Below are 56307 nucleotides of genomic sequence, written 5' to 3' on the forward strand. Positions count from 1 at the left end.
GAGGTAAAATCAGAGAAACCAGAAGAAAGTGAAGTTAAAGAAGAAATAATAGAAGCGGAGGTAAAATCTAAACAACCGAGAAAACGTAAAGTTAAAGAAGAAATAATAGAAGCGGAGGTAAAATCAGAGAAACCAGAAGAAAGTGAAGTTAAAGAAGAAATAATAGAAGCGGAGGTAAAATCTAAACAACCGAGAAAACGTAAAGTTAAAGAAGAAATAATAGAAGCGGAGGTAAAATCAGAGAAACCAGAAGAAAGTGAAGTTAAAGTAGAAACAATAAAGGCAGAGGTAAAATCTAAACAACCGAGAAAACGTAAAGTTAAAAAAGAAATAAAAGAGAAAGAGGTAAAATCAATAGAACCAAAAACACCTAAGGTAAAAAATGAAATAGTTGATTTAGAAATTAATTCAGATGAAAAATAAGAATTTTTCTTAAAAAAGATTCAATAGGTTTAAACTCAAAACTTTGAATGTTAAATATATTTTTAGTTTTACAACTTAATTCATTATAAAATTAACTTTTATAATTTTATAGTGAATTACAAATAGATTTTTATGAATCTAACGCTACTTCTATAGCAGCAATTAAGTTTTCATCAAATGGTTTAACACTTGGTTTGAATCTTGCTATTACTTTACTATCTTTTCCTATTAGAAACTTTTCGAAATTCCATTCAACATCTCCCTCAGGGGCAACTTTGTTAAGAGTTGTGTATGGTTCTGTTGTATTGCCTTTAGCATGAACTTTTTCATAGATTTCAAACTTAACTCCATATTTAGTTGTACAAAAATCTTTTATTTCTGAAAGAGAGTCCGGTTCTTGTTTACCGAAATCATTACATGGGAATGCAAGTATTCTTAGGCCTTTGCTTGAATATAAATCATGTAGCTTTTGAAGATCCTCATACTGAGCGGTATTTCCGCAATAACTAGCTACGTTAACCACTAAAATTACCTCACCTGAGTATTCACCAAGTTTTAAAGATGAGCCATCTGCTGAAAGAACAGTAGTATTTTGTACGTCAACTTGCATGTCTTAAAAAAATCACACCTTGAAGATAACACTGTATAGCAGTTTTTGGGTTTAAATATTCATTGATTTTGAGTTAATTCTTTTGTAATTTTTAATTTTTCATTTCTTTAGCCCATATATAATTTATATTATTCATAAGGTTAGATTTGGACCCTTTAGACCCACTTACTGAAATTATTAATTCCGGTCAAGGTTTTTCACCTGCAATTGCTTTAGAAAGAATTATTTGGGCAATTATTGGATTATTTTTTTTATTAGCGATTTCAAAATCAATAACTAATAGTTTGCGAAATCAAAATTGGTTTGGTAAAAGATTTTTATTTAGTTTTTATAAAGAAAAAAAAATATCAAATCATTCGTCTAAGCAACATTCTGGAAAAGATGAATAAGTTTTATATATATGAAAGATTCAATTTTTTTTAGAAAAAGAATTTTATTACTTGGTAGCGGCGAGCTTGGGAAAGAATTAGTAATAGAATCCAAAAGATTAGGCTTGGAAGTTATTGCAATAGATCGATATGATAAAGCACCTGCAATGCAAGTCGCTGATTATTCAAGAGTAATTGATATGGGGGATAAAGATAGCTTAAAAAATGTTATCAAAGAATTTAATCCTGACTATATTGTCCCAGAAATAGAGGCACTTTCAATTGAAGCCTTAAAAGAATTAGAGGATGAAGGATTCAAAATTGTACCAAATGCCAGAACTGTTGAAATAACAATGAATAGAGATAAAATTAGAGATTTAGCTTCTAGAGATTTAAAAATTAAAACTGCAAATTTTGATTATATTTATGAATTCGATGATCTAGAAAAAAAAGCAGATGAAATTGGATTCCCACTTTTACTTAAGCCTTTAATGAGCTCATCAGGTAAGGGACAAAGTTTGGTTGAGACAAAAAATGATTTACATAATGCTTGGAGACAGGCACAAGAGAATTCTAGGGGCAAGGTTAAAGGTGTAATTATTGAAGAATTCGTTAACTTTGACTTCGAGTTTACCCTTTTAACTGTCAGAAAAGAATGTGGAAAAAATATTTTTTGTGCACCAATTGGACACCTTCAATCTAATGGAGACTATCAATGTAGTTGGCAACCAATAGAGATCAATGAATCCTTAATTAATGAAGCTAAGAAAATGACAAGTAGAATATTAAATAACCTAAATGGAGCTGGATTATATGGAGTAGAGTTTTTCATAAAAGGAAACGAGGTTATATTTTCAGAATTATCTCCAAGACCGCATGACACGGGTATGGTTACATTAGTTAGTCAAAATATTAATGAATTTGAATTACATTTAAGGGCTTTTTTGAATTTACCAATACCGAATATTAATCTAATAGAACCCTCAGCAACCAGAGTTATACTTTCTGATCAAGAGTATGTTAATCCTATTTATGAGGGTCTTAATGAAGCATTAGAAGCTGAAAAGACTAAAGTGCTCATATTCGGTAAGCCAGTCTCTAGAAAAGGTAGAAGGATGGGTGTTGTCCTGTCTTCTAATAAAGACATTAATTTGGCTAGAAAAAATGCTGATGAAGCTGCTATTAAAATTAAAGTCAGATCTAAATAAGTAAATATTAAGTAAATATAACGAAAAAATTACTTATTTCCTTCGTTTTTATTCCCTCTTTCTTTAAGTATTATTTGCGTATGATCACTTTTTCTAAATGATAGAAAATTATAAAGGTTGGGATATAACTTTAAATTGGGATGATAAAAATTATCTCCATAGTGTTACTAGTAAAAGTTACTTTTTTAATCAAAAGGAAAAATGGATGGGTGTGTACTTAAATGGTGAAACAATCTATGGTTCTTCTCTCAAAGAAATTAGACATATTATTGATTATCCTGCTTTACATAAAAAGTAGGATAAAGGTTTTTAATTATCCAAATTATTTTCATCATTTTCGATTAGTTCGTTAGCAAGTTTTCTTAAATCTCCTTTAATTGAAACCCATGTAAAAGCAATTATAAAAATAGAAGCAGATATTGCAACAGTGATTTTTTCAATAGGTGACATTCCAAGTGCGATGGCAAACATTTAAAACAAGATAGAAATTTTTATTATATTATCTTTTTTAAGATAGTTTAAATCAAAATTTTTTTTGCAATGATATTTAATTATTCAAAATATTAATAATAAAAATGAAATGAATTATTTTATTTTTATTTCTGATTACAATTTTATTCAGTAAAATTAGATCATGGAAAAAAAAAAGTGCCCCCAATGTAAAAATTTAATTTTAATAACTTCTCCAACATGTTTATATTGTGGCAGGCCTAATAAATTTATAACTAAGCAGTACGTCAATAATAAGTGGAATAAAAATAATAATAAAAATCTATCTAATAATATTTTTATTAATAAATTTAGTATTTTTATTTTATTACTTATAATTACAATTTTTATAATTAAAAGTAATTAAATATCTTTAGAGAGTCAATCTATCATTGTATCTAACACTTCTTTAGTATTCATTGAAAGTTTGTTTTTTTTAATCTGTTTGATGGTTTTAATTATATTACTTTTGTAAGGTTCTGAATAATAATTGTATCTGCTAAATACTTTCACAAAACGAGAAATTACGATTGGATTTAATTTATCAAATTCAATTATCTTTTTCGCAATATATTGATAACCAGATCCATCCATTGCATGAAAAATACTATTTCTTCTTACGAAAGAATTTAATATAGCTCTTAATGTATTTGGTGATTTTGAATCAAAATACTTATTTTTAAATAATTTTTCAATACTTCTTGTTTTTTTATCAATTTCTATAGATGCATTAAATGAGAACCAACTATCCAAAACGACACTATTGTTTTTCCATTTATTGATAAATATATCAGATATGATTTGTCTCTCAGGACAATCAATCCTACTAAAAGAATTCAATGCGGCTTTTGCTAACGTCATAGAATTACTATCGACATAATTAATTATTTTGCTTTTGATTTCCTCATCATTACTGTGTAAAAGTAGTTTCCAAATGGTTTCGATTAGCTTTCTTTCATGTTTTCCTTCTGGCCATACCTTACCTAGATTTTCCTCTATTTCTTGAAGCTTTACATATAATTCTTTTTTTAATTTGGTTCCGAATAAATAATTTAACTCGTCAATTGTTTTATATATTTTTAAAGGGTCTATATTTTCCATCTCTGATTCAATTTCAGCAAAAGTTGGAATACTTAGTAATTCTGATAAAAGTGACAAATTAATATCTTTATTTTTTATAAATGATATTAGGGTTCTTATTAATTTTTTTTCAATTTTATAATCTGGTTTCTCATCTAATCTGTATGAAATGATATTTTTATAGAATACTTTTACAGTATTAGATAGAGTAAAGTAATCAGTTTCATGTTTTAGAATTAAAAATTTTTCATCCAATGTATTATCTGATTCCCACTCAACTGGGGAGGAGAATTTACGGAAATAAGTCACTAAAGGGATTTGGAAGTGTGAACTTACATTGTTAATAATAAATTCTTGTTTTTTTTCTTTTAAGACGACTGTTTTTTTTATTTTTTTATTTCCATCGCAAAATATAGCTAAATTTATTGGAATTATTAAAGGCAAATCATTATATGGGTTATTTCTTCTGGGATTACGTTGAGAGGCTTGAATTGTAAGTTGTTTTTGGGTTTGATCCCAGATTCTCTTAAATTTAACTTGTGGTGTTCCATTTTGCTTGTACCAGACTTTAAATTCTTTAGGATCAATTTCTTTATTGTTCTCCAATATTTTATCGACAAACTGATCTATTGTTGCTGCCTTACCATCATAAGTTGAGATGTAATTATTAAATCCTTTATAGAAGTTTTTGTCTTTTACAAGATTGCTAAGCATCCTAATTATTTCTGATCCTTTTTCATAAATTGTGGTCGTATAGAAATTATCTATTTCTTGATATTTTTCTGGTATTACAGGATGTGATGTTGGACCAGCATCTTCTCTAAATTGATTACTTCTAAGAAATTTTGCATCCTCAAGTCTCTTTATTTCTTGATTATGAAGGTCTGCAGTGAATTGTTGATCTCTAAATACTGTTAAACCCTCTTTTAGGGATAATTGAAACCAATCCCTACAAGTCACTCTATTACCGGTCCAATTATGGAAGTATTCATGAGCGATAACCCCTTCTATTCTCTCTAATTCTTCATCAGTTGTTGTTTCAGAATCAGCGAGTATTAGTTTTGAGTTGAAAATATTGAGACTTTTATTTTCCATCGCTCCCATATTAAAGTGCCTGACTGCAACTATATTGAATAATGATAAGTCGTATTCAAGGTTATATTTATCCTCGTCCCATCTCATTGACTTTTTTAAAGAACTGATTGCATGTTGAACATATTTTTCATCCCCTTCCTCAACATATATATTTATTTTCACTTTTTTATTCGATTTTGTTATGAAATAGTCTTTTACACAATTAAGTTTCCCAGCTACCAATGCAAATAGATATGAAGGTTTTGGAAATGGGTCTTCCCAAATTATTTCATGTCGATTATTTGTAAGATTATTTTTTTTTAAAACGTTCCCATTTGAGAGTAGGACGGGATAATCATTCTTATCTGCCTCAATCCTTACAGTGTATTTGCTTAGAATATCAGGCCTATCAGCGTGGTAACTTATTCTTCTAAATCCTTCTGCCTCGCATTGCGTAGTTATAATTCCATTGCTCTCATACATACCTAAAAGGGATGAATTTTCATTTGGTTTAATTATTCCTTCAATTTTTAATGTAAAAATATCTTTATTTATATTTTTAATTTTTAAATTATTTTTTTGCTGTATGTAGTATTCCTCTTCTAAAAGATAGTCATCTAGGTATATTTTTTTAATTAATATATCTGTACCATTAAGAATAAGATTTTTGATATTCTTATTCCTTTTTTGTAATTTAAGTGTCGTTTTAACATTAACTGTATTTTTTTGAATTACAAAGTCCAAAAATATTTCAGGGATTTCATAATCAAATACTTTATAGTCTTCAATTTTTACATATCTTGAAATATTCTTTTGTTTTTTTGTGCTTTTCATCATTAATAAAGACTTTAGATTTTGAAAGATTCAGTATTACTATTTAGAAAATATAAGTTTTACCTACTATCTTCTGTTTTGCAAAAATGTTTCTTTATTTCCCCAGAAGGAAGAAGTTCGTATAAAGAGGGATTATTAATATTAGCCGATCCGTCTCTATTGATTTGGTACCTCCAGTCCCATTTTCTATCTGTAAAAGAAATGTAATCTTTCCTTAGAGAGTAAGGAAGCATAAGCTTTTTTTTATTCCAATTAATATTTATAAATGCGCCTGGCATTAATTCAGATATCTTTTTTATTATTGAAAAGTCACCATTGATATTATTTCTAATCTCAAGATCAAGCTTTGAATTGTCACATAAATAACTAGTATTTAAAACTAATAAAAGTATTGAGATAAAAAAAAATCATGAATTTTTGGACTCCTTTATAAATTGAAATTACTTTGATTCTAAATTAGAAGATTGAAGATTTCTTCGGATTAATTTATATCATAATAGATTGCATACTCTCTAAATCAATAAGATTACAATTTAATTTTTCTTTATATTCCTGTACTGAAATAAAGTTATTTAAAAAACCTGAATATTTTGCATCTCCACCAACTGTACTTGAAAGTATAAATTTCGGATTAAATTTGCTGATCAATTTAGGTATTACATCAGCACCTTTTACAAAAGAACCTACGAGTGGTAATTCTAAATTTTTTGTAGGAGTTATTACTGCATCAAGATTTTGCTTCTCTAAATTTTCATCAAGATATCCATGGGGTTCTATATAAAAACTATTATCTTGATCGTCTCTAACAATATATCCATTTTCTATTTGTGGAACTGGAGCCCCAGCAGAAGCTTCGAAACTTAAATTAAATTGATGAATTTTTTCCCTGGGCTTAAGAACTTTAATTGAACTAAAACCAATTTTTTCTAATATTCCACTAGCACTTTTAGGGCATATTATGGGAATATCCTTTCTAAACATTTCTAATGTTGGAATATGGCAGTGGTCAGGCAATCCTTGCGTTAACAAAATAATATCAACGTCTTTGTTTATTGAAATCTCTTGATTTAATGATCCTTTGAAAAACCATTCTCCTGGAGGAAAAATTAAATCTCCTTTTAGCCATGGATCAATAATTAAATTGTTTTTATTAAATTTTATCAGCCAGCCATTTGATCCGAGGTATGTCGCTTCAAAAGTCATTATCAATATATTCTGTGTTTTGAATATAAAGTAATTTTTACTTTTTCGAGAAGGTATTAATTGAAATTAGTTAGCTTCATTTAAAATTTGAAATGACTTTGTTTTTAGATTAAATATTAAAACTTGATTATCTTGATAATTAATTGTTAAACCTTCATTTTCTAGCATTTCTATGGGTATTAGTGCTAATCCTCCTGTTCCTGAGAATATTATTGGCATGGTGCTATTTTTCGAGCCATTCATTTTTTGTAAGTCAATTGCTTGTGAAACTATTTTTCTGGCTTTATCAAATCCGTAATCTTCTATTAATTTAGACCATAAAAATTTAACTGATTCATATTTTGAAAACTCAATTTGAATTGTTTTCATTATAAAAAATAAGAAATATTGTAATTTATTGTGAAAATTAAAACTTAATTACTATTTTTAAACCTATCCATTACCAGTTGCAACATGTCAACTACATCTCCATCAGTTAAATTTAAATCCTTCTTTAAATCATTGCATGTTAAATTCATTTCAAGTGCTGCTTCAGCCATATGATTAACTTTTTGGTTATCACCGCCCAATGAAATAAAGGGATTGAAGTTTTCTATCATTAATGTTTTGTGTTACCACTTAGTTCTAGCTAATAAATAATGAATTATCATTTATTGATACAGAAGCTTATAAATATGTTATTTATCTTTTAGAAATAATTCATTTTTCAACGAGAGATGTTGGTATACCTTTTGATATTAATGCGAATCTTCTTGCTCCAACAAGTATCGGAAATAAAACTTTTGTTCTTTTATTTGAATTAAATACTCTAGAAAGTAAAAAAAGTAGACTACTTGAGGGATTATTTATCTTTTTGCAAATAGTATTTATTGCCTCTGCCCCATGAAAGATATCTTTATCTTTAAGTAGAATTGCACCTTTATCTAGGTCATAACCTTTGTTAAATAGTGATTTAATTAGAGTTAAGTTTTTACGACCATCCAGAATTTCAATATTATTTATCTTGCTTTTGAGTTCTAGGAGCTCCGCAAAATGATTGCAAAAGGGACATTCTCCATCATAAATAAAGGTATAGTTGGAAGTCATTAGAATAGAAAAGTGTTAATCGTCTTAAAGTAAGCAAGAAAATGAGTTGTCATTTGATAATAAAATATAATATTAAATTTTTGTGGATTGCTAATAAAGGGATTTAGTTAAAAGATTTTCATAATTACGAAGAAATGTCTCAATATAGGTATATTTTTCACAAAAAGTCTGTATGCTAAATCGAAGATATTATGTTTTAAAATCATGAATTTATTAGCTTCTTTTGCTTTAGGTGGTTTCAATCCTTGGGCAGCAGGCTTCGGAATTGGTTCTTTAGTCCTTTTTGCTCTTGTTGGTCTTGTCGCAGGTCCAAATCTTAAGAATTTTGATACTGATGCATAAAACATCAAATTTAATGGAGATTTTTAAAAAGACCCATTAGGGTCTTTTTTTTTGCGGTTTTTAAAATTTATTTTTAGAATTAAAATTTATTATGCTTTTGTTAAAGAAATGTTTTTAAATCCTTTTTATCCATTGACTCTTTTGAAAATCACCTCGCTGAAAGCTAATATTGTTTTTTTATCAATTCTTCTAATAAAATCAAACTTGCTTAGATTGAAAGGTGGATTAATAGGGGGTCTTTTTGCTTTGATTCTCATATCAGGAATATTAGCCTCTAGTACATTAGCTTTAGGAACTTTAGTTTATGCATATAGATTAAAGAAGAAATCGAAGCCTGATAATAATCAAATGCAGGATTTAGAAACTGTTAATATTTAAATATTTTAGTGAATTTAATGAAATTGGATGACTTAGAATGGGGTCCCTGGGACAAAATGTAATACTAATAATCCAAAACCTGCAGCAAAGACTATTAATGATGCAATGATTAGAAGGCCTGAAGCTATACCTCCTTCCTTAAATGCCATATGATTATTTTAAATAACTAATAGACCAAATTTGTTACCAAGAAATAGTTCTAATTACTCAAAAATCATCCAAATTTATTATTAATCGTGAATAAAAGTAAAAACATGGAGGTTAATGAGATGATAAAACCAAATACTATCAATGGTTTTGAGGTGACGTTTTCTTTTTGATTAAGCTTACTTTTTGAAGAAGATAAATTGCTATCTTTTATTTTATAAATAAGATTGGTAAAAGGTTTAATCACGATAAAATTAAAATTTAAGGTTATTACCCTAAAGTTTTGAACAAATCTTTATGGTAATCAACAACATTTTGACAGCTTATTACAGGTGTGAATTCCATATGAATGCCAAATTTAGCTCTCCATGGGGCAAAATGCTCAAAAATTTCCTTATCACTATGAGCGTTACATAAACAAACTACTCTCCCTTCTCCAGGTGCATGTACTCTAAATAACATCTCAAATTTGTCTGTTTTATCTGATTTTGCCATTTCACCATTTTCCCAGGCTTCAACAAATAATTGATAAGCTTTTACTTGATTTTCAATATCTGGAAATTGACAGTCAGCGAGGAATAATTGCATAGGAATAACTTAAATTAATTTTATTATCCTTCAAAATCTTATTTATTTTTCAGACTGTTTGAATTTGAAGATCAGAGAAAAATAATTTTCTAAATAAAATGAGAGGAAAGAGTCTCTAGAAATTTTCCAATATCTTTTTTATATAAACTATCTGTGATTTTCAAAGAGAATAGTTCATAATCGTTTATTTCTTTTTTTTTATCAAAATTTATATTTCCCTTTAGTGAGATATTTTTCATGATTTTAAATATCACTACTTAAAATTTAAACAAATTTAAGTAAAAGACAAATTTCTTTACATTATGTTTTTTAATAAGAGAAAAAGTTTATGAAATTGGAGAATAATTTATTTATTTAAATTAATAAATAATTATTTTTCCTAAAACATATAATAATGCATTTGTTAGAGAAAAAATTACTGTTAATAGAGATGCAAAAACTGGTAGTAAATTGAACCATAACTGCGAAGTTGTCATTTTTGAATCGATAGGAAGAAAATTATTTCTTTTTTTAATTCTTATTTGAACCCAGAAAATAGATAATGGATAAATAATTCTTGTAAAAGTTATTAAAAATGAAGGTAATATACTCTCTTTTGAATAAAGTATAAATCCCGAAATAAAATATAAAGTCCATACTAGTAATCTTTCAATTAGTATGGAACTCTTTCTTTTGCTAAACATTATTAATTAATTTTTTATATTTTTAAACATTTTATATCTATCAAAAAAAATATTATTTATAATTATTTTTTCTTTACGAATAATTTCCCACTTATTTTTAAGAAATAACTGATAACTTATCAAGCTTGCTTCAGTAGAAAGAAAATCTAAACCTTCTTTCTTAGCTTCAGACTCTAATTTCTGAAGTAACTTAGAACCGTAACCTTTTCTCTGGAATTTACCTTTACAGTAAAATAACGAAATCCTTTTTTTGGGATATCTTATGGCAAAAGCAATAATTATTCCTTTTTCACTTAAAAGCCATCCTTTTCCTTGAGCTATTGACAGATCAAAATTTGGATTATCCCAAGCTTGACTTGACCAAGCCCTTTTTTGTTCTTGACTATATATTTTATGATCCAATGATTGAATTGAATCAAAATAAACCTTTTTTAATTCAAGTTGATCTTTAATGGTAATTTGTCTTAAATTCATTAACGAATAATTTACTTAATATGGTTAGTAAAAATATAGTGGCAATTGGAGGAGGAGGTTTTGGACGTTCTCTTGGCTCTCTTGAAATTGAAAAATATATAATTTCTTTAATTAGTAAAAAAAGACCAAAAATATGCTTTATTCCTACAGCATCTGGCGACAGTAGTTTGTATAAACTGAATTTTTATAGAGCATTTTCTAAACTAGATTGCATTGTCAGTCATATTGACTTTTTCTCTAGAACAGAAAACTTAGCAGATAAAGTTTTAACTCAAGATATCATTTATGTTGGTGGTGGAAATACAAAAAGTATGCTTGCAGTCTGGAAAGAATGGAATTTACAAAATATTTTAAAAATTGCTTATGAAAGAGGAATTATAATGAGTGGTGTAAGTGCTGGAGCAATTTGTTGGTTTGATAAGGGAATAACTGATTCTTTTGCTAAAGAATTGTCAATAATAAATTGCTTAGGAATAGTTGATGGGATTGCTTGTCCCCATTTTGATGAAGAAAAAGAAAGGGAACCTTATGTTAATGATGTTATTAAGAAAGGAATTATTAAATCTTGTATTTGCATTGAGGGTAATTGTGCATTGCATATCAAAAATGATTTTCAATATTCCTCAATAGATTTTGGTGATGGGAAAAAATGTTTTAGGATCTTTAAAGAAAATAGTAATTTAAAGAAAGAAATAATTTAAAAAAATAGTTACAAATATATTTAGATCTCTTCATTTTTTGAGATAGAAGTTAATTCAATACCTTTATACTTTACAAATGATGCAGTCCATACTTCTTTCGAAAGATTTCCAAGGTATTTCAAGAATTGTTTTGTATCTCCGTCTCTTATCCATTCAGATTTTATGAATGGTAGCTCTTTCTGCATTCTTTTTGGATGCATATGAACCAATAGTAAACCTTTATCTTCAGAGGCCCTTTTCAATGCTCCTTCATCACTCCTTTGGAAAACCCTAAGTAGAAGATTTAAAATAACCTCTTCTGAAAGTTTCTTGAGATTTTCTGGTTCCTCTAAATTAGCTTTGATTTCTTTACCTCCAAGAGGCATTGCTCTAACAAGGTTTTGCTCTATTAATGCTATTGCAATTAGATAATCTTGGGTTGCCATATTCTTTAGAATTACTTTTTGATATTCTAACCTCTCGAGTTCATCAAAATCTTTCATGGTTAAACGATTTCCAAAAACAATAAGAAATTAATAAATTTTTTTCAAAAAACTTGTATCTTCTTATTTAATTTATATTATTGAAAAATATAAAATTATTTAAAGATGAGATCTTTTTTGCTACTTTTTTCTGGAGTTTTTGCAGGTCTTTACTTATCCTGGCCTGGAATAGTAATTTCAAACAACTGGAGATGTTTCAATGATATTATTGCAAAATCAAATGATGATAAAATTTCGATAAAAGCTGCATTGGAAGTTTCTCCTAGCTACTTAATTAAGGGTAAGAAAAATACACCTTCAAAAGTGAGAATCGTAGCGGATGCATGTTTTCGTTAAGATATGAATATAGTACGTATTCAGTAATTAATGATTAATAATTTAAGATATGAATTGTCATTTAAAAATATTTCTCAGTTAGAAAATAAACTTAATTTCTGCAAATTTAATAAAATAAAAAACATTAATATTCCTTGTAAAGGAAATATTAAGAAGGAATTATTTAGTTCAACTATTAAATACATATCAAGAAACTTTCCAGAATTGAATGTGACATATCACTATAGTCTTTATCATCAATACTCTCTAAACATAGAAAAATCATATCAAGATTTTTTTGTTTTTTTAAAAAATTCTTGTTCTAATAGAAATTATGAAATTCTTCTTGTTTCAGGATCTAATAAGAAAAAGAATTTTGATTCAATTAATGTTTTAACAAATATAAAAAAAGAAAAAACTTTAAAAGTTAAATTAGGTATAGCTTATAATCCATACTTGGAAAAATATTATAAGGTTGGTTCAGAAAGAGAAAGATTAAAGAGTAAAATTTCCTCAGGATTAATAAATTCGATTTGGTTTCAATATGGAACAGATATTAAAGTTCTCAATAATGAATTTACTTATCTTAAAAAATCAGAAAAATATAAAAAATTAAATCTCTTTGGAAGTTTATTAATTCCTTCAAAACAATTTCTAGCTAGGTTTAAATTTCGTCCTTGGAAAGAGGTTTATATCTCAGAAAATTGTTTATATTCGTTAGATGAGTTTGCCGATTTTACAAGAGATTTAGTTTGTTTTTATAAAAGTAATAATATTACTCCTGTTATTGAAACTGATTTTTCATCACCTGAAAAACTTAATTATTTATATAGTTTTTTTAGAAAATGAAGGATAAATTATATTAATTTCATACTTATGAAAAGTAATTTTACGTATGATTTATTAATAATAGGTGGAGGAATATCAGCATGGGTTTTTGCCTCAAACTATCTTAAAACTAGTAATACAAAAAAAATTGCTTTAATAGAGGTTGGTCGTAAAATTTGAGGAAGATCAAGTACAAGAATAAGTAAGAGATTTAAAGGATGGAAACTTAATCATGGTTCACCAAATTTAAATATATGTAATAGTAAAAATAACTTTCTGTTAAATAGTTATATTAATCAATTATTGGAGAATAAATTAATTGAAATTGATGATTCAGAATTAGTTTTTCTTGATGAGCTATTTAATTTAGAGACTAGAAGAAAATCTCAATTTACTTAAGATGTTAATTATCTTTCTTTATTTTCTATTATTAAATTATCTCAAAGGATAATTGAGCTAAATAATTTAAGCTGAAGAATTGATTTTTATTTTGAAACTTTAATAGTTGATTTAATTTTTAATAATGAGTAATGGACATTAATTTCTAATAAAAAAGCTATTCCTAAGAATAAAGATAAAAAGATTGATTTGCTCTTAAATTCTTTAGATAAAAAATCATTTATTCCAAGGTTAAATTTTTTAATTTATACAAATAAAAATTATAGTTATAAAGATTCTTATACAAAAAAAAATAGATATTTTTATTTAAAAGGAAATCTAGAAAATAAATATAAATTTGAAAGAATCTTTTTTCAGTTACAAGATAAAAACAGATTAGGAATTGTATTACATTCAAAAAATATAGATTTTCTTAATTCATATATAAATGCAAAATATGAAGATTTATTTAAACAAAAAATATTTAAATATTTCAATGAACTTTTTGATAATAACCCTTCTATAAATAAATTAACTTGTAATGAGAAAATCTCTATTATGCAATGGAGAGCTTCACAACCTTCTGAATTCTCCGTCCCATTATCTTTGCAATTTAGTAGAAAATATAGAATCGGATTTTGCGGGGATTGGTTTGAAGGAGAAGGGTTTGGTAGGATAGAAGGATCAATTTTAAGTGCTTTACTATTAGTCAATAAATTTAAGACCTAATAAAATATTTTTTTTAGTACTTTATCAATATTAGTGTTTTTTTTAATAAGGAATTCATTATTTTTACTATTTATACTTTTATTTTTGAATTTCTCGTAATAAATATCCCAGGATTTCAAGAAATCATTCTCAGCTTGTTTTTTGGCTTTACCTCTTTCTTTTAAATCTCTTTCGACAACTCTTTTCATACAAAGATTTTTATTTATTTTTAATTCTAAAAAATAGGAATTTTTATTATGTAAAGGTTTTAAGAATTTATTAACAAAAATACCTTCAACAATTAAGAATTTAATATTATTTGTTTTGGTTAAGGAATTCTTTATTATTTTTTTTTCGAAATCATAATAACGCAGATGGTTAGAAGAACCATTCTTGAGAATAAATTTAAAATCTTTTTTAAATAGAGTGTAATTAAAACTAATTCTTCTATCAAAATAACCTTCTATAAATTTTGAGAGTAATTTACTAATTAGCCCTGTTTTATAGTAATTATCTGTACTTAAAATAAAACCATTCTTAATTTTTAAAATTATTTGATTTGATAATGATGTTTTACCGCTACCAGAAGGACCACTTATAAATATTAGCTTCATTTTCTATGATCTGATTTCTATTAAGTATATTTTTACTATTAGTAAAAACTTTTAATTATGGAAAGTAAATTTTTTTCTTTTCCAAAATTTTAAGTGATTTAAATAAGTAGCAAATTATTATAAGCTTGCATAAATATTAAATATGTGTCTTTATATAAATGTAAATAAATTAATTTCATTCAATTTCTATAGTTTTGTTATTAATTCCTATTGGAATTTGATATTATATAAATTGAACAATTAATTTTATTACTTATATATCTCTCTAAATGATTTCTAAATTTTTAAGTAAACTAAAGTCGATTCTATTTAAAAGTACAGGATCCTCTGAAACTCCTTTAAAGAAAGAAAAAAAAGCAACTAAATCTTCAAAAACAAAATCAAAAGTAAAAACAGTTAATTCAAAGAAGATTATTGCAAAATTAACTACAATCCCAGGTGTTGGAGCAAAAAGTGCTAAGGCTTTATATGAGGCTGGATTTAAAACAACCAAAGCAGTTATTGCAGCAGATGAAAAAGATCTTCTTGCTGTTTCAGGCGTTGGAATAAACCTAGTTAAAAAGATTAAAAAACTAAATAAATAAATAATTTTTACTAATATTTAGGTTTATTTAAAGTAGTAATATTTAACTCAAAATTATTTCTTGTATGTATTAAAGCTATCTTCTTCTAGCTTTTCTTCTTTGTTGCAACTTTCTTTTATATTTTTCTATAGGTGTTTCATGATGCCTTAGTCTTTTTAAATCTGCAAAAATACCTGATTTAGATACTTGCCTCTTAAATCTTCTAAGGGCAGACTCAATCCCCTCATTTTCTCCAACTGTAACTTGTGTCAAAATTTTATAAATAAATGAAATTCTAGCATCTTATATGCAATATTTTCAATTTAAAACTCTAACTATGATTTTTATCCATTGAGGTTATTTTTTTGCCCACTCCAAAAAAGCTTTTTTATTGTTTTTTATATCGTGCAAGGATTCAAAATAATATTTTTCCCAACTATCTTTAGGCAGTCCAAGAAACAACATTAGATTTAATGGGTATTGATTACTATCAGAACAATTTCTAAAGTCATCTCTGAATAAAAATATTACCTTTTTAAGAGCAATTGCAATACCAAGTTCAATCATTACACCTTCATCTGGGGGCATTCCATTAACTATGGCAAAAATGGCATCACATTTTTTTAAATCATTAAAATTAATTTTTGCTATGTCGTATGCCCAATTACCTTCATTTTGTATTAGGTTGCTTGTCCTCTCAAAAGGTTCATAAACATCTATATTTAAGTCATTGAAGATATTAATGAATTGACATAAAAGTTTTTTTGTTTGTTTTGAAAATCCATATGGATTAGCTAAATATAATTTCTTTTTCAAATCAAACCTCTTTTTTTCATGTATTCATTACGTTCATTATTAAAATTTATAGCGTTTTCCCATGGGAAAACTATCCATTCTTTCTTTTCTGATATATGTACTGCATTCCACCATTTTGGCTCGATTTTACTAAACAATACAAAAAACATCGTACCTTCAATATCTTTAAAGGTTTCTAATGTAATACCCGTTTCATAAATATCATCTACTATTAATGAATTTTTTATTGGTTCTGAAATTAATTTTATTTTTAGCTTATGGCTTAGTGCAACAGCAAGACATAAACCACCCCGAGGGACACCATATATTCCAGAAAACTCTAAAAACTCACATTGTTTAGATATGTGTTCTACACACTCATCAAATTCACTCCAAGTAAAATATTTTATCATCTTAATTTTCTCTTCTTTAAGTTGCCGTTGCGAAATTGGATGCAATTACACTTAAAAGTGCTACTACCTGCTCATTTGGACAATTAGTTTTTTTTTTAAATTTTCACATTCTTTTATTATCCTTGAATAAGTTTCCTCTACTATTCCATTCATTTGATCATTACTAAAAGAATACGGCTTATTCATTTTTAATTAATAATTAATTATATTTTTACTTAAATTTTCTCCGAAGTAAATATGCCCATCATTTTAAGATATAGTCATTACCACATAGGGCTATTTAGTTTTTCAATACCAAGTTCATTTGGGACATAAGTATGTAATTTTTCAATCTTAATAGCCCATTTTTTTGAATTACCTTTTAAACCTTCACTTTTAATTAGGTTTGTTAAGGAAATTCTTTTTCTAACTTTAAGAAGTCCTAGGCAAGTTTCCCAAGCTTTTTGTTCTTTATATGTATCTACCCAAAAATCAAAAATACTTTCCAAGAGATCCAGTGGGATATCAAAAGAAATTCCAATTGAAGGTTTTGCTTTTAAATATTTTTTATTTCTTAGTTCATTAAATAAATTATTTATATTTAAATTTATAGCGAAAAGGATATCTTTTGCTGATTCATTTCCAATTAATTCTTTTCTATGGCAATCTAAAAGATTTTTATCCTCTAGAATTTTTTCATCACAATTTTTGACTCCCACAATCCAGAACCCCTCTCCATTTTTTTCTCCACTAGCAAGAAATAGGTATTGACTTGAATTCTGCAAAATTTCAAATTATTTATTCATTTTTAACATTTTTTGGTAGTTATGAAAATATCTTTAACTGAAGAATTAAAATATTAATTTCTAATTAAAAAAAATAACTTGTTAAGATTTAGTTTTAAGAATAATGTTTGACTTTAAAGAGCTAAAAATAATGTTTTTAGATCCTACTGATTTGATAATCAACAATATAAATAAATTTCTTAGTCGAAATAAAATAATAAAATTTATTTTTTCTTAGGAAATAATTTCCCTATTTTCTCTTGTTGTAAATACTCCTTTTTTGTTCTTATTTTTTTATCTTCTATCGATTCTTTATTAGTGCTTACAGCATAAATAATATAAAAAATCATACCTGTAAAAATTAATCCTAAAAATAGTATGAATATACCTATAGGTTGACTAGGACTAAATATTTTGATATCTAAGGCTGAATTTATAGCTAAAATCATTAATAAAGTGATTCTTTACATAACATTTATTGAAATCTAATTAATTTCTTCATAACCAAAGAATGTAGTATTGTCAGAATTTTTATATCCATTAGCGGCTTCTTGTAGATTCTGACTGTCAAATTTTCTTGCTTTAGCATGTATCATGTTGAAAGGAAAAATAATAGCTCCAATAAAAAAATGCAGTATTAAAAAATCAGAAGGTAATCCGTTTGACCAATCAGGAAAAAATAGCAAAGTCATCAAAGATTCGTTCATATTAGTAATTCTATTAAACCTTTGAATATTATTACCGAACTTATCTCAATGCTATTAACTTTTAATATATTGAAATTTAACTTAGCTTTTAAGAAATATTAGATTCAATTGAAAAGACAACAAAAAAAACTACTATTGTATTAGTGTATTGATTTATAACTATTGTTAAAGTTATTTTTTGGTTTGATTTTCTTTGTAATTTCCTTACTTAATCCTCTAATGGGATTCGCATTTGATACATCAGACCCTAGTGTTAGCTTACTCCAAAATAGAATATCTAATAATTTCTCCAGAAAATATTGCAAAGCTATTCAAAATGGTTTTTCTAAAGATGAAGCAATGAAATCCGCTATTGTTAAAACAGAAAATATTATATCGTTTTCTTATAATCCACAAAAAAAATGGATTGAAAAAGAAGATTTGGCCAATCAAATTTCGTTTCAAGTAGTGAATGATTGTGGATGGTCATTTGGATTATTTGGAAAGGAGGGAGTTGATTATTTTAAATCATACTTTCTAGAAGTTTATGAAAAAACTACTCCTGACAAAAATTTTTCTCGATAATTAAGCTCATGAATAATATTTCTGACAAATTGGTAATGATTATAATCTTAATTACGATTCTTTTTGTATTTGGCTTAATTTTTTCAGTAAAATCTCCCGAGAGAAAAGTTATAGATTCGCCAATAATGTGGAAAGATGAATATTCTAAAATGTCGATTATTAGGAGCTACAAAAATAAATCCGTAGTGAAAATAACAATTTAAATAAAATTCAATGTTATTTTAAAAGCTGAAAATATATTAAATACTCTTAAAAAATATTTTTAGGAAACCTAATCAAATCAAAATCCCCTTTTTGTTAATTTAAATAATTCAAAAGAACAGACGCTAATCTTAAATCATCATTTAACCACGCACGTATTGCCATCGCCCTTCTAGGATCATAAAAATTTTGTTTTCTGTACCAACTAAGAACTTCCGAATCTGATTTTTTTCCATTACATGACAAACAACATGGTACACAATTTCTTGTGCGGCTACTTCCCCCTTTTGACATTGGATGAAGGTGATCAAGTGATTCTGATGGGTTACCACAATAAATGCATTTATATGTAGTGATTTTATGAAGAGAATCTCTCCAACTTTTATTACTTATCTTGGGACATAGCTGATCAAGGTAAATTGCATCTTTCTTATGCATAATATTCTTGATAATTTTATTGATAATAACAGTTTTTATTAAACTATGATTGAATAGATAGAAGATAATACGTTTTAAATCGTCAATTTATCTTTGAAATAATAATATTTCAAATTAATATTTAGAATTTAGAATTAATGTTTTATTTATTAACAACATTAGTAAATACGTTTGATTATTCTTTTTATAAAAGTATATCTATTTTTTTGATATCCTTCTTTTCCAATACCTTTTCAGCAATTTCTGGAGGTGGTGCAGGCTTAATACAATTGCCAGCTTTAATTTTAACTGGGATTCCTTATTATCAGGCTCTTGCTAGTCACAAGTTCGCAACAGTAGCTTTAGGAATAGGCGGTTCATTAAGAAATTTTAAATCTATAAAAAATGATATTCACGTAGCTTGGCAAATTTTAATTTTTGGATTACCCGGGGTGGTTTTTGGGGCTTCTATAGTTGAATTTATATCAGAACGATATTTATACTTAGTTTTAGGAATAATTTCGATAATATTAGCATTTTACTCATTTCTAAAATCAGATTTAGGGTTGTCAACTCGTAAAAAAAAGCTTACTTTAACTCAAAAAATTAGATTTTCAATTTTTATTTGCCTAATAGGTATTTTGAATGGTTCTATTTCTTCAGGAACTGGATTGCTTGTAACAATACTTCTAATAAAAACCTTTGGGATGGATTTTCTTCGTGCTATCAGCTTGACATTCATTACTGTTGGGATTTTTTGGAATTTTACTGGAGCAATTTTTTTGATTAACATAGCTTCAGTCCCTTTAAATCTATTAATATTATTAATAATGGGCTCTTTTTCAGGCGGATTTTTGGGAGCTCATTTGTCAAAAATAAAAGGAAATAGATTAATAAAAAAAACTTTTACAATAGTTTCTCTTTTTGTTGGGATTAGTTTATTTATTAAATCCATAATAAGTTTTTTGTAGATTAATTATTTTTATTACTAATGTGGGTGTTCTCATAAAAAAACAAAAAGAATGACAGTTATTAACGATAAATTCAATTTTACCTTTTTTCATGATCCTAACCGTTATTGAATTACTCGTCGTATTAAATAATATTCTTAATTGAAACCTTGTTTATTAATTTTAAAAAAAAAGGCCTCACTAATGTGGGGCCGGGTGATGGGGAATCTTATTTTTAAACCAATTTCATACAAATTGCAACCCCCTATCTGTAGCGCCACCTTTGTAGTCATAAAACACTACAGATAGCGCTATACCAATTCTCTCATATTATGAGTCTTTAAATTATGAATTAATTTTTAATTTTTAACTTAAGGAATATACTTCTTATCTCAAGATTTCAAGTCTTTTAAGTAATTTAACTTGTTAAAAATGTCAAGCACTGTATTATTCGTAAGAACTCACTTAGTTAAAAAGCTTTAATGATTGAATTAACATTAATAACTCTTTTGAACTATGTTGGAGATAATTTCTGTGAATATAGAAATCTTGGTCATGATAATTATAAATCTTTACTTCTTTCTTACAGTGATGCAAGTAATAAATTTGGACCATTAGAGGTTAAAAAGGTTATTGAGAAGTCAGAAAATTTTAAAGTTACAGCTGTTGCTATTGCTGCAATTAAGTGCCCTCAGCATATAGTTAAATAATGAAGTTTGAATTAAAGACTGATAATGAAAACTATTCAAAGTCATTTTCATATGTTTTAGTTATTGCTTTTATTTTCGCGCTGATAATTATCCTTTTTGATATTGCATTGAAATTAGGAATAATTGCTAGACATTATAAAATAGACTACAATTGTAAGCTTTTATCTGTTGAAAAAGCGACAACTAATTTCAAGAGATTATCTAGGCTCTCTAATCTTAAAAGTAAACAACGAATTTGGGAATTTTGCAGGGAGGTTGTTAAATAATATTTAGCTAGAGGCGGATGAATAGAATTTTAATGCAAATAACCAGAACTTTCTAGAAGTCGTGAGGAATACTATGGTAACAGCACCTTCAAGCAATATTTTCCATAATTGAGAAAGACCTAGGAAAACTTCAGACGGTATTGTGGTTATAAATGCAATAGGAATAAAAACACTAAAAAATATTCTTAGAGAAAATGAAAATGAATTTAAAGGAAATCTTCCAATATAAAGGAAGGATCTTAATACTTCTGTGGCATTCCATGTCTTAACAAACCAAATAGTAGTTGTAGAAATAAAAAACCATAAGCTATATAAAATGCAAATTGAACACATTATCGTAATCAAAGATAATGCCAGAAAACCTAAATTTAAATTTATTTGATTAATTTTGATGCAGTATAACAATAAGCAAAACCCAAGCATTATTTCTAAAAAGCCTGATGGGTTTATCTTTTTTAATGAGATATAAAATTGACTATCAATAGGTTTTAAAAGTACGAAATCTAATGTTCCTTCTCTTATATGTTTAACTATTTCGGTAAGATTAGGATTGAACCATGTATTAGTTATTCCATTTAAAATTGTATAAATACCTTGAATTATTAGTGCTTGTTCAAATTCCCAGCCTCCAATAGTGCTAGTATTTTGAAAGAAAATAGATAATAAAAAAATACTCCCTATTAAACTTAAAATTGCAGTAATTAAATCAATTAATATATTAGTTTTATACTCAAATTCTGAAGCTAATGAAGTATGCAAAAATTTTTTATAAACTTTTAAATATTTTCTTGGTTTCATGATCCCATCGCAGTATATTTTTTCGTTCCTGCAAACCAAATTTTTCTAAATACTGGAAAAAGTAAAATAATCCATAGAATTTGCATACTAAGGCCTCCACTGATATTTGTAGTATTACCTGATAGTATGTTCGCAGGGAAATCTATTAGATATGGAAAAGGAGTTAAATAAATCCAGGATTTAACATATTCGGGAAACGAAGCTACTGGAGCCAAGAGGCCTGAGAGAAATAAAGTTGGGATAAATAGCAATCTTTCTATTGATGATGCTTTTTCTGTCCAGAAACATAAACATGCAACTATTGACTGAATTAAAAATTGAATTAGGAAAGATAAGAAAGTCGATATTATTGATAACAATAAAATACCTAAATTTGGTATCCATATACTTCCTGGATTAAAAATAAAAAAGAAAAATGCAATAATAATAGCGAAAGGAAACCTTGTTATTTGTTCAGCAAGATGCTGTGCTAAATACCTGAAAAATGGGTTTAAAGGTTGAATTAGATAAGGAGATACTTTCCCCATAAGAGAATCCTCTTCAAAGCTAAATACAACCCAAACTACTGAAAACTGCCTAACAAAAAAAACACACAAGAAATATCTAGAAAGCATTACATCACTAATGTTTATGGATTCATTAAGATTATTGTTTGTCCATATGTTTAACATGAAAAAAGGAATAACTCCTGAAATAGCCCATAATGCAATCTCTACTCTATATTCCAACATGTTTGAATATTGGACTTTTAATAAGGTAAATATTTTACGTTGAATCAAATTAGATATCATAATCTTTTTGTATTAATATTTTCCCAATAATTTCATCTATAGGTGGTTCATTTATGTAAAGGTCTTCAATGTCAAAATTATTAAGGATGGTTTTCAGTGACGAAGTAATAAAAGTATTTTCAACTTTTATAGTAATTTCATTCTTTGTTTTATTTTTAATAGTAAAACCTGAATTTTCTAATTTAATTGCATCTTCCTCTGAGCGACATACTATTAATATTTCTTTAATTGGAGATAGTTTTTTTAATAGCAGATCAAGTTTGCCATCATATGAGATGGATCCATTGTGAACACATATAACTCTCTTACATAGCGAAGTAATATCTTTCATGTAGTGACTTGTCAGGCATATCGTTGCATTAGTCTCTTGGTTATATTTTTTAAGGAATTTTCTTAAATTTCTCTGTGCATTAATATCTAGACCAAGTGTAGGCTCGTCTAAAAATAGAATATTTGGTTCATGTATTAGAGCTGCTAATAATTCTGATTTCATACGCTGACCAAGCGAAAGTTTCCTAACAGGTATGAAAAGCTCATCTTCAATTTCAAGCATGTCTGATAATTTTTTTATTCTTTTTTTTGCCTCAAATTTATCTAAGTCATATATTGATGCATTTAAATAAAAAGATTCAATTGGTGGAAGATCCCAAATTAGTTGCTGTTTTTGACCCATTATTAAGGTGATATTCTTAAGGAAATTTTCTTTTCTTTTGTACGGTAAGTAACCTGAAACTAAAATTGAACCTTCGCTGGGATAAATTAAGCCGCAAAGAATTTTTAAAATTGTTGTTTTCCCAGCTCCATTAGCTCCTAGAAAACCTAAAATTTCCCCCTCTTTAATTTCAAAACTTATATCTTTTATAACCTTTATACTTTTTGATTGTCTCCTGAAAAAGTGTTTAATTGTCCCTTTCAGACCTGGTTCTTTGGTCGCAATATCAAACGACTTAGACAAGTTTTTTACATCAATAATATTTTTAATCATTTTAATTATTTAATTTCTTAAGATTTTTATTTATTTAAAAAATATCTTTAAAAGATACCACTAGCCAGAGAAAAAAATTAATTGGATTAAGTAACTCGCTAATCTTATTTTTGTTTTCATACTTTAATTTCCTTAAAATATCAAATATCAGATTATTATCTTTTGCATCATTAAATTTTTTTATTACATCACCATTTTCGTCGAGGATATCAATTTCATCTTCAAAAAACCATTGCTCTTTGCCATTAGATAATTGCAGTACAACTCCAATACCCTTCCCATCAGTTATTTTGAAATCACTTATCTTCCCAATGGAAGAAACATTAATAGCATCAATAATTTCTTTATTAAGCCTATCCTTAGAAAGTTCTAAATTTACTTGAACAAAGTTTCCTATTTTAGCTATATCTAAAATTGACATTTTTTAGGTCATTATACTTATTTGAAAGTGAGTTACGTGACTAATTCTAAATAATTGATTAATTTAAATAATTAAGATTTTTTGAATATAGCTTCAAGTATTCTTTTTATTGAAATTGTTAATATTCTCAAGAAGACAAAAAACAAGCCTAACCACCCTAAAACAACAGCTATTGAAAGCAAGCTTGAACCTAGATCACGTTGTAGCAGATTTTGCATGTTTTTCTAAATTAATAGATTGCACTCTAACTTAAAAACTTACTTATTCAAAAAGAAAAGGGCCAACATTCTTATTTTTTAAAACTCATAATTATTTAAATATTTAAGAGAAATGATTTATGAGCTAAAATTTACAATAGAAACTTAATTACATTTTTTGGAACTATCTTTGAACTCTTATATTGGAATTTTCCTTATCATTATTGGTTTAATTGTAAGAGTTGATTTTAAATTCTCCATGCAAAAGGATCTTAAATAAGTTCTTATGAATTCTTTTTGATAGTACTTATATTACAGCGGTTTTTTATATCTTTGTAAAATGTTGAAGAAACAAACTAATGAAAAAACAAAAAAGCAGCCTTGAAGCTGCTTCTAAATGGTGGCGGGGGGGAGATTTGAACTTCCGACCTTCGGGTTATGAGCCCGACGAGCTACCAGACTGCTCTACCCCGCGGCATATACATAGCATACATCTGAAAGGGTTATTTTTTTCTATTTCTTTAGGATTCTTGGAACTTTAATTGACCTTTAACTTCTATTCGCACTCCTTCAGAAAAATCAAACACATTTTCTTCAATGTCTTGAATTCTTAAGTCAGATATCCACTCTAACTGTTTGAGTAAGTGAAGGCTAACAGAATGCTTGGCTCTTCTGGAACCATCTTCTACTTTTAAAGCCAAACCTATACCTTCATTTACCTTACATAGGCACTGTATTCCCTCTGCACCACCTTTACCGATTACTTGACCATGAGAAGCCTTAATTATTTCTGTATCAAATTTATTATTGTCACTTATCATTATTGGGTTTGTTGTAATAGCTCTACTGATTTGTTCTAGTTCAGCATTGTCGGAACTGCTTAGAAGTGAATATAACTTTGACATTTCTAATAGTTTTAAATAAAGAGTTGGAGCGCCACAATCATCACGTTCTGCGTTTAATTCAGATGGCGGGATTTCAAGTAATTCAGAAATAATTCTGAATATTTCGATTTGTAGTGGATGATCTCCCTTTAAGTAACTATCTAGTGGCCAATTCATTTTTTTGCAAGTCGCTAAAAAAGCAGCATGTTTACCTGAACAATTATGTTCTAATGGACTTGTCTTAGTTTTTGGACATTTTAGATTATTAATGTCTATATCATATTCCCATAAAATTTTGAAGGCTTCTCTTGAATGCATTTTTGATCCACTATGTGAGCCGCATGCTAATGCAATTGATTTTGAATCATTATTGATTTTCGAGGCAGCTCCACTGCTGACAAAAGGTATTGCTTGAAACGGTTTTAAAGCTGACCTTATGAAACTTTTATATTCTGGATTACCTGCGCACATTAAAACCCTTCCTTTTTTGTCGGTAATTACAGCGTGAATTTTATGGATTGACTCAATATTTGATCCTCTTATTAGGAATGCTTCTAAGGGAGGATTATTTGATGTATAGAGATTTTTGAAGTTTGAACTCATTTAGAAATTATTATATTGAAAAAGCAAAATTCCTGATAAAGCTAAGACTGAGATAATAGAAAAAATTTGAATTATATTCTTTAAAATAGGCTTTACTTCAATTGAGGCAATAAGTGATTCTTTTTCTTTTAAAACTAATGGCTTTAACCATACTTGACCGTCATACCAACCGGACTCTTCGTACTCTACTCTTTCAGATGTCAATCTCTTGAATATATGATTCCAACCAAGATACAACCTGATAGCAATCAAGAGAGGTATTGACAAGCTGCTAAAAAAACTTAATAGAATATACTTTAAAAGGTTTGTTTTGAAATATATACTTCCTGAAGAAATAACAAGAAATAGAAGAAAAGCACATGCCCAGAATTTTATTAATACTGTAATTAGTGATTTTTTTGTTTTAGGCCAGGAAAAAATGGTAGATTTTGATAATTCAATGAATTCATTTGTGGGTTGTTGCTCTTTGGGGACGGGACATTTAGATTCGTTCATAAAATAATAATTATGGAAATGTAAGATTATCTCCATTACTCCAGAATGATTCAAGGTCATAAAATCTTCTTATTTCTGGTTGAAAAATATTTACAATCAAATCACCATAATCAAGTAAAGCCCACTTCGCTTCGTTTACCCCTTCTTTTCGTATTGGTTCAATTTTAGCTTTCTCTCTAAGTTCCCCCTCTACAGAGTTAGTTATAGATCTAACTTGTACATCCGATAATCCCTCCGCAATTAGTATCCATTCACTAATAAAAGATACCTTGTCAATTTTTATAAGTTTTATATGTTTTGCCTTTTTTTCATCACAAGCTTTAGCTGCCATTAAAATCAAACTTTTATTGTCCATATACATTTTCGCTTGAGACTGATGTTTCTGAGCCTTCTTGCTGAGACATTTCTGATCTAGCTTTTTCTGCACTTTTTCTTAAGGCATCCAATCTATCCTCAAAGAAACTTCTTTTTTTCTTTTTTCGAGTTTTCTCAATTAACTCCTTTAATGCTCCACCAAGACTTTTATAAGCATTTGGAATACTATATCCAAATCTACAAGCAAGATCTATAGCTCTTTCATCTGCAAAAATAGCATCTTGAAGTTTTTTTTCAGAATTATTTTTTATATATAATCTATATCCTGCAAAACTTGATAAACCAAGCGCAAGTAATAAAAGAAGACCATCTTGTACCCACAACTCCCCTATAGCTCCTCCAAGACCTATCGCAAGAGCAGCCATTTCCCATCCATCTCTGGGAATAGTATCATTTTGAATTTTCCCAATTTCGTGCCAAAACAATAGATTCCTGTGGTCAATAGCAAAGTTATCCCATTCATCTAAATCTATTTGAATTTCTACTTCGTCACGACCAATTTCCTCAAGTGCTATAAGAGGAGGGTCTATAGCAGCTGCAGCTTCAACAAATACCCAACTCTCATTCTCTGGAGGCAATAAACTTTTAAGTCGCTGAAGTTCGCTCATAAAAAATTAATTTCTTTCAATACTATAGAAACAAATGTTGCTTTTCAAGTAACTTGATTAACATCTGATGATTTATAAGTAGCATGAAATAAATCAAGGTTTAATTATGCCTCAAAGAGGTGATCTTAAAAAAATCCTTATTCTAGGTTCAGGACCAATTGTTATTGGACAAGCTTGCGAATTTGATTACTCTGGTACGCAAGCATGCAAAGCTTTAAGAAAAGCTGGTTATGAAATTATTCTGATAAATTCAAATCCAGCATCGATAATGACTGATCCTGAGATCGCGAGCAAAACATATATTGAACCATTGACTCCTGAAATTGTCTCTCAAATTATTTTGAGAGAAAAACCTGATGCCGTTCTTCCCACTATGGGAGGTCAAACCGCTTTAAATCTTGCAGTTAAATTATCAGAGTCAGATTTTTTAAAAAAAAATAATGTTGAATTAATTGGTGCTGATTTAAAAGCCATCAATAAAGCTGAAGATAGAAAATTGTTTAAAGAATCGATGGAAAAAATAAATGTAAATGTTTGCCCATCTGGGATAGCTTCTAATTTGACTGAAGCTAAAGAGGTATCAAAAAAGATTAATTCCTACCCTCTTATAATAAGGCCAGCATTCACTTTAGGTGGTGTAGGAGGTGGAATCGCTTTTAATCTTGAGGAATTTATCGAGTTGTGTAAAACAGGATTAGAGGAAAGTCCAAGTAATCAGATATTGATTGAAAAATCACTTATTGGATGGAAGGAGTTTGAATTAGAGGTGATGAGAGATACTTCAGATAACGTTGTAATTGTTTGCAGTATCGAAAATTTAGACCCAATGGGTGTCCATACTGGAGATTCGATTACTGTAGCTCCCGCACAGACTTTAACAGATAAGGAGTATCAGAGATTGAGGGACTTGTCATTGAAAATTATTAGAGAGGTAGGAGTTGAAACAGGTGGGAGTAATATTCAATTCGCAATAAATCCAACGAATGGAGACGTAATTGTCATAGAAATGAATCCTCGTGTGAGTAGATCCTCTGCTTTGGCAAGTAAAGCAACTGGATTTCCAATAGCTAAGATTGCAGCTTTATTATCTGTTGGCTACACACTTGACGAAATTATTAATGACATTACAAAAAAAACACCGGCATGTTTTGAGCCATCGATTGATTACGTTGTCACCAAAATTCCTAGATTTGCTTTTGAAAAGTTTAAAGGCACTTCAAAAATCTTAAGTACTGCGATGAAATCCGTTGGCGAGTCAATGGCGATTGGTCGATCTTTTGAAGAGTCATTTCAAAAAGCATTAAGGTCCCTAGAGGTCGGAATTAGCGGCTGGGAATTCGATTCACTTGAAGAATATAAAAACGAAAATGATTTAAAAAATAGTTTAAGAAACCCTACATCTGAGAGGATTCTCATAATTAAAAAAGCTATGCAGCTTGGAAAATCAAATTCTTATATTCAAGAAGTGACAAATATAGATTTATGGTTTATCGAAAAATTGCGCAATATTTTTAATTTTGAAATTGATTTTTTGAAGGAAAAAGAACTTTATTCTCTTGATAGAGATTTGATGCTTCATGCTAAACAATTAGGGTTTTCAGATCAACAAATCGCAAAGTTAACTAATTCTGATTTTTTTAAAGTTAGAGAATATAGGAAAGATCTTAATATTAATCCAATTTATAAAACTGTTGATACTTGTTCGGCAGAGTTCTCATCCTCTACTCCATATCATTATTCTACTTACGAGGAGTCATTTATTAATCTTAATTCTCAAATTTTTGATAGCGAGATTTCAAATAATAATGAATCAAAAAAAATTATGATCCTAGGAGGAGGTCCAAACAGAATTGGTCAGGGAATAGAATTTGATTACTGTTGTTGTCATGCATCATATCAAGCTTCTGCAAATGGTTATAAAACAATAATGGTTAATAGTAATCCTGAAACTGTATCAACAGATTATGATACTAGCGATATTTTATATTTTGAGCCTGTAACTTTAGAGGATGTTCTCAACATAATAGAAGCTGAAAACCCTCATGGTTTGATTGTTCAATTCGGAGGTCAAACTCCGCTGAAAATATCATTACCTTTATTTGAATGGCTTAAATCAAATGATGGAGTTAAAACTGGCTCAAAAATTCTTGGGACTTCTCCAATCTCTATCGATTTAGCGGAAGATAGAGAGGAGTTCACAAAAATACTTGAGGAATTAAATATTAGGCAACCTTTAAATGGTATAGCTCGTAATCAAAAGGAAGCACAAACCGTAGCAAAAAATATTGGATTCCCTTTGGTAGTAAGACCCTCTTATGTCTTGGGAGGAAGGGCAATGGAAATTGTTAAAAATGAAAATGAATTATCGAGATACATCTCTGAAGCCGTTAAGGTGTCGCCTGACCATCCAATACTTCTTGATCAATATTTGAATAACGCTATTGAGATAGATGTAGATGCTTTATGTGATTCTGAAGGTTCTGTTGTAATTGCTGGTCTTATGGAACATGTTGAACCTGCTGGTATTCATTCTGGAGATTCAGCTTGTTGTTTACCATCCATTTCTCTTTCTAAATCCACTATAGATACTGTTAAGAGCTGGACAAAATTAATAGCTAAAAGACTGGAAGTTATTGGTTTAATTAATTTGCAGTTTGCGGTAACAAATATAAATAACAAAGAAAATAAATTATTTATTCTTGAGGCAAATCCAAGAGCTTCTAGAACAGTTCCATTCGTTTCAAAGGCCATAGGTAAACCCATTGCAAAATTAGCTACCCAATTAATGCAAGGTTTAACATTAGAAGATGTTAATTTTACCAAAGAATTTTATCCAAAATATCAGGCAGTAAAAGAAGCTGTTTTGCCTTTTAAAAGATTTCCTGGATCTGATACACTCTTGGGTCCTGAGATGAGATCCACTGGAGAAGTAATGGGTTTAGCTAAAGATTTCGGAATTGCTTATGCTAAATCGGAATTGGCATCGGGAAATGGTGTCCCCTCTGAGGGAGTAGCGTTTTTGTCTACTAATGATTTAGATAAAAAGAATCTAGAAGAAATTGCTAGGGAATTGTTGATTTTAGGATTTAAATTAATTGCTACAAAAGGTACAGCTTCATATTTGGTAGATTTAGGCATTCAAGTTGATGAAGTGCTAAAAGTACATGAAGGTAGACCGAATATAGAGGACTTGATTCGGTCGGGACTTGTTCAATTAGTAATCAATACTCCAATAGGATCTCAGGCACTTCATGACGACGCATATTTAAGACGTGCAGCTTTAGAATATAACATTCCAACTTTTACAACTATTCCAGGAGCCAAGGCGGCCATTAAAGCAATCAAAGCATTGCAAAGTAATCAAATTTACACTTACTCTTTACAAGAGATCCATAATTATTAGAATTTCATTCTAAGTTTTTTAATTTTTCTCTTAATTGATTAGCTAAAGCGTTTCTGCTTATTGACAGTAATTTCAAAGTGTCTTCATGCATTTTTAATTGTGTTTCTGCTATTTGTAAAGCTTTTATAGATTCTTTTATTTCATTAGAAAGTTCATTTATAAAATACTTCTTTCCTTCAAAGGTTAAGACTGGATTTTCTGAAGTATTTGTGTTTTCACTCATGGATTTAACTTTTTAATAATTAAGATAGGATTATAATTTTTTAATCAATTGTTTTTCACATAATTCTTTATAAATCCCTTTTTTATTGAGTAAATCAATATGTTTCCCAACCTCAATTATTTCCCCCTTATCGAAGACAATTATTTGATCTGCCTCTTGAGTTGTGGATAATCTATGAGCAATTACAATAACAGTTCTATTTTTCATAGCTCTATTAAGACCTTCTTGAACTTCTGATTCTGATTCTGCATCTAATGCACTTGTGGCTTCATCTAATAGAAGAACAGATGGATTCCCTAGTATTGCTCTTGCGATTGCTATCCTCTGTATCTGCCCACCTGAGAAATTTGATCCTCTTTCAGTTATTTTAGTTTCATATTTATCAGGAAGCTTTTTAATGAAATTATGAGCATTTGCTGTTTTTGCCGATTCTATAACTTCTTCTTTAGTAAAAGGCCTTCCCATTCTTATTACATCAATAATTCTTCCTGAGAATAAAAAAGGCTGTTGTTGCACTAGTGCAATATTTTTTCTTATATCTTTTGTCTTTAATAATTTTAGATTTTTATCGTCTATAAAAATATCTCCGTTTTTTGGGGTTATAAATTTTAATATCAATGCCATCATGGTACTTTTACCAGCCCCTGAAGCTCCAACGAATGCTGTAATTTCTCCTTTTTTAATATCTAAATTTATATTTTTAAGAATTTGATTATCCTTTTTGTATTCAAAGTTTACTTTCCTGAAACTTATTTTGCCTTCAATATTGGATATTCTTTTTGAATTTTCTTTATCATCTTCGATGGGTTCTTGATTTATTTTATTTAACCTTTTTATTGATGCTTCTGCTTGTTTAAAGTCATTAAAATTTGTACTCACATGGCTTATTGGATCAATAAGCATCAATATGGCTGCAAAAAAACTACTAAATTCTTCACTTGTTAGAAGCCCAAGGTTAATTCTTGCAGCTCCTAAACCTAATATTGCTAATATTCCAAAGGCTTCTATAAACCCTACTACGGGATGCTGAAATGCTAGTAACTTTAGTGTTTTATATCTTGCTTTTTTATTTGCACTTAATTTTTTATAAAATCTATTCTCTATCCAATGCTCGGCGGCAAAAGCTCTTACAGTAGCCATTCCATTTATAGATTCTCCTATTAAACCCGCTAAGTTACTAGTTGATTCTTGGCTTTTTTCAGATGCTAATAAAACTCTTCTTCCAAAACTATTAACTGAGAGAATAATCAATGGTGCCAATACAAAAGTTGATAATGTGAGTGACCAATCCAAATAGAACATATATATTATTACCGCGAACAATTGTAAAGTACACGGAATAGTATCCTGAGCTGTTTTATAAATAACTTCGCTTACTCTATCAGCATCTTCTGTAAGTCTATAGGTGATATCTCCTGCTGAAATCTTTTCAATAGAATTCATATCTATTTTTTGAATTTTGCTAAATAAATTTCTTCTCATTACTTCACTAATTTCTAAAGATGGTTTCGCTATAAATAAATCTTGCCCAAATTGAGCTGTTTTTTGAATTAAAAATACGAATAAAGACTTAACTATTATGCTAGAAACTTTTGATAGATCTCCAGATCCAATTGCTGGAATTAAGTTTCCAGCTAAGTACGCTAATAAAGGCCAACAAGCCACGTAAATTAGCATGCATATAAAACCCTTAATAAATCTATTTAGATATTTTCTGACCGAAGGTATTAATCTCAAGATATTATATAAATTATTATTTATCCTACTTTATCAATATCTTTTGGTATACAAAACAATGAAATTAGATCAATACTTAAAATGGAAAAATTTGGTATCTTCTGGTGGAGAGGCAAAAATTCTTATTAGATCTGGTTCTGTGAAAGTTAATGGTTTAGTTGAAACTAGAAGAGGGAGAAAGTTAAATAAGGGTGACAAAGTAATATTTCTAAAAAATGAATTAATTTTTGAATAGTTGGCCTATTCAGCTCGGTTTATATTATTATGATTTTCTTGGAGATAGTATTTTGAGAAAATCTGTTATTGCTGGTAATTGGAAAATGCATATGAACTGTGCAGAAACTAAGTCTTATTTAAAAGAGTTTATACCCTTAATAAAAAACATAAAGGATGATCGTAAAGTTGTTATCGCTCCACCTTTCACAGCTATTTCAACTTTTTCTGTTCATTCTGATTTTGATTATTTAGATATATCTAGTCAAAATATTCACTGGGAAGATGAAGGAGCGTTTACTGCGGAGATATCCTCAAAAATGCTTCTTGAACATGGGGTCTCATATGCAATAGTTGGTCACAGTGAACCTAGGAAATATTTTAGTGAAAGTGATGAACAAATTAATAAAAGAGCAGTTTTTGCTCAATCTAGTGGACTTACCCCAATAGTATGCGTTGGAGAAACATTAGAACAAAGAGAGAGAGGAGAAGCAGATAGAGTTATTACTAGACAGGTTGAACAAGGACTGGAAAATACAGATCCATCAAATCTTATAGTTGCTTATGAACCAATTTGGGCTATTGGGACAGGTAGAACATGTGAAGCTAAAGACGCTAATAAGATATGTTCTTTGATTCGAAAATTAATAGGTTTTGATGATGTAATTATCCAATATGGAGGATCAGTTAAACCTAATAATATTGATGAAATTATGTCGATGAGTGACATAGATGGAGTTTTAGTTGGAGGGGCTTCCTTAGATCCTAATAGTTTTGCAAGAATTGCAAATTATCAATAAAAAAAAACCATGGCCGAAAGGCTGGGGAAAGAAAACGTCAATTATGGGGGTTATTAATTTAACTCCTGATTCATTTAGTGATGGAGGAGATTTTAATTCTCCAAAAAAAGTTTTATATCAAGTTAATCAATTTATGCAGAATGGGGTTGATATCGTTGATCTTGGTGCTCAGAGTACGAGGCCTGGTGCAGAAGAAGTTGGATCTAATATAGAAATAAAAAGGTTAATACCCTATTTAAAATTAATAAAATCTGAATATCCAGAAATTTTAATTTCTATTGATACATTTAATTCTGAGGTGGCTCACGAAGCTCTATTAAATGGCGCTAATTGGATAAATGATGTTACTGGAGGAAGAAGGGATAAGAATATCTTAGATGTTGTTTCAAAATTTAACTGCCCATTTGTCATAACTCATAGTCGTGGAAATAGTCAAAATATGAATCAATTTTCAAGATACGAAAATGTATTGAGTGAAGTTAAGTGCTCTATTGAGAATTTGATAAAAAATGCTTTAGAGAAAAATATACCTAAAAAAAATATAATTGTAGATCCTGGTATTGGTTTTTCAAAAGATATAAATCAAAACCTAGAAATTTTAAGAAACTTAGATGTATTTAAAAAACTAAATTTACCAATTTTAATTGGTGCATCTAGGAAAAGATTTATAGGGGAAATTTTAAATGAATTAGATCCTAAAGAAAGAGATGTTGGCACATTAGCAATAAGTTGTCTCTGTTCCCATTTTAATATTGATATTGTGAGAGTTCATAATGTAAAAATGAATTCTCAAATTCTAAAAGTTGCTGATAAGATTTACAGAAGGTAGAAAGGTTTTTATTCTTTTACACCTTCAATTTTATCTTCAACCTCTTGGTATAGTTCTTTTAATTGTTCTATATTTTCGTCTGACGTTTCCCAATATCCTCTACCATTAACTTCTAGTAAGGTTCCCACTATTCTTCTAAAACTATTGGGATTTAAATCCATTAGTCTTTTCCTCATCTCTTCGTCATTTATAAATGTTTCATTTGTTTCTTCATAAACAAAATTATCAACTTGACCGCTTGTAGCACTCCATCCAAGGGTGTAATTAAGTCTGTTAGAAAGCTCTCTTACTCCCTCATAACCAGATTTGAGCATGCCTTCATACCATTTGGGATTTAGAAGTTTAGTTCTTGAGTCCAATCTAATAGTCTCTCCAAGTGTCCTGACTTGAGCATTGGAAGTAGTAGTATCTGCTATGAAGCTACTTGGTTCTTTGCCGTCATCTCTTAGAGTTTTAATTAATTTTGTTGGATCTGAATCAAAATAATGACTTACATCTGTTAGGGAAATTTCTGAAGAATCAAGGTTTTGAAATGTAACGTCCGCTGTTTTCATGACAGATTCAAATACTTCTCTTTTTTGATTCATTTCACCTGGATTATCAGCATTGAAAGCATATGTCTTGCGAGATAAATACATTTCTTGTAATTCATTTTCTTCCTCCCATGTTGAATTTTCTACGGCTAAATTAACATTCGAACTGTAGCTGCCACTTGCATTAGAGAATACTCTCGCAGAGGCTTCTCTGATTGAAGTACCTTCTTTGTTTGCTTGTTCTAATGAATGTTTCCTTACAAAATTTGACTCCAAAGACTCATCTGCCTCGGCGGCTAATTTGACTGCCTGATCTATTAATGCCATTTGATTGATAAATAAATCTCTAAATACACCAGAACAGTTAACTACCACATCTATTCTTGGTCTTCCTAATTCTTCTAATGGGATTAATTCTAATTTGTTTATTCTTCCTACAGAGTCTGGTTTTGGTTTTACCCCTACAAACCATAAGATTTGCGCTAGGGATTCTCCATAAGTTTTAATGTTGTCTGTTCCCCATAAAACGCATGCAATTGTTTCAGGCCAAGTACCTTGCTCTTCCTTTTGTCTTTCTATTAATTTGTCGACAACTGATTTTGCGGCAGCCACTGCTGCTGTAGTAGGAATTGACTGAGGATCTAGTGCATGTATGTTTTTACCACTAGGCAAAACACCTGGATTTCTTATGGGATCTCCTCCTGGTCCTGGCAAAACATAATTCCCATCTAATGCTTTAATGAGGCTATCCATTTCTTTATCTGCGCAGACCTGTTCCAAGCAGAAAAGTAAATAATCAAATAATTTATTTAATTCTTTCTGATTTACTTCATTAAAACCATTTAATCTACAAACTCTCAGCCATGGAGTGGGGAGATTTATGCCAAATACTTTAAGAAAGTCAAAAAGTTTAGAAAGGAGTGATTTTTCTAAATAGACTCTACCATCAACAATTTTCAAGGAGTTAACCATTGCAAATATTGTTCCTCTTGCTGTCTTTATGATTTTTTCATTTAACTCTACAAATTTAAGTTCACCTTTATTATTACCTTCATAAATTTGATCGATAGTAAGATCTATTGATTCTGCAAGTAGTCCAGGGAGAGATCTTAACCCCTCTTGTTCTCTTTCTAAAGATGCGATGTTTACAAGGGTTGCTACAGCTTCTTCAGCAGTTGGAGCTTCTCCGATTGTATGAAGACCACATGGTAATAATCTACTCTCTATTTCCATCAACTGTTTATAGATATTACCAACAAATAGATCTCTTTCATCTAGAGATAGTTCTTCTACTTTTTTTGAAGGGAGCTCAACATCTTTATCAAGATTACATTGCTTAGAAGTTTCAACTATTGCATTAACAATTTGAATACCTCTACTGCTTTCTCTTAGTTGTTGATAGGAACCAACAAGCTCACTTAGTTCTTTTAGCCCTTTGTAGAGTCCCGCATTTTCTGCTGGAGGAGTCAAATAGCTAATAGTTGAAGCGTAACCTCTTCTTTTTGCGATTGTTGCTTCGGAAGGATTATTCGCCGCATAATAATACAAATTAGGTAATGATCCAATAAGAGAATCTGGATAGCATGTTTCACTCATACCCATCTGTTTGCCGGGCATAAATTCTAGTGAACCATGAGTTCCAAAATGAAGAACAGCATCAGCGCCCCATATTTTTTCTACATAAGTGTAATATGCAGCAAAACCATGATGAGGACTTGCACTCCTTGAATAGAGTAATCTCATTGGATCACCTTCATAACCGAATGTAGGTTGTACTCCTATAAAAACATTTCCAAAATGCTTTCCATAGATAATTAGATTCTGTCCATCACTATTAAGATTCCCAGGCGGTTTGCCCCAATTCTCTTCAAGTCTTTGTGAATATGGTGTGAACTCTTCGTATTCTTTTACTGACATCTTATGAGCAATATTTAACTCTGGAGAACCATCCATTGCTTCAGGGTTATTAATTACTTTTTCCATTAATTCTTTTGAATTACTTGGAAGTCCATCTATTTGATACCCTTTTGCTTTCATTTCAAGAAGTACTCTGTAAATTGAACCAAAAACATTCAAGTATGCAGCCGTACCAACATTTCCCTTGTCTGGAGGAAAACTAAAAACTGTGATAGCTAATTTTTTATCTTTTCTTTGTTTTACTCGTAATGTTGACCATTTTATGGCTCTTTCAGCGATTACATCTACTCGATCTTGGAGTGTGTGTGCTTTACCTGTTGCATCGTCGCGACCTGAGAGAATGATAGGTTCAATCGCACCATCCAGCTCTGGAATCGCAATTTGTAGCGCCACCTGAACTGGGTGTAATCCTAAGTCGCTATCTTCCCATTCTTGAGTGGTTTGGAAAACTAATGGAAGTGCAACCATATAAGGTCTGTTTAGCCTTTTTAGAGCATCAATAGCTTTAGGATGGTCTTGTCTTGCTGGGCCTCCAACGAGTGCAAATCCAGTTAAAGAGACAACTCCATCTACAATAGGTATATCTTTATTAATTGAGTCATAATAAAATTCATTGACTGGTTTAGAAAAGTCTAAACCTCCACAGAAAATAGGAAGTACTCTAGCTCCTCTATATTCTAACTCTTGAATAACAGCGACATAGTGAGCATCATCTCCGGTAACGATATGGCTCCTTTGAAGCACTAGTCCTATCGTTGGTGTTTTGTCATCTTTAGGGATTATATCCTTCCTGTTATTTTCCCAATTTTGATATTCTTTAAGACTCTCAAACATGCAAGGAGCTAAAGGATGCCAAATTCCTAAATCTGGGAAGGTTTCAGGATCTTGTATCTTGAATTCTTCTATTTGATCTTTGATGTTATCTGAAACTGCATATTTTTCCGAGATCATTAACAGGAAGTTTTTTAAATTCTCAGAAGTCCCACCTAACCAGTACTGAAAGCTCAGAATGAATGTTCTTGCATCTTGAGCTTTTTCTACTGGTAAATATTTTAGAATTGACGGTAGCGTATTTAAGAGTTTTAACATTGAATCTTGGAAGCTTGCTCCATCAGATTCTTTTTTCTTCTTTATTAAATCACCAATAATACTTTTAGATTGTCCAAGTTGAGCCATACTAAATGAACCTAACTTATTTAATCTCATTACCTCTGGCATTGAGGGAAAGATAATTGATGCTTTAAGTTTTTCTTTGTATGGAGAAACTGCATCAACTACTTTTTGTGCAAGATCTTCAATAAAAATCAGGGAAGCAACAAATATGTCTGCATTTGCTATGTCAGATTTAAAATCTTCAAAATTACTTTCATTTCTAAGTTCTTCAATAAGATAGCCGCTAAGGTCGATACCTATTGGGCCGTTCATTTTATTTATTGACTTTGCAGCTTCCGTTAAGGAATTTTGGTATTGTGGCTCAAGGACAACATAAACTGCTTTTATTACAACTTTATGTTTGTTATCCTCAACAGGAGATACTCTGCGGTTTGCTGAGCGGACCTGCGTAAACATTGATTTTCTTTAAGTATTTCTACCAGACTACGAATGAAAAGACGTTATTGTGTGCAATATAAATAGCGTGTAACAACCTTTAAAAAAAATTTTTTAACAAAAATGATTGAAAACTCTAAAAAAACTATACCAGTACTAGTATCCGGAGCTTTAGGAAGGATGGGAACCGAAGTTGTGAATACTGTATTAAATTCAAAAGATTGTGAACTTGTTGCTGCTATTGACATTAATGAAAAGAATAATGGGTCAAATATTTCTGAATTATTGAAGGTAAAACAATGTGATGTTTTTGTGTCGAATGATTTAGAAGGTACTTTATGTTCTGTTAGTCAAAATTACAGAAATGAAATTAACAAACCAATCATGGTTGATTTTACTCATCCTGATTCCGTTTATGAAAACACCAGATCAGCTATCGCATATGGTATCTCACCAGTTGTAGGAACTACAGGTCTTACTCCTTCTCAGATAAAAGACTTGTCTGTTTTTGCTCAGAAAGCATCTGTTGGTTGTGCGATAATTCCTAATTTTTCAGTAGGAATGGTTCTTCTCCAGCAGGCAGCATCTGTAGCTGCAAGGTTTTATGAAAACATTGAATTAATAGAGATGCACCATAATCAAAAAGCAGATTCCCCTAGCGGAACATGTTTAAAAACTGCAGAAATGATTGAAGAATACCCAAAGAAATTTAATCAGAAACTAGTAAAAGAGTTTGAGTCATTGAAGGGTGTGAGAGGAGGGGTTAGAGATTCGGGGATAAATATACATTCGGTACGATTGCCAGGATTATTAGCACATCAGTTAGTGATTATGGGATCCCCTGGTGAAACTTATACAATTAAGCATGACACTATTGATAGAAAGGCTTATATGCCCGGAGTTTTACAAGTTATTAAAAAAATAGGAAATTATCAATCATTAGTTTATGGACTTGAAAAATTGATTTTTTAAAATGCTAATTCCAATTAATTCAAATCAAATTTCAAAACTTATTCCTGCAGTTGGTACTGGGAGTCAATTTAAATATGCTTTGGGTAACCCCAGAAAAATTCTTCAAAGAGTAATAGTTTCGTCAATTGGAGGATTTATCTCATTAATTATTAGTTCAACTGGAGATCAAACAAATAATTTTTGGTTATTGCTTTGCGTTGCTTTCTTTTTATATATCATCTGGGGCCCAATTCTTGAATCAAGTAGAAAAAATTTGCAAATAAGAAAATATAAATTTTTTTCTATATTTGATGGTTACGTCTCAGATATCTACAAAACAGAAAAGATTGAAAGTTCAAGAGAACAATCTAATAGGCAAGGACGATTAGAGGTGATCGAGAATAAAAGGACTTGGTTAGTACTTGAATTAGAAGATGAAGATGGTTATTTAGAAAAATTATGTTTTCCGATGGAAAATAAGCATAGTCAAATTAAAGTGGGCTCTTCAATAAGATGTTTATTGACATCTAATAATCGTAATTTTGATAGAGATTTTTCTTTAACCGATGCTTGGTTGCCAGAAAGTAATTTATGGGTTGGTGAGTATCCCTATTTATTAAGACCAGCATTTGAGGAAATTTGCTATATTTGTATCAATAGATAGATGATATCTATAATCTCTGATGAAAAGTAAATTCAATTTTAAAATTGTTGGCTCAGGTCCAACAGGTTTACTACTTTCAATTGCACTTTCAAAATTTGATTGTAATATTTTTTTAACTGATTTATTACCAAAAGATAGATTAATTGATAAGGACAAAACTTATGCAATTACTCATTCAACAAGAAAAATATTATCTAAATTTAGTCTTTGGGAAAAATTAGAACCATATTTATTTGGCTTCGATACCCTTTCAATATCAGACAGCGTTACTTCTTCCGTGACAAACTTAACAATTTCAGATTTAGATGATGATATAAGTTCAGTTTCAAATATTGGTTGGGTAGTTAAACATTCAGATCTTATAAGTGTTTTTTTTCAAGAGATTGATAATTACGACAATATATTTTTTATGACACCACAAAACTTATTAAATACAAAAATATTATTTGATTACCAATTCTTTTCTACAGGAGCAAATTCTCTAGATAAAAAATTGTTTAATTTTTTTGATATAAAAAAATCTTATAATCAGTCCTGTTTAACTTTTAAGATTTCTCTTAGAGGTAATTGTGAAAAGCGTGCTTACGAAATTTTTAGAGAAGAAGGCCCTCTTGCTTTATTGCCATTAGAGAAAAACCTATATCAAGTGATTTGGACTTCCAGTACACTAAAATCTATTGAAAGATTAAATTCTGACAAGAATTTTTTAATGGATAATTTATCAACTATTCTCCCTATTGAATTTAAGATAGATCAAATAATAGGTGAATTAAATATATTTCCTGTTTCTTTATCAATGAAGTTTCCTTTTTTTGATTTTAAAAAAATTGTTTTTGTTGGAGATTCATTTCACACATTTCATCCAGTAGGTGGTCAAGGCCTCAATAGTTGCTGGAGAGATGTTAATGCTATTTTTGATCTTTTTAATAAAAATACCGTCATAACAAAAATTCAATTGAATTTATTTAAATTTAAATTTTTTACTAGCAGATTTTTAGACATTTTTTTTACTATGCTCATAACTGACTCTTTGATTTCGATTTTTGCAAATAGAAACCTTTTTTTATTTCCAATAAGAAAATTATCGTTTTTACTTTTAAATAATTTTCTTTTCATAAGAAAATTAATCCTTAATCAAATGACTAAATCTATTATTTATTCAAGAATTAAATAAAACTTATGAATAATTATTTGTCTAGAAAAATGATAATTTATTTACTTAATGAAATTGGATTAGATGAGTCATCTATTGAACTTGGTCTAAAATTATCAATAAAAAATAAAACCACATTACCAATATTTTTATGGAGTTATGGAATGCTAACTATTGAAGAACTTGATAAGTTATATTCATTTTTATTTCAAAAAATGGATTAATTATTCTGTTATAGTTTAAAAATAGCGAAATAAAGAACAATTACTGTTTTAACTAAAGGAAATCAGGTAAAAAGGCAATCTGTAGAAAAGCTTGATTTATTATTATTAATCCTAGAAACCATAGATTTAAATGGTATCCAATCCCTTTACTCTTTATCAAATAAACTAAAATTGAATGATGTTTTGCCAAATAAAATTACTATTTGGAAACTAAGGAATAATAATCCTTTGAGAAAATCTTATATGAATAACAATATTAAATTAGAGGAATTTGATGCCTTAATTAAAATTACTGTTGAAATGTCTAGATATTTATATCCCTATATGAGAGAGATACTTCAATCTAAAGAAGATCCTGAACAGAATTCAGTTATTTGGAATGATTTTAATCAAAGATTCATAGAATTAATTAATGAGAGGTTTAATTTGCATAGTGTGAGAGTTAAAAAGCTTTTAAATCTTACTGTTAATGATGAGATTCTCATAAAATCATTGCTTACATTATCCCTTTGTATCTCTAATCAGGGTTATCAAAAGTTGAAGAACTTTTTATTCAATTATTAATTATGATTCAGAACAGATTATTATTTCATCAATCTTCAGTTACTCTTGAAATAATTGGATTGCCAGATTTTTCAAATAATGAATATCAAGATCAAATATCAATAATTTCACAATGGAAATTAACCATAATTGATAAACCACTTATTGAAGGGAAACTTGAACATTTAGGGCCAATTATGGATGCATTTTATATTTATTCAAATCTCCTAATAAATAACGAAACTCCTATATATGAGTCCAAATTGATTGATATAAAGGCTGACAATCTCTACATACATAATATTGTTCTCAAGAGTTCAAAGCCAGATGTTAAACCACTAATTATAAAGATTGGCAATTCATTGTTATCAGATACCATAAATTGCTTTGATCAGTTAAATGAATCTTCAAAAGTTAGAATAAAAAAATCTTCTTTTATTAATAATATTCCTAAAAAAATAAGATTTGGGTTAACTAAATTTAAAATTTTAAATTTCTTTCTGCCACCGATTATTTCAATTTGTTCTTTAATTCTATTCTCTTCTACTTTTATTTATTTTTATAATCCTATTAATGATAAAGAAAAAAATGAATTAATAAATACAAAATAAAGACCTCGTAGCATCTTAAATATAAACACGATAGTATAGGGTAATTTTCTTTTTAGAATAATTATTAATTTATTCTTTTAATTTTGATTTATGGCAGATTTAAAAATCCCTAAATTAAATATGAATTCTGATAAATATATTTTTAAAAAAAATTTAACTTTAAGAAGAAAATCTAATAAAAGACTTTTTATTGAATCTGTATTTATGTTTATTTTGAGTCTTTTTTTGGTTTATCTAAATTATTTAATACCTAATAAGATTTTGCTTTTACAAAAAGTACCAACTACTTTATTTAAATCTTTTGTGTTACTTATTGATCTCTTTTCAAATCTCTACGAAATATTTTTAGTGATTTTTATTTTTATTTCTTCAGTTATCACCTTTATTTTATTAATAGGATCCTTTTATAGAATATTTAGAATTATAAATAGAAAACAAAGGTTAAAAAAAATCTATAAATAATTTTAAATAGGCTGCATTAGTCCGCCGCTTCCTGAATCTGAATCATCATCATCGTTTTCAGCTTCCGCTCCAAATAATGCGTAAATACCAAGAGCAATGGATGACAAAATAATTGAAAAGGGTAAAATCGAATTTTGAATTCCAATATCTATATATTCACCCATGAAAAAGAAAAAATTTTTATAAACCTAACCGAAAATAAACTATTTCGCGGATTTTAAATTATTATTTAATAATTTATTCCTTTTTAATTAAATGATCTTTGTCAAAATTATCTATTTCTTTTACAAATAAACCAAACCAAAACATTAATTGATCAATTTGATTTTGAATCTCAGTAACTCCTAATCCCCTTATCGTTATTATAGAAAATTGTTCTCCTTCATCAAAATTAAATTTATTTTGTACACTGATTGGTAATGAATTTTTAAGTATTTTAAAAGTAGATTTTTTTAATTTTGTTTCTATTAGGATATTTGGTTTTTTAAGTTTGATTTTGTTAAAAGCACATTTTTTAGCGAGAAGCTTTAGTTTCATTAACATAATTAACGACTCCACAGATTTTGGCAAAGTTCCATATCTATTCACCCAGTCTGTAGCTAATTCAGTTAGTTCATTGTTATTAGAACATTCAGTAACAGATTTGTAAGCGTCAAGCTTTTCTTCCCTGTTTAATATCCATAATGCAGGTATAAATGCATTTATTGGGAGATCAATTTGAGTATCATTAACTTCGGGTATTTCTTGTCCACTAATTTCTGAAATAGCCTCATGAAGCATTTCAATGTATAAATCATATCCTATAGCATTAACCTTTCCACTTTGTTCTTCTCCTAGTAAACTTCCAACTCCTCTTATTTCCATATCTTTCATTGCAAGTTGATATCCACTTCCTAGTTCAGAAAAATCTTTTATAGCTTTCAATCTTAGTTTTGCAGCATCATTTATTTTATTTATATTTGGATAAAATAACCAAGCGTATGCTTGTACTCCACTTCTACCAACTCTTCCTCTTAGTTGATAGAGTTGTGAAAGTCCAAATTTGTGAGAATCTTCAATAATAATTGTATTTACTTTAGGGATGTCTAATCCACTTTCAATTATCGTTGTGCATATCATTAAATCTACATCTCCATTATTAAAAGCAATCATTGCATTCTCAAGCTCTGTTTCGTTCATTTGCCCATGAGCAACAATATATTTTAAGCTGGGAAACATATTTTTTAATTTGTTTACAGCTTGATCAATATCAGAAATTCTTGGAAGAACATAAAATATTTGGCCTCCCCTATCAAGTTCTTGATTAATTGCAGTTCTTATAACATCCATATCTATTTCAGATAAATATGTTTTTATTGATCTTCTTGATGGAGGAGGAGTATTTAGTAAGCTCATTTGTCTAAGTCCAGATAAGCTCATATAAAGAGTTCTTGGAATTGGAGTTGCCGAGAGAGTTAAAACGTCTATGTTGGTTTTGAATTTTTTTATTTTCTCCTTTTGTCTTACTCCAAATCTTTGTTCTTCATCTATAACTAGTAGTCCTAAATTTTTTATCTCTACTTCTTTCCCTAATATTTGGTGAGTTGCGACTACTAAATCAATTTTGTTATTTTTCAAACCAGCATAGATTTCCTTTCTCTCATTTACGGTTTTGAATCTATTGAGTAATGAAACTTTTATTGGGTAAGGTGAAAATCTATTATTTATTGTTCTCCAATGTTGCTGAGCTAGTATTGTTGTGGGTGCCAGTAATATTACCTGTTTGCCTGATGTAATAGCCTTAAAAATAGCCCTAACAGCGACTTCTGTTTTACCAAACCCTACATCTCCACAAACTAGCCTGTCCATTGGCTTATCGTTTTCCATATCAGATTTTATTTCTTTTACAGCAGTAATTTGATCAGGTGTAGGTTGATAAGGGAATGATTCCTCTAATTCAACTTGCCAAGGCCCATCTTCTGGGTATATGTGGCCCTTTAATTTTTCTCTCTTTGCATAAAGTTTTAATATATCGACAGCAACTTTTTTGATTTGTTTCTTATGTTTATCTTTTATTCTTTCCCATTCTGTCCCTCCTAATTTATTTATTTTCGGTTTTATTTTTCCGCTTGATCTATATCTGTTAACACTACCAAGTTGATCAGCGGCAACACTTATCTTCCCATCTTGATACTGAATGACTAAATAATCTCTTGAATCTCCAGTTAAATTAATTTTTTCTATTTTTAAAAATTTTCCTATTCCATGATTTTTATGAACTATAAAATCACCGGGACTAATTTTATTCACATTTATATTTGAGTTGACACTTCTTCTTTTTCTTCTTATGAATACATTATTAAAAAGAGATTGTTGAGAAAATAATTCTTTGTCTGTTATTAGGACAACTTTCCATATTGGAAGATAAAAACCCTCGATTTCATAATTGTTCCTGTTTTTTATAATTAAAGGAGTTGAATTATTAATTGACTTAAATGCTTCATCAATATCATTAGGATTTTCTAAGAAGTTTGTATTACATTCGTGCTCAAAAAGTAAAGTCCTAGTTCTCAATGGCTGTGCTGATAATATCCATACTTTTTCTTTGTTTTTTATATTTTTATTTATATCGTTGGATAATTTTCCTATATTTTTAGAATATGAATTTATTCTTTTATCGTTTAACAAAAACCTATTATTAATATTGACTTTAGATTCAAATTCATACAATTTTATTAAATTTAAATTGCCCAGTGAATTTAATATTTCCTCAAATTTTGAATGCAAATTAGGCTTAGCCTCTAAATTAATATAATTATTGTTAAGGTTCTCATTTATTTCATAAGCACAATTATCAAAATTACTTTCTGAATCTAGATACCAATTATTCGCAAATTTTTTACAATCTTCTAATTCATCAATTACAAGAATTGTTTCCTTATCAATAAAATCTATTATATTTGAGGGTTCTTTTTCAATTATTCCTAAATACCGATCTAGATTATTTTTATTTATATCTTCTGAATTAAAAGTACTGTTCTTAGATAAATTATTTAACTTATTTTTTATAAGTAAATCAAATCCAGCCTGTATTATTTCAATATTATTAATACTTTCTAATGTTTTTTGTGTGTATGGATCATATTCTCTTATTTTCTCAATTACATTATCAAAAAATTCTAATCTTATTGGAAATTCATTATTGACAGGATATATATCTATTATTTCCCCTCTTCTACTCCAGAATCCTTCTGTTGAAGTTACATTTTCCTTTGTATAACCCAGCAACGATAGTTTATTTGCTAATTCTTGAATCTCAATTTGAACCCCTTTTTGCAAATCTAACTTGTTTTCAATTAAAAAGTTCTTATTTATTAGATGAGGTTGTAGTGATCTCTCTGTTGATATAACAATATTAAGTTCCTTTTTCTCTTTTTTTAATAATTTGGATAAAACAGTAAGCTGACTAAATTCAATCTCTTTGGATTTATTTATAGATGCGTATGGTAGATGCTCTGTTGGAGGATAATATAAAACTTCTTTATCATTTATACTCTCAAAATAACCAATCCATTTGTATGCAATTTCTACATTAGGACAGATTAATAATATATTTTTTTCCTCTTTTTTTGCTATGCTATCTAAGATTATTGATTTTGCATATCTACTTGAACCAACAATATTTAATTCTTTATTTTTTGAATTTCTTTTTATTAATTCAGAAGTAATTTGTGAGTTAGAAATATAATTAACTAAAGTATTTAAACTCATTTATAGTTATCAATCTTGATTACAAATATCCGATACATTATATTAGATTTTATACTGTTTGTGAATAATATTTGATGGATTCAGCCGCAATAAATTCCTTTATACCCACACTAGATCAGGTAGACAGTTGGTACGAAATCTTTACACTTTTACCAATATTAATTGCTCTAGAATTATTATTGTCGGCTGATAATGCAGTTGCACTAGCTTCTCTTACTAAATCCCTCGACAGTTCAGAATTAAGGTCAAGAGCTTTAAATATTGGGATAACAATATCTTTAATATTTAGAATTATTCTCATCATATTATCTAATTTTCTTCTCAAGTTTATTCTTATTAGGGTTTTCGCTGGTTTATATTTAGTATATTTGTTCATTTCAAATGTTTTTTTAAATTCAGATATAGAAAACGCTGAAAATAGCACAGATAATAATAAAAATAATTTTCGGTTCTTAAAGGTAGTAGCACTTCTTTCAATTACTGATTTTGCATTTTCCATAGACAGTATCACTACTGCAGTAGCTATAAGCGAGCAATATATATTAATTATATTTGGAGCAGTAATTGGGGTATTAGCCTTAAGGTTTACATCAGGGATATTTCTAAAACTTCTGTATATATTTTCAAGATTAGAAACAGCCGGTTACATAGCAATTTTAATTGTTGGGATTAAGCTTTTACTAAATACATTAATTAAAGAGTATATTCTTCCAGACTATTATTTTTATATTTTTATTCTTTTTGCTTTCATTTGGGGATTCTCTAAAAAAGAATCTAAAACTTAATCTGAGAGATATTCACCTACTGTTGGCTTTAACTGTTGTATCAGTTGATTTTTGCTAGTTATATTTTTGCCTTCAAGTTTTACTTCTAACAAAATAATCGGATCAGTTTTAGTTGAAATTATTATTCCTTCATTTTCTATGACAGCAAGAATAATTCCTGGTTTTGAATAATTGCTCATGAAAAGGTATTTTTTATTTTTAATTTCATGAGTACTCAAAACTTTGATTTTAATTATTTTTAGGTTCTTACCTCTAAAAGTTGTATTTGCTCGTGGAAATAATGCTTTTATTTTTTGAGAAATTTTAAACGACTCACTACTCCAGTCCACTTTATAGTCTGATTTCTCAATCATTCTTGCGTAAGTAATTTCTCTTCCAAGTGTATTTTGTTTTTTTAATTGAGAATTAATATTTTTATTAATATTTTCTTCGAGTAAAGATGTAGCTTTTAAAAATAATTTTGCAGATAAAATACTAAGTTTTTTTGAAAGTGTATTTAAATTATCGTTATTGTCGATTTTAATTTTTTCTTCCGATAATAAGTCGCCAGTATCTAGTCCCTCGTTCATTTTTATAATTCCTACTCCAGTAAATTCATCTCCTTTCATTAGGGACCATTGGATTGGAGCAGCACCACGCCATCTTGGAAGTAATGAGGCGTGTGCATTCCAACAACCAAGTTTTGGGATTTCTAATATTTCTTTTGGTAAGATTTTTCCATAAGCTATGACAATAAATAAATCACAAGATAATGATTTAAGTTCATTTATAAAAGGTATATTTCCCCTTATTGTCTCTGGAGTATAAATTTTAATAGATTCATTCTTAGCAAAAGTTTTAACAGGTGAAGAAATTAGTTTATTTCCTCTAGATCTTTTCTTGTCTGGTTGGCTAACTACTGCAATTACATCGTGCTTAGATTTATTCAAAATATCAAGGCTCGCAAGTGAATATTCAGGTGTTCCCCAAAATACAATCCTCACGAGTCACCAGTTATTGATAATTCATGTACCCATACATGTGGTGAAATCCCACTAGTTGTTAATTCCTGGTTTGATTCAATATTTATTATATTTTTCAACAGGTACTTAATATCACCTGCTACAGTAGCAGATTCTATAGAAACTTTATTTCCGTTTTTATAAAGCCATCCATCAAAGGGGAGAGAGAATGAACCTTGACTTGCTCTTACTCCCGCATGAATTGCATTTAATTCTTCAATATAAACAAATTCTCCATCGTAATTAGAGTGGTCTAATGATGTTTTTAAATCGTAGTTCCCCTTAGATTTCTCAACTACGATCCAATCAGGAGATACGGAGACTTTTGATCCAAGTCCAGCGTGGCCAGTAGGAATTGTTTTAAATATTCTCGCGGTTGACTCAGAATGTAGGAAATTTTCTATTTTCCCTTTATTAATTAAACATAGTCTTTTGGTAGGGGTTCCTTCTCCATCAAATGGTGCTGAAGAAATATTCTTTTCATGAAGGCCATCATCATAAATATTAAGAGCTTCTGTAGATATTCTCTCCCCAATAGAATTTTTATTGGATAAGCTCACCCCATCTAAAATGCTTCTAGCATTAAACATTGAGCTGAAGGCATTAATGATAGTTAAAAAAGATTCTGGAGAAAAACAAATTAGATATTTATCAGTTTTAATTGATGAATAATTTAAATGAGAAATAGTTTTATTTGATGCCTCTTTAATACAAGATTCAATATCTATATCCTCAACTCCGTATCCAAGTTTGACAGCTCCTGAGCTACGAGGTTTCTTATCTTTCTCTTCTGCTCTTGCATATAAATATAAGGCAGCATGACTATTACTATAACTTCGAAAAGCGCCATCACTATTAGCATACACTCTCTCAAAAAAACTCTCTGATAAACCGTTATATGGAATAGATTTTATGGATTCGTGACTTTCTATTAGTTTTAATTCAGCTTCTCTCAAAAGGATAAGTAATTTTTGTATTCCAACAGGATTTCTTTTCCTAACTTCTTTAGTGTTAATAGGATCCCTTGCTAGTGGTGAAAATTCGGTGCTTTCATTCTTATTGCCAAAATCGGAAGCTATATTTGCTTTGTTTAGAGCCTTTTTAATACCAGATTCACTAACATCGCTTGTTGTAGTAATCCCAACTAGATTGGATTTGTTCCAAACTCTTATAGTTAAAACCTGTTTTTGTGAGGCCTTAAGTTGTTTGGCTTCGCCTTTATCTACTTGTACTGAATAATCATTTGAAAAGCTTGCACCATAATCCCATTTTTTAAGATTTAAAAAATCTGCAGCTTTAGAGATTTGAGTAGTTATTTCTCTTGCATTCATAACTTATCTTCCACCAACAGTAATTGAATCAACCTTTATATGAGGTTGACCAACAGTTACATTGACACTTCCACTAATGGATCCACAGAATCCTGGGGCTAATTCTAAGTCATTTCCGCACATTGATATTTTTGACATTACTTCTTTCGCCTCACCAATCAAAGTTGCGCCCTTAACTGGGTTAGTTAATTTCCCATTTTTAATTAAATATCCCTCTTCTACGGCAAAATTAAATTGTCCTGTAGCACCAACACTTCCACCACCCATTGTTTTACAGTAAAGACCATCGCTAATACTATTTATTAATTCTTCTTTAGAGTATTCACCTTTGGCTATATAAGTATTTCTCATTCTTGAAGCTGCTGCAAATGAATAGTTTTGTCTTCTTCCACTACCTGTTCTTTTGTGGCCAGTTCTTAATTCACCTGCTCTGTCAGATATGAATTTTTTTAAAATTCCATCTTTTATAAGCACTGATTCTTCAGGTTCCATTCCTTCATCATCTATTGATAATGAACCAAAGGATCCTTCTGATATACCTTCATCAATTGCTGTTACAGATTCATGTGCAATTTTTTCATTTAATTTGTTCTCGAAAGGTGTTGTACCTCGTTCTATTTGCGTCGTTTCAAGTAAATGTCCACAAGCTTCATGAAATATAACACCCCCAAATTTATTAGCTAATACAACTGGCATTTGTCCAGCTTCAACATAATCCGCATACAACATGTTCATTGAGCTTTCAAACACATCATTTGCAGCTTTTTCATTATCCCATAATCTAAATTCATCTGGCATCGCTGATGATCCAAATCTTCTACTCCCATTAGATCGGTATTGGGCATCACTAGCAATTACATTAAGACCAACTGTTTGATGTAACCTGATATCTGATGCATAGGTTCCGTCGCTGGAGGCTATTATCACCTCCTGTAAATTTCTAGAGTAACTTCCTTTTCTCACTAAGATTTTGTTGTTTTTTTTAAGGTACTTGTTGCTGAATAATAGTTTTTCACTTATCTCGTGAATAGAGGGGACTTCATCAATCCATGTTTTCTTTGATAAAGTGTAATCTCTATGTTTAGTTAAGCCGTTAAAAACTTCTCTATTTTTTTTGTCGGTTATATCCAGCATCTCAATAGCCTGAGATACTGATCTCATCAATCCATGTTTTGATAAATCATTTGTACTGACAAATCCATCTCTCTTATCTTTGAAGATTCTAATTCCAGCACCTCTACCAAATGATGGACTGACACTTGTAATTGAATCTTCTTCAGCCAGAACACTAGTGTTATCAGTATTTTCTATAAATAATTCTACAAAATCAGCACCTAGTTCCAGTCCATAGAAAATAATTTCTTCTAATAAATCTTTATTGCAGCTACCAAATTCGATTTCATTTGATTTAATTTGTGACGAAAGCATATGAGTTTATAAATTTACTCTATGTATAAAGATTATCTGATTGAGGGTTGGAAATCTTCGCTATTTAGAGGTTTCAATAAGTATAGTCTTAATAACTCGTATCCGTTTGATATGTAGGTGGGTAACTTATTTATATTTTTAACAAATTTTGAACCTTTATTTTGATCAATCTTTGATAGACGTTTATTATTCTCAACTATTCTTTCAAGCCTTTCATAGAAAGAAGAATGATTAACATCTAATACTACTGGAAAAACTCTTGCGGAAGTTTCATTCGTTTTATCAATTACATATTTATCGTACTTTCTTGCATTAAGACCAAGAGCTTCATAAAATTCCTTTCTACCAACATCTCTTATATACATCGTCGCAAAGACAGCTAATAAGAAGAATCTGCACCATAATTTTGCAATAAAACCTTTAACTGTAGAGGGTTGAGCCTTCATTAAAGCGTCAAAAAAATCACCATGACGATTTTCATCTTGACACCAATTTTCAAAGAAATTAAAAATTGGGAAAATCTTACTATCTGGATTTTTTTCTAGATGTCTATAAATTGCTATGTATCTCCAATAACCAATTTTTTCTGAGAGATATGTTGCGTAAAAGATGAATTTTGGCTTAAAGAATGTGTAGTCTTTGTTAGCGGTCAAGAAACCTAAATCAAGTTGAAGTCCAAAATCATTCATTGATTTGTTTAGAAAGCCTGCATGTCTTGCCTCGTCTCTTGCCATATGAGCAAAACATTCTGCTAAAAGAGGGTTTTTATCTCTTATCCTTCTACTTAGCTCTTTGTAAAGTAAAAATCCTGAAAATTCTGAGGTACAACTCTGTTCTAAAAATTCAATAAATACTTTTCTAGTCTCTGGATCTAACTTATCTGCTGCACCCTCAAACTCTTTATTTCTTACAAAATGATGCCTATTGTAGTCTTTTCTAAACTCTTCGCAAATTGCTTCTAATTCTTCCTCATTAATGGATAAATCCATCTTAGCCATTGCATCAAAATCGGTAGTGTAAAATCTTGGGGTTAAGATTGTTTCTTTTGCTGGGTCTTTTCCTTTATTAACTGAATTTTTATCTTTAGATTCAATAGTTGATTGAGACATCTTAATCTGATTTATTAATACTATTATTTACCATTTTGTGTATTTTCGAGGAAAAAGTTAACTTGGTGTCATTCTTTCATTAATTAATTCCTATTAATTTTTGTCCATTTAATCTTTGGAGTATTCTTGAAATTATTAATTTTAGGGTTATTTTTTTTTCGTCAATAAGAAAAGATTCAATAATGCTAGGTTTTTGATTCGGTTTGGATAATGAAATACTTTTTAATGAACTTATGTCTTCTTTTTCGAATGATAGCCAAAAGCTACAAGTATCTTCAATATTACAATTTATTACCCAGCATTTATCTTCAGCAATTGGTCTTTTGGTATTTTTGAGATTAATATTATTTATTTTTAATCCTCTTTGATTAATTTCTTCTGCTAGTTCAGGAATTAAATGAAGATTGATAAATTCTTGGAATGGTTTTTTTTCTATAGGGAGTTCTTTTTTTTGCTTAGGAATAGTTTTAGCTGGAGGATTATTAGTATTTTTTACGTCAACTTCAGGTTCAGATGTTTTCTTTGAGTTAGGGCTTTCTTTATTGATTTTGATTTCTTTTTCTTGCTCAATTATTTTTTCTGATTTAGGTACTGTTATCTCATTCGAATTAGATTTATTAGTATTGTCAGATATCCCTTTATTAACTTCAATTTTTGGATCTAAATTTTCTTCCATAAAAGTAATCTACATTATGCCCATTATAAATAAAAATAATCGTTTTTATAATTTAAATTTTCTAGTTATTTACCAATCATTAACATCATTATCCCAGTCATCTTTGTTATTGTTATTAATTGAATAATTTTGATCATTGTTAAAATTATTTTCTTCAGAATTTTTGATTACTCTGTAATTAACAGATATTGTTGGTTGGGTATCTCTGATATCTCTTTGTGGCGGCATCTCAACATTCGATTTCATCTCTTCTTCATTATTTAGAGGTTCAATAATATCTTCAATATTTTCGAGTGTATTTTTTTTATTAATATCAATTGTTGTATTTAATAAAGTGCTTATAAATAAACCAGAGAAAAAAGAAATACTTATTAATTTACCTATACTTACTTCTTGAATAGTCCACTTTAAGTATCTAAAAGATGTCCTCTGATTATTATTTGTATATATTAATAATTGGAAAATTATTATTAAAAAAATAGATAATAATAAATATTTTTTCTTAAAAATCATTCTAAAAAGTTTTTTTCATTTATTTTTGATTAATAATATTTACATAATATATTTATTGATAATTTATTTATGTTAATTCTAAATCAATTTGATATTTAAGAATATCTACTTTAATAATTTTTATTTCTATCTCATCTCCAACTTTATATGATTTCTTGGATTTTCTTCCAATCAATAAATTTTGTCTTGATCTATATTCATACCAATCATTATTTAGAGTACTTACATGAACAAGACCTTCTACATTTAAATCTGATATCTCCACAAAAAAACCATAACTTTGCACTGCCATAATAAAACCACTGTAAGTATTACTTATTAATTTTTCTGCTTTTCTTACTTTTTTTAAACTTATCATATTAGTTTTATATTGGTTAACTTTGTTTTTATATTCATTAAGTTTATCTATTACAAATTTATTAAATAATGTATCTATATTCTTTGAGGTTGATGCACTGAATATATCCCAATTTACTAACTTCCATGAATTACTCTCCATTATATTTATTTCGTTAATATTATTTCTCTTCGATTTCTTCCCATTTATTATCATATTAAAAATACAATACTGATTTATAAGGTTCATGAAGTCATATCCTGGAGTGGTCCAAGGAGAAATAAATTGTTTTTCTGATTCTTCATGATCTGATTCTTTAGAAATCAGGCTAACTTCATTTTCTTTGAATTCATTAATTAAAAGTTTATGTAAGATTCTTTTTTTATTATCATCGTCGCATAACTTTATTAATTGACTAAATGATAAATTGCCGTCTTCATTAAGCTGTACATCATTGCCTATAAAATCTGAATATTTTATTATTTCATTCGCATTTATGTAATCTAATCCCTTTAATATGTATCCTGCACTATTTAATCCATATTTATTTGCATGTTTGAACCATATTAAATTCCCTTCATGTAGTATTGGAGAAAGGTATGTTTGACAGTCTTCTTTTGTAAGTGGTTCAAAATATACTTTTGAATTTTCAGCTGGGTTATGAATAAAAAACTCATCTAAAGATTCAATTTTATTAAGAGGAGTAGGGATTTCAACTTTACCGTTTAAGAGATGTCTCTGCCTAAATGATTTTGAAATTTCTAATATTTTATCTAAATCTTTAATATATGGCTTTATAGGTTTTAATATCCGTGATGTGATTCTAGTTTTACTTTTTCTTGATAGGAGAGCATCAGTATGCTCACTCCCAACAATAAGAGAACATTTTACTAAGGTAAGATGAAATGACCATTCAGTTATTTCATTATCACAATTTAAATATAAACAAAGACTTATTGCTTTATTCTTTTCCCCTAGTCTAAATTCAGAAACATGTCTTATTTTTTCACAAAGGTAGTTTTGCCAATTATTCAATAAGGGTAATGATTCAAAGCTATTAAAGAATATTTCTAATGATTTTTTACTATTAAGATCTATAATTTCTGCAAGATTATTTGTATGTATCCATAATTTAGTACTAATATCATCCTTCCCCTGATCTATTTGAATCATAGGGAGAATTGGTGAATTATCAGAATTCCAACTTTTGAACAAATAAGAGTTTTTATTTGATAAGTCTATTCTTTTCCTGTTTTCTATCTTCTTAGTTTCAATAACATTATTGTTATTTAACTTAAGAATATTACTTTTAGATAAAACAAAATCAGTATCTAATTCCTCATTATTATTTAGTGGAAGTTCTTTTATAACGTGGCCTATGCCTTCTTCTTGGCCTATTGGAAATCTATCAATCTCAACTTTAACTATATTTTTATTTTCCTGTTTAAATGTATATTTTTTATCCTCTTTAGGAAGTTTAATTTTGGAGAGAATCCTATCATCAATCGGAATGGCATATACATCATCGTTAATCGTTTCAACTTTAGAAAGAAGTATCTGATTTGACCTCTCAAGAATACAATCAACTATTCCCTCTGGTGATCTTCTTCTGTATCCCTCCTTTATTATCCTTACTAAAACTTTATCTCCATTCCATGCATAATTTAGTAGATTTTCTTTAATATATATATCTTCTTTATTATTTTCTCTCACGGCAAAGCAATAACCTTTGCTGCTACATCTTATCTTGGCGACAATGTGATCACTATCTTTTATGTAATTATATTCATTGTTTTCATTTTTATTTATTATTTCAAGTTTTTCTAGAGCTTTTAGAGCAATGTCTAATTTATCTTTATCAGATTTCTTTGTTATTTTTAATGATCTGCATAATTTCTTATATTCTAAACCTTCTGATTGATTCAAATTATCAATTATTAAAGATGTTGTAAACATGGAATTAATGAATATTTATTAATAAATTTGGTTTTCTATATTCTATTATTACACCTTATTATCCAAGCTTAAAACTAATTATTTTCTTTC

Annotated in this window: 71 protein-coding genes and 1 tRNA gene (1 of these 72 only partly in view); 27 read left to right on the forward strand and 45 right to left on the reverse strand. The window is 28.9% G+C overall.

Going from position 1 to position 56307, the window contains the following annotated elements; all coding sequences use genetic code 11:
- A partial coding sequence (locus EU92_RS09950) for a hypothetical protein (protein ID WP_032523576.1) occupies positions 1-423 on the forward strand: 423 nt, incomplete at its 5' end.
- Positions 424-553: 130 nt separating this feature from the next.
- Here EU92_RS09950 and EU92_RS03310 read toward each other — a convergent pair.
- Entirely contained in the window at positions 554-1033 is a 480-nt protein-coding gene (locus tag EU92_RS03310) for a glutathione peroxidase (RefSeq protein ID WP_032514488.1), read from the reverse strand.
- Between the two features lie 146 nt (positions 1034-1179).
- Here EU92_RS03310 and EU92_RS03305 point away from each other — a divergent pair, with 146 nt between their 5' ends.
- From EU92_RS03305 to EU92_RS03295, 3 genes are all read left to right on the forward strand, one after another.
- Positions 1180-1422, forward strand: a complete 243-nt coding sequence (locus EU92_RS03305; protein ID WP_032514486.1) for a hypothetical protein — start codon at positions 1180-1182, stop codon at positions 1420-1422.
- An 11-nt stretch (positions 1423-1433) separates the two neighbouring features.
- Positions 1434-2609: a formate-dependent phosphoribosylglycinamide formyltransferase gene (gene purT / locus EU92_RS03300; protein ID WP_032514485.1), complete on the forward strand. Its 1176-nt coding sequence runs from the start codon at positions 1434-1436 to the stop codon at positions 2607-2609.
- Positions 2610-2706: 97 nt separating this feature from the next.
- Positions 2707-2907, forward strand: coding sequence for a hypothetical protein (locus EU92_RS03295; protein ID WP_032514484.1), 201 nt, complete (start codon positions 2707-2709; stop codon positions 2905-2907).
- A gap of 11 nt (positions 2908-2918) precedes the next feature.
- Here EU92_RS03295 and EU92_RS03290 read toward each other — a convergent pair whose 3' ends face one another.
- The 7 genes from EU92_RS03290 to EU92_RS03260 all read right to left on the reverse strand — a co-directional run bounded on the left by EU92_RS03290 (position 2919) and on the right by EU92_RS03260 (position 8375).
- Complete coding sequence (locus tag EU92_RS03290) at positions 2919-3080, reverse strand: hypothetical protein (RefSeq protein WP_032514483.1); 162 nt, start codon at positions 3078-3080, stop codon at positions 2919-2921.
- 399 nt (positions 3081-3479) lie between these two features.
- Positions 3480-6086: an aminopeptidase N gene (gene pepN / locus EU92_RS03280; protein ID WP_032514480.1), complete on the reverse strand. Its 2607-nt coding sequence runs from the start codon at positions 6084-6086 to the stop codon at positions 3480-3482.
- A gap of 59 nt (positions 6087-6145) precedes the next feature.
- Positions 6146-6364, reverse strand: a complete 219-nt coding sequence (locus EU92_RS0109110) for a hypothetical protein (protein WP_052045068.1) — start codon at positions 6362-6364, stop codon at positions 6146-6148.
- A 208-nt stretch (positions 6365-6572) separates the two neighbouring features.
- The gene (locus tag EU92_RS03275; protein WP_032514478.1) at positions 6573-7289 is read right to left on the reverse strand and encodes an MBL fold metallo-hydrolase; all 717 of its coding nucleotides are present in this window, start codon (positions 7287-7289) and stop codon (positions 6573-6575) included.
- A 66-nt stretch (positions 7290-7355) separates the two neighbouring features.
- A complete protein-coding gene (locus EU92_RS03270; RefSeq protein ID WP_032514477.1) occupies positions 7356-7658 on the reverse strand; it encodes a hypothetical protein in 303 nt (100 codons plus the stop codon).
- 44 nt (positions 7659-7702) lie between these two features.
- Positions 7703-7888 (reverse strand): hypothetical protein, encoded by a 186-nt coding sequence (locus EU92_RS03265; RefSeq protein WP_011818521.1) that lies wholly within the window; start codon positions 7886-7888, stop codon positions 7703-7705.
- Between the two features lie 100 nt (positions 7889-7988).
- Positions 7989-8375 (reverse strand): DCC1-like thiol-disulfide oxidoreductase family protein, encoded by a 387-nt coding sequence (locus EU92_RS03260; protein WP_032514476.1) that lies wholly within the window; start codon positions 8373-8375, stop codon positions 7989-7991.
- A 204-nt stretch (positions 8376-8579) separates the two neighbouring features.
- Here EU92_RS03260 and EU92_RS09955 point away from each other — a divergent pair, with 204 nt between their 5' ends.
- Positions 8580-8717 (forward strand): hypothetical protein, encoded by a 138-nt coding sequence (locus tag EU92_RS09955; RefSeq protein ID WP_193741774.1) that lies wholly within the window; start codon positions 8580-8582, stop codon positions 8715-8717.
- Between the two features lie 108 nt (positions 8718-8825).
- Complete coding sequence (locus EU92_RS03255; RefSeq protein WP_032523602.1) at positions 8826-9095, forward strand: hypothetical protein; 270 nt, start codon at positions 8826-8828, stop codon at positions 9093-9095.
- A 417-nt stretch (positions 9096-9512) separates the two neighbouring features.
- Here the strand turns inward: EU92_RS03255 and EU92_RS03245 are convergent, their stop codons facing one another.
- The 4 genes from EU92_RS03245 to EU92_RS03235 all read right to left on the reverse strand — a co-directional run bounded on the left by EU92_RS03245 (position 9513) and on the right by EU92_RS03235 (position 10987).
- The gene (locus EU92_RS03245) at positions 9513-9830 is read right to left on the reverse strand and encodes a DUF3303 domain-containing protein (RefSeq protein WP_032514473.1); all 318 of its coding nucleotides are present in this window, start codon (positions 9828-9830) and stop codon (positions 9513-9515) included.
- An 89-nt stretch (positions 9831-9919) separates the two neighbouring features.
- The gene (locus EU92_RS10140; protein WP_206537410.1) at positions 9920-10069 is read right to left on the reverse strand and encodes a hypothetical protein; all 150 of its coding nucleotides are present in this window, start codon (positions 10067-10069) and stop codon (positions 9920-9922) included.
- Positions 10070-10189: 120 nt separating this feature from the next.
- Positions 10190-10513: a hypothetical protein gene (locus EU92_RS03240; RefSeq protein ID WP_032514472.1), complete on the reverse strand. Its 324-nt coding sequence runs from the start codon at positions 10511-10513 to the stop codon at positions 10190-10192.
- 6 nt (positions 10514-10519) lie between these two features.
- Complete coding sequence (locus EU92_RS03235) at positions 10520-10987, reverse strand: GNAT family N-acetyltransferase (protein ID WP_032514470.1); 468 nt, start codon at positions 10985-10987, stop codon at positions 10520-10522.
- A gap of 20 nt (positions 10988-11007) precedes the next feature.
- Here EU92_RS03235 and EU92_RS03230 point away from each other — a divergent pair, with 20 nt between their 5' ends.
- Positions 11008-11688: a peptidase E gene (locus EU92_RS03230; protein ID WP_032514469.1), complete on the forward strand. Its 681-nt coding sequence runs from the start codon at positions 11008-11010 to the stop codon at positions 11686-11688.
- A 20-nt stretch (positions 11689-11708) separates the two neighbouring features.
- On the opposite strand, the gene EU92_RS03225 is transcribed toward EU92_RS03230, so the two are convergent.
- Positions 11709-12113, reverse strand: a complete 405-nt coding sequence (locus EU92_RS03225) for a hypothetical protein (protein ID WP_032514501.1) — start codon at positions 12111-12113, stop codon at positions 11709-11711.
- A 162-nt stretch (positions 12114-12275) separates the two neighbouring features.
- Here EU92_RS03225 and EU92_RS03220 point away from each other — a divergent pair, with 162 nt between their 5' ends.
- From EU92_RS03220 to EU92_RS10200, 4 genes are all read left to right on the forward strand, one after another.
- On the forward strand, positions 12276-12506 hold the full coding sequence (locus EU92_RS03220) for a hypothetical protein (RefSeq protein WP_032514467.1): 231 nt from the start codon (positions 12276-12278) through the stop codon (positions 12504-12506).
- Between the two features lie 30 nt (positions 12507-12536).
- The gene (locus EU92_RS03215; protein WP_032514465.1) at positions 12537-13334 is read left to right on the forward strand and encodes a hypothetical protein; all 798 of its coding nucleotides are present in this window, start codon (positions 12537-12539) and stop codon (positions 13332-13334) included.
- 27 nt (positions 13335-13361) lie between these two features.
- Positions 13362-13493, forward strand: coding sequence for a hypothetical protein (locus EU92_RS10290; protein WP_275040527.1), 132 nt, complete (start codon positions 13362-13364; stop codon positions 13491-13493).
- A gap of 408 nt (positions 13494-13901) precedes the next feature.
- Positions 13902-14420 (forward strand): hypothetical protein, encoded by a 519-nt coding sequence (locus EU92_RS10200; RefSeq protein ID WP_241432574.1) that lies wholly within the window; start codon positions 13902-13904, stop codon positions 14418-14420.
- Here the strand turns inward: EU92_RS10200 and EU92_RS03210 are convergent.
- Entirely contained in the window at positions 14417-15013 is a 597-nt protein-coding gene (locus EU92_RS03210; RefSeq protein ID WP_032514464.1) for a uridine kinase family protein, read from the reverse strand. The genes EU92_RS10200 and EU92_RS03210 overlap by 4 nt on opposite strands.
- 269 nt (positions 15014-15282) lie before the next feature.
- Here EU92_RS03210 and EU92_RS03205 point away from each other — a divergent pair, with 269 nt between their 5' ends.
- On the forward strand, positions 15283-15597 hold the full coding sequence (locus EU92_RS03205) for a helix-hairpin-helix domain-containing protein (RefSeq protein WP_032514462.1): 315 nt from the start codon (positions 15283-15285) through the stop codon (positions 15595-15597).
- Positions 15598-15672: 75 nt separating this feature from the next.
- Here the strand turns inward: EU92_RS03205 and rpsU are convergent, their stop codons facing one another.
- The 7 genes from rpsU to EU92_RS03175 form a co-directional block, all read right to left on the reverse strand.
- Positions 15673-15849 carry a 30S ribosomal protein S21 gene (rpsU, locus tag EU92_RS03200; protein ID WP_002806486.1) on the reverse strand — a complete coding sequence of 59 codons (177 nt, stop codon included), beginning with the start codon at positions 15847-15849 and terminating at the stop codon, positions 15673-15675.
- Between the two features lie 84 nt (positions 15850-15933).
- Positions 15934-16392: a nucleoside 2-deoxyribosyltransferase gene (locus EU92_RS03195; protein WP_032514461.1), complete on the reverse strand. Its 459-nt coding sequence runs from the start codon at positions 16390-16392 to the stop codon at positions 15934-15936.
- Positions 16389-16784 (reverse strand): phosphoribosyltransferase, encoded by a 396-nt coding sequence (locus EU92_RS03190; protein ID WP_032514459.1) that lies wholly within the window; start codon positions 16782-16784, stop codon positions 16389-16391. The genes EU92_RS03195 and EU92_RS03190 overlap by 4 nt, the downstream gene beginning before the upstream one ends.
- Positions 16785-16847: 63 nt before the next feature.
- Positions 16848-16970, reverse strand: coding sequence for a hypothetical protein (locus EU92_RS10295; protein ID WP_275040528.1), 123 nt, complete (start codon positions 16968-16970; stop codon positions 16848-16850).
- A gap of 77 nt (positions 16971-17047) precedes the next feature.
- The gene (locus EU92_RS03185; RefSeq protein ID WP_032514458.1) at positions 17048-17548 is read right to left on the reverse strand and encodes a hypothetical protein; all 501 of its coding nucleotides are present in this window, start codon (positions 17546-17548) and stop codon (positions 17048-17050) included.
- Positions 17549-17772: 224 nt separating this feature from the next.
- The gene (locus EU92_RS03180; protein ID WP_032514457.1) at positions 17773-17997 is read right to left on the reverse strand and encodes a hypothetical protein; all 225 of its coding nucleotides are present in this window, start codon (positions 17995-17997) and stop codon (positions 17773-17775) included.
- 36 nt (positions 17998-18033) lie between these two features.
- Positions 18034-18255, reverse strand: a complete 222-nt coding sequence (locus EU92_RS03175; protein WP_032514455.1) for a hypothetical protein — start codon at positions 18253-18255, stop codon at positions 18034-18036.
- Between the two features lie 162 nt (positions 18256-18417).
- Between EU92_RS03175 and EU92_RS03170 the strand changes: the two genes are divergently transcribed.
- Positions 18418-18819, forward strand: a complete 402-nt coding sequence (locus tag EU92_RS03170) for a hypothetical protein (RefSeq protein WP_032514453.1) — start codon at positions 18418-18420, stop codon at positions 18817-18819.
- A 297-nt stretch (positions 18820-19116) separates the two neighbouring features.
- Here EU92_RS03170 and EU92_RS03165 read toward each other — a convergent pair whose 3' ends face one another.
- Positions 19117-19458, reverse strand: a complete 342-nt coding sequence (locus EU92_RS03165; RefSeq protein ID WP_032514452.1) for an HNH endonuclease — start codon at positions 19456-19458, stop codon at positions 19117-19119.
- Positions 19459-19595: 137 nt separating this feature from the next.
- Here EU92_RS03165 and EU92_RS03160 point away from each other — a divergent pair, with 137 nt between their 5' ends.
- The 3 genes from EU92_RS03160 to EU92_RS03150 all read left to right on the forward strand — a co-directional run bounded on the left by EU92_RS03160 (position 19596) and on the right by EU92_RS03150 (position 21363).
- A complete protein-coding gene (locus EU92_RS03160) occupies positions 19596-20408 on the forward strand; it encodes a sulfite exporter TauE/SafE family protein (protein WP_032514451.1) in 813 nt (270 codons plus the stop codon).
- Between the two features lie 461 nt (positions 20409-20869).
- The gene (locus EU92_RS03155) at positions 20870-21097 is read left to right on the forward strand and encodes a hypothetical protein (protein WP_032514450.1); all 228 of its coding nucleotides are present in this window, start codon (positions 20870-20872) and stop codon (positions 21095-21097) included.
- Positions 21097-21363, forward strand: a complete 267-nt coding sequence (locus tag EU92_RS03150) for a hypothetical protein (RefSeq protein WP_032514449.1) — start codon at positions 21097-21099, stop codon at positions 21361-21363. Before EU92_RS03155 ends, EU92_RS03150 begins: the two co-directional genes overlap by 1 nt.
- 3 nt (positions 21364-21366) lie before the next feature.
- On the opposite strand, the gene EU92_RS03145 is transcribed toward EU92_RS03150, so the two are convergent.
- The 10 genes from EU92_RS03145 to EU92_RS03115 all read right to left on the reverse strand — a co-directional run bounded on the left by EU92_RS03145 (position 21367) and on the right by EU92_RS03115 (position 27520).
- Positions 21367-22161, reverse strand: a complete 795-nt coding sequence (locus EU92_RS03145) for an ABC transporter permease (protein WP_032523579.1) — start codon at positions 22159-22161, stop codon at positions 21367-21369.
- Positions 22158-22952: an ABC transporter permease gene (locus EU92_RS03140; protein WP_032514446.1), complete on the reverse strand. Its 795-nt coding sequence runs from the start codon at positions 22950-22952 to the stop codon at positions 22158-22160. Before EU92_RS03140 ends, EU92_RS03145 begins: the two co-directional genes overlap by 4 nt.
- Positions 22942-23937: an ABC transporter ATP-binding protein gene (locus EU92_RS03135; RefSeq protein WP_032514445.1), complete on the reverse strand. Its 996-nt coding sequence runs from the start codon at positions 23935-23937 to the stop codon at positions 22942-22944. Before EU92_RS03135 ends, EU92_RS03140 begins: the two co-directional genes overlap by 11 nt.
- A gap of 34 nt (positions 23938-23971) precedes the next feature.
- The gene (petP, locus tag EU92_RS03130) at positions 23972-24358 is read right to left on the reverse strand and encodes a cytochrome b6-f complex subunit PetP (RefSeq protein WP_032514444.1); all 387 of its coding nucleotides are present in this window, start codon (positions 24356-24358) and stop codon (positions 23972-23974) included.
- Between the two features lie 71 nt (positions 24359-24429).
- Positions 24430-24576 carry a hypothetical protein gene (locus EU92_RS10145; RefSeq protein ID WP_193741795.1) on the reverse strand — a complete coding sequence of 49 codons (147 nt, stop codon included), beginning with the start codon at positions 24574-24576 and terminating at the stop codon, positions 24430-24432.
- A gap of 377 nt (positions 24577-24953) precedes the next feature.
- Positions 24954-25030, reverse strand: a tRNA-Met gene (locus EU92_RS0109120).
- A gap of 46 nt (positions 25031-25076) precedes the next feature.
- The gene (locus EU92_RS03125; protein ID WP_032514443.1) at positions 25077-26042 is read right to left on the reverse strand and encodes an asparaginase; all 966 of its coding nucleotides are present in this window, start codon (positions 26040-26042) and stop codon (positions 25077-25079) included.
- A complete protein-coding gene (locus tag EU92_RS0109125) occupies positions 26043-26537 on the reverse strand; it encodes a CGLD27 family protein (protein WP_032514442.1) in 495 nt (164 codons plus the stop codon).
- A 10-nt stretch (positions 26538-26547) separates the two neighbouring features.
- Positions 26548-26892, reverse strand: a complete 345-nt coding sequence (gene rsfS / locus EU92_RS03120; RefSeq protein ID WP_032514500.1) for a ribosome silencing factor — start codon at positions 26890-26892, stop codon at positions 26548-26550.
- Entirely contained in the window at positions 26882-27520 is a 639-nt protein-coding gene (locus EU92_RS03115) for a DUF3318 domain-containing protein (RefSeq protein WP_032514441.1), read from the reverse strand. The genes rsfS and EU92_RS03115 overlap by 11 nt, the downstream gene beginning before the upstream one ends.
- A gap of 106 nt (positions 27521-27626) precedes the next feature.
- On the opposite strand from EU92_RS03115, the gene carB reads away from it, so the two are divergent.
- A complete protein-coding gene (gene carB / locus EU92_RS03110; protein WP_032514439.1) occupies positions 27627-30923 on the forward strand; it encodes a carbamoyl-phosphate synthase large subunit in 3297 nt (1098 codons plus the stop codon).
- A 4-nt stretch (positions 30924-30927) separates the two neighbouring features.
- On the opposite strand, the gene EU92_RS03105 is transcribed toward carB, so the two are convergent.
- Positions 30928-31146, reverse strand: coding sequence for a DUF6447 family protein (locus EU92_RS03105; RefSeq protein ID WP_032514437.1), 219 nt, complete (start codon positions 31144-31146; stop codon positions 30928-30930).
- A gap of 30 nt (positions 31147-31176) precedes the next feature.
- The gene (locus EU92_RS03100) at positions 31177-32823 is read right to left on the reverse strand and encodes an ABC transporter ATP-binding protein (RefSeq protein WP_052045067.1); all 1647 of its coding nucleotides are present in this window, start codon (positions 32821-32823) and stop codon (positions 31177-31179) included.
- Between the two features lie 118 nt (positions 32824-32941).
- Here EU92_RS03100 and EU92_RS03095 point away from each other — a divergent pair, with 118 nt between their 5' ends.
- From EU92_RS03095 to folP, 3 genes are read left to right on the forward strand one after another with little or no spacing between them, the layout of a single operon-like run.
- Positions 32942-33118 carry an RNA-binding S4 domain-containing protein gene (locus tag EU92_RS03095; RefSeq protein WP_032514433.1) on the forward strand — a complete coding sequence of 59 codons (177 nt, stop codon included), beginning with the start codon at positions 32942-32944 and terminating at the stop codon, positions 33116-33118.
- A 52-nt stretch (positions 33119-33170) separates the two neighbouring features.
- Positions 33171-33896 carry a triose-phosphate isomerase gene (gene tpiA / locus EU92_RS03090; RefSeq protein ID WP_032514499.1) on the forward strand — a complete coding sequence of 242 codons (726 nt, stop codon included), beginning with the start codon at positions 33171-33173 and terminating at the stop codon, positions 33894-33896.
- Positions 33880-34725 carry a dihydropteroate synthase gene (gene folP, locus EU92_RS03085; RefSeq protein ID WP_052045070.1) on the forward strand — a complete coding sequence of 282 codons (846 nt, stop codon included), beginning with the start codon at positions 33880-33882 and terminating at the stop codon, positions 34723-34725. Before tpiA ends, folP begins: the two co-directional genes overlap by 17 nt.
- Before the next feature lie 8 nt (positions 34726-34733).
- On the opposite strand, the gene EU92_RS03080 is transcribed toward folP, so the two are convergent.
- Positions 34734-38744: a magnesium chelatase subunit H gene (locus tag EU92_RS03080; protein ID WP_032514431.1), complete on the reverse strand. Its 4011-nt coding sequence runs from the start codon at positions 38742-38744 to the stop codon at positions 34734-34736.
- A 102-nt stretch (positions 38745-38846) separates the two neighbouring features.
- On the opposite strand from EU92_RS03080, the gene dapB reads away from it, so the two are divergent.
- From dapB to EU92_RS0109135, 6 genes are read left to right on the forward strand one after another with little or no spacing between them, the layout of a single operon-like run.
- Positions 38847-39695, forward strand: a complete 849-nt coding sequence (gene dapB, locus EU92_RS03075) for a 4-hydroxy-tetrahydrodipicolinate reductase (RefSeq protein ID WP_032514429.1) — start codon at positions 38847-38849, stop codon at positions 39693-39695.
- Between the two features lies 1 nt (position 39696).
- Entirely contained in the window at positions 39697-40338 is a 642-nt protein-coding gene (locus EU92_RS03070) for a hypothetical protein (protein WP_032514428.1), read from the forward strand.
- Positions 40339-40357: 19 nt separating this feature from the next.
- The gene (locus tag EU92_RS03065) at positions 40358-41512 is read left to right on the forward strand and encodes a 2-octaprenyl-6-methoxyphenol 4-monooxygenase (RefSeq protein ID WP_032514426.1); all 1155 of its coding nucleotides are present in this window, start codon (positions 40358-40360) and stop codon (positions 41510-41512) included.
- A 5-nt stretch (positions 41513-41517) separates the two neighbouring features.
- Complete coding sequence (locus tag EU92_RS03060; RefSeq protein WP_032514425.1) at positions 41518-41715, forward strand: DUF2949 domain-containing protein; 198 nt, start codon at positions 41518-41520, stop codon at positions 41713-41715.
- A gap of 39 nt (positions 41716-41754) precedes the next feature.
- Positions 41755-42279 carry a DUF3038 domain-containing protein gene (locus tag EU92_RS09560; protein WP_072013188.1) on the forward strand — a complete coding sequence of 175 codons (525 nt, stop codon included), beginning with the start codon at positions 41755-41757 and terminating at the stop codon, positions 42277-42279.
- Positions 42280-42281: 2 nt separating this feature from the next.
- Complete coding sequence (locus EU92_RS0109135; protein ID WP_193741773.1) at positions 42282-42869, forward strand: DUF4335 domain-containing protein; 588 nt, start codon at positions 42282-42284, stop codon at positions 42867-42869.
- Positions 42870-43333: 464 nt separating this feature from the next.
- On the opposite strand, the gene EU92_RS09960 is transcribed toward EU92_RS0109135, so the two are convergent.
- Both EU92_RS09960 and mfd read right to left on the reverse strand, forming a co-directional pair.
- Complete coding sequence (locus EU92_RS09960; RefSeq protein WP_193741772.1) at positions 43334-43495, reverse strand: hypothetical protein; 162 nt, start codon at positions 43493-43495, stop codon at positions 43334-43336.
- Positions 43496-43568: 73 nt separating this feature from the next.
- A complete protein-coding gene (mfd, locus tag EU92_RS0109140) occupies positions 43569-47081 on the reverse strand; it encodes a transcription-repair coupling factor (protein ID WP_032514422.1) in 3513 nt (1170 codons plus the stop codon).
- A gap of 74 nt (positions 47082-47155) precedes the next feature.
- Between mfd and EU92_RS0109145 the strand changes: the two genes are divergently transcribed.
- On the forward strand, positions 47156-47866 hold the full coding sequence (locus tag EU92_RS0109145) for a TerC family protein (protein ID WP_032514421.1): 711 nt from the start codon (positions 47156-47158) through the stop codon (positions 47864-47866).
- On the opposite strand, the gene fmt is transcribed toward EU92_RS0109145, so the two are convergent.
- The 8 genes from fmt to EU92_RS03020 all read right to left on the reverse strand — a co-directional run.
- Positions 47863-48849 (reverse strand): methionyl-tRNA formyltransferase, encoded by a 987-nt coding sequence (gene fmt / locus EU92_RS0109150; RefSeq protein WP_032514420.1) that lies wholly within the window; start codon positions 48847-48849, stop codon positions 47863-47865. The two genes, EU92_RS0109145 and fmt, sit on opposite strands and share 4 nt — an antisense overlap.
- Complete coding sequence (locus EU92_RS03050; RefSeq protein ID WP_032514419.1) at positions 48846-50198, reverse strand: TldD/PmbA family protein; 1353 nt, start codon at positions 50196-50198, stop codon at positions 48846-48848. The genes fmt and EU92_RS03050 overlap by 4 nt, the downstream gene beginning before the upstream one ends.
- A gap of 3 nt (positions 50199-50201) precedes the next feature.
- A complete protein-coding gene (locus EU92_RS03045) occupies positions 50202-51626 on the reverse strand; it encodes a TldD/PmbA family protein (RefSeq protein WP_032514418.1) in 1425 nt (474 codons plus the stop codon).
- Between the two features lie 32 nt (positions 51627-51658).
- Positions 51659-52735 carry a magnesium-protoporphyrin IX monomethyl ester (oxidative) cyclase gene (gene acsF / locus EU92_RS03040; RefSeq protein ID WP_032514417.1) on the reverse strand — a complete coding sequence of 359 codons (1077 nt, stop codon included), beginning with the start codon at positions 52733-52735 and terminating at the stop codon, positions 51659-51661.
- 79 nt (positions 52736-52814) lie between these two features.
- Positions 52815-53411 carry a DUF2996 domain-containing protein gene (locus EU92_RS03035; protein ID WP_032514416.1) on the reverse strand — a complete coding sequence of 199 codons (597 nt, stop codon included), beginning with the start codon at positions 53409-53411 and terminating at the stop codon, positions 52815-52817.
- Between the two features lie 69 nt (positions 53412-53480).
- On the reverse strand, positions 53481-53924 hold the full coding sequence (locus tag EU92_RS03030) for a hypothetical protein (RefSeq protein ID WP_032514415.1): 444 nt from the start codon (positions 53922-53924) through the stop codon (positions 53481-53483).
- 67 nt (positions 53925-53991) lie between these two features.
- Positions 53992-56217 carry a S1 RNA-binding domain-containing protein gene (locus EU92_RS03025; RefSeq protein WP_032514414.1) on the reverse strand — a complete coding sequence of 742 codons (2226 nt, stop codon included), beginning with the start codon at positions 56215-56217 and terminating at the stop codon, positions 53992-53994.
- A 74-nt stretch (positions 56218-56291) separates the two neighbouring features.
- On the reverse strand, positions 56292-56307 hold the final stretch of the coding sequence (locus EU92_RS03020; protein ID WP_032514413.1) for a TMEM165/GDT1 family protein. 296 nt of this gene lie beyond the right edge of the window; the window shows 16 of its 312 coding nt (coding positions 297-312); its start codon lies beyond the right edge, outside the window — the gene reads right to left on this strand; the stop codon is at positions 56292-56294.

Source organism: Prochlorococcus marinus str. MIT 9107 (assembly GCF_000759855.1).
In the GTDB taxonomy this organism is placed as follows: Bacteria; Cyanobacteriota; Cyanobacteriia; order PCC-6307; family Cyanobiaceae; genus Prochlorococcus_A; species Prochlorococcus_A marinus_N.

Bases quoted from the DNA above. Each gene is read 5' to 3' on its own strand.
- EU92_RS03080 (WP_032514431.1), bottom strand. From the start codon at position 38,744: ATGTTTACGCAGGTCCGCTCAGCAAACCGCAGAGTATCTCCTGTTGAG.
- rsfS (WP_032514500.1), bottom strand. From the start codon at position 26,892: ATGGACAATAAAAGTTTGATTTTAATGGCAGCTAAAGCTTGTGATGAA.
- EU92_RS03025 (WP_032514414.1), bottom strand. From the start codon at position 56,217: ATGTTTACAACATCTTTAATAATTGATAATTTGAATCAATCAGAAGGT.
- EU92_RS03065 (WP_032514426.1), top strand. From the start codon at position 40,358: ATGAAAAGTAAATTCAATTTTAAAATTGTTGGCTCAGGTCCAACAGGT.
- EU92_RS03265 (WP_011818521.1), bottom strand. From the start codon at position 7,888: ATGATAGAAAACTTCAATCCCTTTATTTCATTGGGCGGTGATAACCAA.
- EU92_RS03035 (WP_032514416.1), bottom strand. From the start codon at position 53,411: ATGGAAGAAAATTTAGATCCAAAAATTGAAGTTAATAAAGGGATATCT.
- mfd (WP_032514422.1), bottom strand. From the start codon at position 47,081: ATGAGTTTAAATACTTTAGTTAATTATATTTCTAACTCACAAATTACT.
- EU92_RS03155 (WP_032514450.1), top strand. From the start codon at position 20,870: ATGATTGAATTAACATTAATAACTCTTTTGAACTATGTTGGAGATAAT.
- carB (WP_032514439.1), top strand. From the start codon at position 27,627: ATGCCTCAAAGAGGTGATCTTAAAAAAATCCTTATTCTAGGTTCAGGA.
- EU92_RS03105 (WP_032514437.1), bottom strand. From the start codon at position 31,146: ATGAGTGAAAACACAAATACTTCAGAAAATCCAGTCTTAACCTTTGAA.
- purT (WP_032514485.1), top strand. From the start codon at position 1,434: ATGAAAGATTCAATTTTTTTTAGAAAAAGAATTTTATTACTTGGTAGC.
- EU92_RS03310 (WP_032514488.1), bottom strand. From the start codon at position 1,033: ATGCAAGTTGACGTACAAAATACTACTGTTCTTTCAGCAGATGGCTCA.
- EU92_RS03275 (WP_032514478.1), bottom strand. From the start codon at position 7,289: ATGACTTTTGAAGCGACATACCTCGGATCAAATGGCTGGCTGATAAAA.
- EU92_RS10145 (WP_193741795.1), bottom strand. From the start codon at position 24,576: ATGCAAAATCTGCTACAACGTGATCTAGGTTCAAGCTTGCTTTCAATA.
- EU92_RS03225 (WP_032514501.1), bottom strand. From the start codon at position 12,113: ATGGCAACCCAAGATTATCTAATTGCAATAGCATTAATAGAGCAAAAC.
- EU92_RS03215 (WP_032514465.1), top strand. From the start codon at position 12,537: ATGATTAATAATTTAAGATATGAATTGTCATTTAAAAATATTTCTCAG.
- EU92_RS03210 (WP_032514464.1), bottom strand. From the start codon at position 15,013: ATGAAGCTAATATTTATAAGTGGTCCTTCTGGTAGCGGTAAAACATCA.
- EU92_RS03220 (WP_032514467.1), top strand. From the start codon at position 12,276: ATGAGATCTTTTTTGCTACTTTTTTCTGGAGTTTTTGCAGGTCTTTAC.
- EU92_RS03160 (WP_032514451.1), top strand. From the start codon at position 19,596: ATGTTTTATTTATTAACAACATTAGTAAATACGTTTGATTATTCTTTT.
- dapB (WP_032514429.1), top strand. From the start codon at position 38,847: ATGATTGAAAACTCTAAAAAAACTATACCAGTACTAGTATCCGGAGCT.
- EU92_RS0109125 (WP_032514442.1), bottom strand. From the start codon at position 26,537: ATGAACGAATCTAAATGTCCCGTCCCCAAAGAGCAACAACCCACAAAT.
- EU92_RS03115 (WP_032514441.1), bottom strand. From the start codon at position 27,520: ATGAGCGAACTTCAGCGACTTAAAAGTTTATTGCCTCCAGAGAATGAG.
- EU92_RS03270 (WP_032514477.1), bottom strand. From the start codon at position 7,658: ATGAAAACAATTCAAATTGAGTTTTCAAAATATGAATCAGTTAAATTT.
- acsF (WP_032514417.1), bottom strand. From the start codon at position 52,735: ATGTCTCAATCAACTATTGAATCTAAAGATAAAAATTCAGTTAATAAA.
- EU92_RS10140 (WP_206537410.1), bottom strand. From the start codon at position 10,069: ATGAAAAATATCTCACTAAAGGGAAATATAAATTTTGATAAAAAAAAA.
- petP (WP_032514444.1), bottom strand. From the start codon at position 24,358: ATGTCAATTTTAGATATAGCTAAAATAGGAAACTTTGTTCAAGTAAAT.
- EU92_RS03290 (WP_032514483.1), bottom strand. From the start codon at position 3,080: ATGTTTGCCATCGCACTTGGAATGTCACCTATTGAAAAAATCACTGTT.
- EU92_RS09955 (WP_193741774.1), top strand. From the start codon at position 8,580: ATGAATTTATTAGCTTCTTTTGCTTTAGGTGGTTTCAATCCTTGGGCA.
- EU92_RS03255 (WP_032523602.1), top strand. From the start codon at position 8,826: ATGTTTTTAAATCCTTTTTATCCATTGACTCTTTTGAAAATCACCTCG.
- EU92_RS03070 (WP_032514428.1), top strand. From the start codon at position 39,697: ATGCTAATTCCAATTAATTCAAATCAAATTTCAAAACTTATTCCTGCA.
- EU92_RS0109145 (WP_032514421.1), top strand. From the start codon at position 47,156: ATGGATTCAGCCGCAATAAATTCCTTTATACCCACACTAGATCAGGTA.
- EU92_RS03260 (WP_032514476.1), bottom strand. From the start codon at position 8,375: ATGACTTCCAACTATACCTTTATTTATGATGGAGAATGTCCCTTTTGC.
- EU92_RS03180 (WP_032514457.1), bottom strand. From the start codon at position 17,997: ATGATTTTAGCTATAAATTCAGCCTTAGATATCAAAATATTTAGTCCT.
- EU92_RS03140 (WP_032514446.1), bottom strand. From the start codon at position 22,952: ATGATATCTAATTTGATTCAACGTAAAATATTTACCTTATTAAAAGTC.
- EU92_RS03060 (WP_032514425.1), top strand. From the start codon at position 41,518: ATGAATAATTATTTGTCTAGAAAAATGATAATTTATTTACTTAATGAA.
- EU92_RS03295 (WP_032514484.1), top strand. From the start codon at position 2,707: ATGATAGAAAATTATAAAGGTTGGGATATAACTTTAAATTGGGATGAT.
- EU92_RS03145 (WP_032523579.1), bottom strand. From the start codon at position 22,161: ATGAAACCAAGAAAATATTTAAAAGTTTATAAAAAATTTTTGCATACT.
- EU92_RS03125 (WP_032514443.1), bottom strand. From the start codon at position 26,042: ATGAGTTCAAACTTCAAAAATCTCTATACATCAAATAATCCTCCCTTA.
- EU92_RS0109135 (WP_193741773.1), top strand. From the start codon at position 42,282: ATGATTCAGAACAGATTATTATTTCATCAATCTTCAGTTACTCTTGAA.
- EU92_RS0109110 (WP_052045068.1), bottom strand. From the start codon at position 6,364: ATGCCAGGCGCATTTATAAATATTAATTGGAATAAAAAAAAGCTTATG.
- EU92_RS03205 (WP_032514462.1), top strand. From the start codon at position 15,283: ATGATTTCTAAATTTTTAAGTAAACTAAAGTCGATTCTATTTAAAAGT.
- EU92_RS03150 (WP_032514449.1), top strand. From the start codon at position 21,097: ATGAAGTTTGAATTAAAGACTGATAATGAAAACTATTCAAAGTCATTT.
- EU92_RS03175 (WP_032514455.1), bottom strand. From the start codon at position 18,255: ATGAACGAATCTTTGATGACTTTGCTATTTTTTCCTGATTGGTCAAAC.
- pepN (WP_032514480.1), bottom strand. From the start codon at position 6,086: ATGAAAAGCACAAAAAAACAAAAGAATATTTCAAGATATGTAAAAATT.
- EU92_RS03245 (WP_032514473.1), bottom strand. From the start codon at position 9,830: ATGCAATTATTCCTCGCTGACTGTCAATTTCCAGATATTGAAAATCAA.
- EU92_RS03240 (WP_032514472.1), bottom strand. From the start codon at position 10,513: ATGTTTAGCAAAAGAAAGAGTTCCATACTAATTGAAAGATTACTAGTA.
- EU92_RS03050 (WP_032514419.1), bottom strand. From the start codon at position 50,198: ATGAATGCAAGAGAAATAACTACTCAAATCTCTAAAGCTGCAGATTTT.
- EU92_RS03235 (WP_032514470.1), bottom strand. From the start codon at position 10,987: ATGAATTTAAGACAAATTACCATTAAAGATCAACTTGAATTAAAAAAG.
- EU92_RS03135 (WP_032514445.1), bottom strand. From the start codon at position 23,937: ATGATTAAAAATATTATTGATGTAAAAAACTTGTCTAAGTCGTTTGAT.
- EU92_RS09960 (WP_193741772.1), bottom strand. From the start codon at position 43,495: ATGGGTGAATATATAGATATTGGAATTCAAAATTCGATTTTACCCTTT.
- EU92_RS03230 (WP_032514469.1), top strand. From the start codon at position 11,008: ATGGTTAGTAAAAATATAGTGGCAATTGGAGGAGGAGGTTTTGGACGT.
- EU92_RS03045 (WP_032514418.1), bottom strand. From the start codon at position 51,626: ATGCTTTCGTCACAAATTAAATCAAATGAAATCGAATTTGGTAGCTGC.
- EU92_RS03100 (WP_052045067.1), bottom strand. From the start codon at position 32,823: ATGCTAATTTACGTGGCTTGTTGGCCTTTATTAGCGTACTTAGCTGGA.
- EU92_RS03030 (WP_032514415.1), bottom strand. From the start codon at position 53,924: ATGATTTTTAAGAAAAAATATTTATTATTATCTATTTTTTTAATAATA.
- EU92_RS10295 (WP_275040528.1), bottom strand. From the start codon at position 16,970: ATGAATAAGCCGTATTCTTTTAGTAATGATCAAATGAATGGAATAGTA.
- EU92_RS03165 (WP_032514452.1), bottom strand. From the start codon at position 19,458: ATGCATAAGAAAGATGCAATTTACCTTGATCAGCTATGTCCCAAGATA.
- EU92_RS10290 (WP_275040527.1), top strand. From the start codon at position 13,362: ATGAAAAGTAATTTTACGTATGATTTATTAATAATAGGTGGAGGAATA.
- EU92_RS03095 (WP_032514433.1), top strand. From the start codon at position 32,942: ATGAAATTAGATCAATACTTAAAATGGAAAAATTTGGTATCTTCTGGT.
- EU92_RS03190 (WP_032514459.1), bottom strand. From the start codon at position 16,784: ATGATAAAATATTTTACTTGGAGTGAATTTGATGAGTGTGTAGAACAC.